At 37.2% G+C, this 57,671-nt stretch carries 51 protein-coding genes (1 of these 51 running past the window's edge); 39 read left to right on the top strand and 12 right to left on the bottom strand.

Annotated elements, in window-relative coordinates; translation table 11 throughout:
• The 10 genes from lipB to mutS form a co-directional block, all read right to left on the bottom strand.
• Positions 1-382: the 5' portion of a lipoyl(octanoyl) transferase LipB gene (lipB, locus tag DNJ75_RS04090; protein WP_117001912.1), read on the bottom strand. It extends 239 nt beyond the left edge of the window; the window shows 382 of its 621 coding nt (coding positions 1-382); its start codon is at positions 380-382; the stop codon falls past the left edge of the window.
• Between the two features lie 3 nt (positions 383-385).
• On the bottom strand, positions 386-739 hold the full coding sequence (locus DNJ75_RS04085; protein WP_117001911.1) for an HP0495 family protein: 354 nt from the start codon (positions 737-739) through the stop codon (positions 386-388).
• Between the two features lie 88 nt (positions 740-827).
• Entirely contained in the window at positions 828-1,424 is a 597-nt protein-coding gene (locus DNJ75_RS04080) for an XTP/dITP diphosphatase (protein ID WP_117001910.1), read from the bottom strand.
• Positions 1,425-1,514: 90 nt separating this feature from the next.
• The gene (locus DNJ75_RS04075; protein WP_117001909.1) at positions 1,515-4,628 is read right to left on the bottom strand and encodes an efflux RND transporter permease subunit; all 3,114 of its coding nucleotides are present in this window, start codon (positions 4,626-4,628) and stop codon (positions 1,515-1,517) included.
• Positions 4,629-4,639: 11 nt separating this feature from the next.
• A complete protein-coding gene (locus DNJ75_RS04070; RefSeq protein WP_117001908.1) occupies positions 4,640-5,845 on the bottom strand; it encodes an efflux RND transporter periplasmic adaptor subunit in 1,206 nt (401 codons plus the stop codon).
• A 3-nt stretch (positions 5,846-5,848) separates the two neighbouring features.
• Positions 5,849-6,190: a disulfide bond formation protein B gene (locus tag DNJ75_RS15715; protein ID WP_117001907.1), complete on the bottom strand. Its 342-nt coding sequence runs from the start codon at positions 6,188-6,190 to the stop codon at positions 5,849-5,851.
• On the bottom strand, positions 6,177-6,383 hold the full coding sequence (locus DNJ75_RS15710) for a disulfide bond formation protein B (RefSeq protein WP_117001906.1): 207 nt from the start codon (positions 6,381-6,383) through the stop codon (positions 6,177-6,179). Before DNJ75_RS15710 ends, DNJ75_RS15715 begins: the two co-directional genes overlap by 14 nt.
• A gap of 317 nt (positions 6,384-6,700) precedes the next feature.
• Positions 6,701-7,972, bottom strand: a complete 1,272-nt coding sequence (locus tag DNJ75_RS04055; protein ID WP_150468930.1) for an MFS transporter — start codon at positions 7,970-7,972, stop codon at positions 6,701-6,703.
• A gap of 215 nt (positions 7,973-8,187) precedes the next feature.
• Positions 8,188-9,771 carry an ATP-binding protein gene (locus DNJ75_RS04050; protein WP_117001904.1) on the bottom strand — a complete coding sequence of 528 codons (1,584 nt, stop codon included), beginning with the start codon at positions 9,769-9,771 and terminating at the stop codon, positions 8,188-8,190.
• Positions 9,772-9,930: 159 nt separating this feature from the next.
• Positions 9,931-12,552 carry a DNA mismatch repair protein MutS gene (gene mutS, locus DNJ75_RS04045; RefSeq protein WP_117001903.1) on the bottom strand — a complete coding sequence of 874 codons (2,622 nt, stop codon included), beginning with the start codon at positions 12,550-12,552 and terminating at the stop codon, positions 9,931-9,933.
• Between the two features lie 185 nt (positions 12,553-12,737).
• On the opposite strand from mutS, the gene waaC reads away from it, so the two are divergent.
• The 3 genes from waaC (at position 12,738) to metH (ending at position 18,610) form a co-directional block, all read left to right on the top strand.
• Positions 12,738-13,736 carry a lipopolysaccharide heptosyltransferase I gene (waaC, locus tag DNJ75_RS04040; protein ID WP_157968195.1) on the top strand — a complete coding sequence of 333 codons (999 nt, stop codon included), beginning with the start codon at positions 12,738-12,740 and terminating at the stop codon, positions 13,734-13,736.
• A 157-nt stretch (positions 13,737-13,893) separates the two neighbouring features.
• Positions 13,894-14,835 carry a lipase/acyltransferase domain-containing protein gene (locus DNJ75_RS04035; protein ID WP_117001901.1) on the top strand — a complete coding sequence of 314 codons (942 nt, stop codon included), beginning with the start codon at positions 13,894-13,896 and terminating at the stop codon, positions 14,833-14,835.
• A gap of 127 nt (positions 14,836-14,962) precedes the next feature.
• Positions 14,963-18,610, top strand: a complete 3,648-nt coding sequence (gene metH / locus DNJ75_RS04030; protein ID WP_117001900.1) for a methionine synthase — start codon at positions 14,963-14,965, stop codon at positions 18,608-18,610.
• Here metH and DNJ75_RS04025 read toward each other — a convergent pair.
• A complete protein-coding gene (locus DNJ75_RS04025; RefSeq protein ID WP_117001899.1) occupies positions 18,602-18,964 on the bottom strand; it encodes a DUF4870 family protein in 363 nt (120 codons plus the stop codon). The two genes, metH and DNJ75_RS04025, sit on opposite strands and share 9 nt — an antisense overlap.
• Positions 18,965-19,232: 268 nt before the next feature.
• Here DNJ75_RS04025 and DNJ75_RS04020 point away from each other — a divergent pair, with 268 nt between their 5' ends.
• The 5 genes from DNJ75_RS04020 (at position 19,233) to DNJ75_RS04000 (ending at position 24,602) form a co-directional block, all read left to right on the top strand.
• Positions 19,233-21,350 (top strand): helix-hairpin-helix domain-containing protein, encoded by a 2,118-nt coding sequence (locus DNJ75_RS04020; RefSeq protein WP_224742262.1) that lies wholly within the window; start codon positions 19,233-19,235, stop codon positions 21,348-21,350.
• A gap of 44 nt (positions 21,351-21,394) precedes the next feature.
• On the top strand, positions 21,395-22,609 hold the full coding sequence (locus DNJ75_RS04015) for a trans-sulfuration enzyme family protein (RefSeq protein WP_117001898.1): 1,215 nt from the start codon (positions 21,395-21,397) through the stop codon (positions 22,607-22,609).
• Positions 22,515-23,228, top strand: coding sequence for a BON domain-containing protein (locus DNJ75_RS04010; RefSeq protein ID WP_117001897.1), 714 nt, complete (start codon positions 22,515-22,517; stop codon positions 23,226-23,228). Before DNJ75_RS04015 ends, DNJ75_RS04010 begins: the two co-directional genes overlap by 95 nt.
• 5 nt (positions 23,229-23,233) lie before the next feature.
• The gene (locus DNJ75_RS04005) at positions 23,234-24,313 is read left to right on the top strand and encodes a bifunctional nicotinamide-nucleotide adenylyltransferase/Nudix hydroxylase (protein ID WP_224742263.1); all 1,080 of its coding nucleotides are present in this window, start codon (positions 23,234-23,236) and stop codon (positions 24,311-24,313) included.
• A gap of 106 nt (positions 24,314-24,419) precedes the next feature.
• Positions 24,420-24,602 (top strand): hypothetical protein, encoded by a 183-nt coding sequence (locus tag DNJ75_RS04000; protein WP_117001896.1) that lies wholly within the window; start codon positions 24,420-24,422, stop codon positions 24,600-24,602.
• Here DNJ75_RS04000 and DNJ75_RS03995 read toward each other — a convergent pair.
• Positions 24,597-24,806 (bottom strand): SPASM domain-containing protein, encoded by a 210-nt coding sequence (locus DNJ75_RS03995; protein ID WP_263479612.1) that lies wholly within the window; start codon positions 24,804-24,806, stop codon positions 24,597-24,599. The genes DNJ75_RS04000 and DNJ75_RS03995 overlap by 6 nt on opposite strands.
• A gap of 266 nt (positions 24,807-25,072) precedes the next feature.
• Here DNJ75_RS03995 and DNJ75_RS03990 point away from each other — a divergent pair, with 266 nt between their 5' ends.
• The 31 genes from DNJ75_RS03990 (at position 25,073) to DNJ75_RS03840 (ending at position 57,491) form a co-directional block, all read left to right on the top strand.
• On the top strand, positions 25,073-27,394 hold the full coding sequence (locus DNJ75_RS03990) for a 2OG-Fe(II) oxygenase (protein WP_157968194.1): 2,322 nt from the start codon (positions 25,073-25,075) through the stop codon (positions 27,392-27,394).
• The gene (locus DNJ75_RS03985) at positions 27,394-27,879 is read left to right on the top strand and encodes a hypothetical protein (protein ID WP_117001893.1); all 486 of its coding nucleotides are present in this window, start codon (positions 27,394-27,396) and stop codon (positions 27,877-27,879) included. Before DNJ75_RS03990 ends, DNJ75_RS03985 begins: the two co-directional genes overlap by 1 nt.
• Positions 27,879-28,175, top strand: coding sequence for a nucleotidyltransferase domain-containing protein (locus DNJ75_RS03980; protein ID WP_117001892.1), 297 nt, complete (start codon positions 27,879-27,881; stop codon positions 28,173-28,175). Before DNJ75_RS03985 ends, DNJ75_RS03980 begins: the two co-directional genes overlap by 1 nt.
• A 96-nt stretch (positions 28,176-28,271) precedes the next feature.
• A complete protein-coding gene (locus DNJ75_RS03975) occupies positions 28,272-28,550 on the top strand; it encodes a transcriptional regulator (protein WP_117001891.1) in 279 nt (92 codons plus the stop codon).
• Positions 28,543-29,820: a type II toxin-antitoxin system HipA family toxin gene (locus DNJ75_RS03970; RefSeq protein ID WP_117001890.1), complete on the top strand. Its 1,278-nt coding sequence runs from the start codon at positions 28,543-28,545 to the stop codon at positions 29,818-29,820. The genes DNJ75_RS03975 and DNJ75_RS03970 overlap by 8 nt, the downstream gene beginning before the upstream one ends.
• A 68-nt stretch (positions 29,821-29,888) precedes the next feature.
• Positions 29,889-31,442 (top strand): ATP-binding protein, encoded by a 1,554-nt coding sequence (locus DNJ75_RS03965; protein WP_117001889.1) that lies wholly within the window; start codon positions 29,889-29,891, stop codon positions 31,440-31,442.
• A gap of 39 nt (positions 31,443-31,481) precedes the next feature.
• The gene (locus DNJ75_RS03960) at positions 31,482-31,805 is read left to right on the top strand and encodes a nucleotidyltransferase domain-containing protein (protein ID WP_206609090.1); all 324 of its coding nucleotides are present in this window, start codon (positions 31,482-31,484) and stop codon (positions 31,803-31,805) included.
• A complete protein-coding gene (locus DNJ75_RS03955) occupies positions 31,802-32,296 on the top strand; it encodes a hypothetical protein (protein WP_117001888.1) in 495 nt (164 codons plus the stop codon). Before DNJ75_RS03960 ends, DNJ75_RS03955 begins: the two co-directional genes overlap by 4 nt.
• A 157-nt stretch (positions 32,297-32,453) precedes the next feature.
• Positions 32,454-34,253 (top strand): ABC transporter ATP-binding protein, encoded by a 1,800-nt coding sequence (locus tag DNJ75_RS03950; protein ID WP_117001887.1) that lies wholly within the window; start codon positions 32,454-32,456, stop codon positions 34,251-34,253.
• Positions 34,246-35,235 (top strand): NAD-dependent 4,6-dehydratase LegB, encoded by a 990-nt coding sequence (locus tag DNJ75_RS03945; RefSeq protein ID WP_117001886.1) that lies wholly within the window; start codon positions 34,246-34,248, stop codon positions 35,233-35,235. The genes DNJ75_RS03950 and DNJ75_RS03945 overlap by 8 nt, the downstream gene beginning before the upstream one ends.
• Positions 35,228-36,370, top strand: a complete 1,143-nt coding sequence (locus DNJ75_RS03940; protein ID WP_117001885.1) for a LegC family aminotransferase — start codon at positions 35,228-35,230, stop codon at positions 36,368-36,370. Before DNJ75_RS03945 ends, DNJ75_RS03940 begins: the two co-directional genes overlap by 8 nt.
• Positions 36,367-36,951: a NeuD/PglB/VioB family sugar acetyltransferase gene (locus DNJ75_RS03935; RefSeq protein ID WP_117001884.1), complete on the top strand. Its 585-nt coding sequence runs from the start codon at positions 36,367-36,369 to the stop codon at positions 36,949-36,951. The genes DNJ75_RS03940 and DNJ75_RS03935 overlap by 4 nt, the downstream gene beginning before the upstream one ends.
• Positions 36,952-36,954: 3 nt before the next feature.
• Entirely contained in the window at positions 36,955-37,953 is a 999-nt protein-coding gene (gene neuB / locus DNJ75_RS03930; RefSeq protein WP_117001883.1) for an N-acetylneuraminate synthase, read from the top strand.
• Entirely contained in the window at positions 37,950-39,110 is a 1,161-nt protein-coding gene (gene neuC / locus DNJ75_RS03925) for a UDP-N-acetylglucosamine 2-epimerase (protein ID WP_117001882.1), read from the top strand. The genes neuB and neuC overlap by 4 nt, the downstream gene beginning before the upstream one ends.
• Positions 39,103-40,146, top strand: coding sequence for a nucleotidyltransferase family protein (locus DNJ75_RS03920; protein ID WP_117001881.1), 1,044 nt, complete (start codon positions 39,103-39,105; stop codon positions 40,144-40,146). Before neuC ends, DNJ75_RS03920 begins: the two co-directional genes overlap by 8 nt.
• Positions 40,143-41,063 (top strand): Gfo/Idh/MocA family protein, encoded by a 921-nt coding sequence (locus DNJ75_RS03915; protein ID WP_117001880.1) that lies wholly within the window; start codon positions 40,143-40,145, stop codon positions 41,061-41,063. The genes DNJ75_RS03920 and DNJ75_RS03915 overlap by 4 nt, the downstream gene beginning before the upstream one ends.
• Entirely contained in the window at positions 41,063-41,782 is a 720-nt protein-coding gene (locus DNJ75_RS03910; protein WP_224742264.1) for an acylneuraminate cytidylyltransferase family protein, read from the top strand. Before DNJ75_RS03915 ends, DNJ75_RS03910 begins: the two co-directional genes overlap by 1 nt.
• A gap of 14 nt (positions 41,783-41,796) precedes the next feature.
• On the top strand, positions 41,797-42,870 hold the full coding sequence (locus DNJ75_RS03905; RefSeq protein WP_117001879.1) for an acyltransferase family protein: 1,074 nt from the start codon (positions 41,797-41,799) through the stop codon (positions 42,868-42,870).
• A gap of 22 nt (positions 42,871-42,892) precedes the next feature.
• The gene (locus DNJ75_RS03900) at positions 42,893-43,663 is read left to right on the top strand and encodes an oxidoreductase (RefSeq protein ID WP_117001878.1); all 771 of its coding nucleotides are present in this window, start codon (positions 42,893-42,895) and stop codon (positions 43,661-43,663) included.
• Positions 43,660-45,018 carry an oligosaccharide repeat unit polymerase gene (locus DNJ75_RS03895; RefSeq protein ID WP_117001877.1) on the top strand — a complete coding sequence of 453 codons (1,359 nt, stop codon included), beginning with the start codon at positions 43,660-43,662 and terminating at the stop codon, positions 45,016-45,018. Before DNJ75_RS03900 ends, DNJ75_RS03895 begins: the two co-directional genes overlap by 4 nt.
• Complete coding sequence (locus tag DNJ75_RS03890; RefSeq protein WP_117001876.1) at positions 44,996-46,144, top strand: hypothetical protein; 1,149 nt, start codon at positions 44,996-44,998, stop codon at positions 46,142-46,144. The genes DNJ75_RS03895 and DNJ75_RS03890 overlap by 23 nt, the downstream gene beginning before the upstream one ends.
• A gap of 60 nt (positions 46,145-46,204) precedes the next feature.
• A complete protein-coding gene (locus DNJ75_RS03885) occupies positions 46,205-47,335 on the top strand; it encodes an N-acetyl sugar amidotransferase (RefSeq protein WP_117001875.1) in 1,131 nt (376 codons plus the stop codon).
• The gene (gene hisH, locus DNJ75_RS03880) at positions 47,332-47,943 is read left to right on the top strand and encodes an imidazole glycerol phosphate synthase subunit HisH (protein ID WP_117001874.1); all 612 of its coding nucleotides are present in this window, start codon (positions 47,332-47,334) and stop codon (positions 47,941-47,943) included. The genes DNJ75_RS03885 and hisH overlap by 4 nt, the downstream gene beginning before the upstream one ends.
• Positions 47,944-47,945: 2 nt before the next feature.
• Positions 47,946-48,716 (top strand): AglZ/HisF2 family acetamidino modification protein, encoded by a 771-nt coding sequence (locus DNJ75_RS03875; protein WP_117001873.1) that lies wholly within the window; start codon positions 47,946-47,948, stop codon positions 48,714-48,716.
• Positions 48,717-48,754: 38 nt separating this feature from the next.
• Complete coding sequence (locus DNJ75_RS03870) at positions 48,755-49,783, top strand: polysaccharide biosynthesis protein (protein WP_117001872.1); 1,029 nt, start codon at positions 48,755-48,757, stop codon at positions 49,781-49,783.
• Positions 49,780-50,907 carry a polysaccharide biosynthesis C-terminal domain-containing protein gene (locus DNJ75_RS03865; RefSeq protein WP_117001871.1) on the top strand — a complete coding sequence of 376 codons (1,128 nt, stop codon included), beginning with the start codon at positions 49,780-49,782 and terminating at the stop codon, positions 50,905-50,907. Before DNJ75_RS03870 ends, DNJ75_RS03865 begins: the two co-directional genes overlap by 4 nt.
• A gap of 1 nt (position 50,908) precedes the next feature.
• On the top strand, positions 50,909-52,036 hold the full coding sequence (gene wecB, locus DNJ75_RS03860) for a non-hydrolyzing UDP-N-acetylglucosamine 2-epimerase (protein ID WP_117001870.1): 1,128 nt from the start codon (positions 50,909-50,911) through the stop codon (positions 52,034-52,036).
• Complete coding sequence (locus tag DNJ75_RS03855) at positions 52,024-53,238, top strand: glycosyltransferase family 4 protein (RefSeq protein ID WP_206609089.1); 1,215 nt, start codon at positions 52,024-52,026, stop codon at positions 53,236-53,238. Before wecB ends, DNJ75_RS03855 begins: the two co-directional genes overlap by 13 nt.
• A gap of 355 nt (positions 53,239-53,593) precedes the next feature.
• Positions 53,594-55,147 carry an ATP-binding protein gene (locus tag DNJ75_RS03850; RefSeq protein ID WP_117001868.1) on the top strand — a complete coding sequence of 518 codons (1,554 nt, stop codon included), beginning with the start codon at positions 53,594-53,596 and terminating at the stop codon, positions 55,145-55,147.
• A 233-nt stretch (positions 55,148-55,380) separates the two neighbouring features.
• Positions 55,381-56,550 (top strand): sugar transferase, encoded by a 1,170-nt coding sequence (locus DNJ75_RS03845; RefSeq protein ID WP_157968193.1) that lies wholly within the window; start codon positions 55,381-55,383, stop codon positions 56,548-56,550.
• A 101-nt stretch (positions 56,551-56,651) separates the two neighbouring features.
• The gene (locus DNJ75_RS03840; RefSeq protein WP_117001866.1) at positions 56,652-57,491 is read left to right on the top strand and encodes a GumC domain-containing protein; all 840 of its coding nucleotides are present in this window, start codon (positions 56,652-56,654) and stop codon (positions 57,489-57,491) included.
• Positions 57,492-57,671 lie beyond the last annotated feature (180 nt).

Here is a 57,671-nt window from a genome sequence, read left to right as displayed (position 1 = left end):
CATAAATACCTGGTGCATTCTCAATCGTATGACTGCCGATGCCATAGGTTTTTAGTAAGTGCATGCATGATTTCTCAATCGTGCAAACAAAGTTTTTAACACCTAAATTAAGGCGTTTAAGATCAAACAAAAAGTAAATAACCGCTTGCCCTGGTCCGTGATAGGTGACTTGACCGCCGCGATCAGTTTGGATAACAGGGATGTTTCTAGGATTAATAATGTGCTCAGGCTTGCCGTGACGACCTTGGGTAAAAACAGCCGTGTGTTCAACAAGCCAGATTTGGTCTTGAGTATCTTCGGTACGTGATTGTGTAAACTCAATCATTGACTGATAAACTGACTCGTAGTCCTGTAATCCAAGATTTTTAATGAGGATTGACATCTGTTAAAGCACCATGTGAATCTCGGGATGCCCACTTAATGCTTGATAAATATTATCAAGCTGCTCTTTGCTCGTTGCTTCAAAGATTGCGGTAATAGAGATGTATTTACCGGTTTTGCTTTCACGTGTGGTGAATTCAATTTTCTCAGGATTTTCGATGTATTTCTCTAAGGTATTAAGGACAAACTCAGCAACTTCTTTTTGTGGATTGGCCATGATTTTTATTGGAAATCGGCAGGGAAACTCAAATAAGGTTTCAGTCTGCTTTGTCTCACTACCTTCAGCTTTAGTTGTCTCTGCAGGAAGTGCTTGTTCTTTTTTATTTTCTGGTGTTTCTTTTTTGCCGTTGTTGCTCATCTTAAATATAACCTATAGTTAGCAAACAATATTGCGCTTCAGTGTAATGTAAAGTATCAAGAAAATCATCTTGAAGTATCATTTTTTTCTACAAAAGGCGGTGGAGTTTCTCTTTGAGTTTTGCCAATGCGCGAGCGCGATGACTCACACTATTTTTAACCTCATTAGATACTTCAGCCATCGTTTGCTGATATTCAGGCAGTAAAAAAACTGGGTTGTAACCAAAGCCATTATTACCGCGACGCGCATGTGTGATACTGCCGTCAACATGTCCTTCAGCAATCACAGGCATGGGGTCATGCTCATGCATTACCAAAGCTAAGACACATTGAAAGTGGGCTTGACGTTTATCATCGGTGATATCTTGCATATCAGAAAGCAGCTTATCGATATTAGCTTCATCATTCCCATGCCCGCCTGAGAAGCGTGCTGAGTAAATCCCAGGCGCTCCCTTTAAGGCATCAACGCATAAGCCAGAGTCATCGGCAAGCGCTGGAAGACCTGTAAATTGCGCACAGTGTCGTGCTTTTAAAATGGCGTTTTCAACAAAGCTTAAGCCGGTTTCATCAGCATCGGTGACATTAAACTCTGTTTGTGGAATGACTTTAAAGCCCAAGGGCGATAATATCTCGCTGACTTCTTTGATTTTCCCTTTATTACTTGATGCAAAGACAATTTCTTTCATGTGTTTAGTAAGTCCTGTGTTTTTTTAGTTTGCAAGCTTGATAATTCATATACCATTTTCTTAAGGCGATAACCGCCCAAATCCCTTCAATTATTCTAAATGATGATTTTTGTTAATTTGTGCGATGATCTTATCTTCTTCTTTCCAGCGTTCAATCAATGCGCGACGATCTTTGGCAAGATACGTGTAAACAACAGGGACAACAAAAAGGGTGAAAAGCGTACCAATCGTCATACCAGATGCAATAACAATACCGATAGATTGGCGACTAACAGCTCCAGCTCCTGTAGCGAGCACCAATGGTATAACACCAACAACCATTGCAGCCGTTGTCATAAGAATGGGGCGCAGGCGAAGGGCAGCTGATTTTAAAATTGCCTCAACTTTATCATAGCCTTCTTCTTGCAGTTTATTGGCAAACTCCACCAACAAAATACCGTGCTTACTAATCAGACCAATCAAGGTAATCAAACCAACTTGCGTGTAGATATTGATTGAGGCATAACCTAAGTTAAATAGTTGCCCTAGATACAGTGGAATTAACGCGCCACAAATAGACATTGGCACACTGATTAAGATAATCAGTGGGTCTCTGAAGCTTTCAAACTGAGCTGCAAGCATCAAAAAGATCACAATCAGGGCGAATAAGAAAGCAACTGCCATTTGGCTGCTGTTTTCCAAGAATTGACGCGCAGAACCTGCGTAGTCATGCGTATAACCTTGTGGCAGTTCTGTTTTAGCAAGACTCTGCATATATTCAATCGCCTGACCTTGACTAATGCCTGGTGTGGTTACTGCATTAATGGTTGCTGAGTTTAGTTGTTGGAAACGATTTAAACTCAGTGGCACACTTTGCGTTTTAAATGTGACAATAGCTGAAAGTGGCACGAGCTTGCCACTGGCTGTGGTAATGCGGATTTGTCCAAGCTGTTCTTTGGTCAACTTCAAATCATCCGCAAGCTCAGGAATAACCTGATAGCTGTAACCAAGCATACTAAAGTAGTTAACGTAACCTCCTGAGTAAGCATAACCAAGTGCTTGAGCAATTTGCTGCATGCTGATCCCCAAGGAAGCTGCTTTTTCACGATCAATTTGTACAATCATTTGAGGATTATCAAATTGTAGATCACTTTGAGCAAAGACAAACAACCCGCTTGACATCATTTTGTTGATGACATCATTAGCAATGCCATAAATACTTGGATAGCTATTAACGGATTGGATGACAAACTGCATCGGTGGACCAAATGAAATACCTGGTAACGACGGCATCTCAAAGGTATAAATTTGAGAGCCTGCAACGTTATTGACAAGGTTTTGCAATACCGGTTTGATTTCCATTTGTGTTTCTTTGCGCTCACTCCATGGTTTTAATACCACGCCGCCAAAGCTGTTATTACTTTGTGGATAGCCATTGACAACGAAGGTTGACTCAACACCTGGTAAGCTTTGCATGTCTTTATAAAGCGCTGGCGCGAAGGTATTTAAATAGTGAATGTTAGCTGGAGACGGGGCTGTTCCTTGGATACCAATAAAGGCCTGATCTTCCGTTGGTGCAAGCTCTGATTTTGTACCCATAAATAATGAGTAGCAGCTGATTAAGACGACTGCACCAAATAAAATCACGACGATGCGCACGCTCATCACAAGACGTAGGGCACGCTCATAAGCATTTTTAAGTTTCTCAAATAGCTTATCAATAAACTTAACTGTTTTTGCCTCAGTAATTGATTTAGAAAGGACTTTTGAACAGAGCATTGGTGAGAATGTATAGGCAACAATGCCAGAAATGACAACAGCACCCGCTAATGAGTAAGCGAATTCAGTAAATAATATCCCTGTTAAGCCACCCATCATCCCAATCGGTAAGTAAACGGCAACAAGGGTTAATGTCATTAAGATCACAGGGTTGGCAATTTCTCTGGCACCTTGAATAGCTGCTTCAAAAGGTGTTGCCCCTTCTTCGATGTGTCGGTAAATGTTCTCAAGCACAACAATCGCATCATCGACCACGAGCCCAATAGCAAGTACCATCGATAACAGCGTTAATAAGTTGATTGAGAAGCCCATAAGAAACATTAATAAGAATGAACCAATCATCGATAATGGAATAGCAACCACTGGGATAATAACGGATCTAAAAGAACCAATAAATAAGAATAAAACAACGGTTACAATAATCACCGCTTCAATCAGTGTTTTTACTACGTCTTCAATAGATGCTTTAATATAAGTGGTATTGTTGTAGACAATATTCATGTTCAAACCAGTGGGTAGACTGGCTTTTATACTTGGCAAGTCTTTCATGATATTATCAACAACGGTGAGGACGTTAGCATCAGATGCGGCAACCACACCTGCAAAAACGCCATATTTGCCATTGAAGCTTACATTGGCAGTATAGGTTTGAGCACCCAATTCAACCGTCGCAACATCACCTAATCGAACGAGATTGCCATTTTCATTTTTAACAACTAATTGTTTATACGTTTGTGCATTATCAAGGTTGGTGGTTGGGTTTAAGGTGACGTTAAAGTAAGGACCTTTGATTTGTCCACCGGCAGCAATCAAACTATTTGCTTGTAATGCATTGGCAATATCGTCGGGGGTGACATTAAAGCGTGCCATCTTATCATAGTTTAACCAAACACGCATGGCATAATCTTTTTGCCCCCAAATGATCACATTGGAAATGCCGCCCAAAGACTGTAGCTTAGGGGTTAGCTGATTTTTGATATAAGCTGTAATCTCCTGTTCATTTAAGGCGTCACTGGTAAAGCCTAAAATGAGTGATGGGAATGAGTTACCTGATTGCATATCAATTGCGGGTGATTGCGCGCCACTTGGCATGACGTTTTGTACGGCATTGACTTTTTGTACCACTTGACTAAGTACATTATTAGGATCAGCACCTAGTTTAACGTTAATCGTTAATGTACTTAAACCCAATACGCTTTGCGAGGTCATGTAATCAATACCATCAGCTGCACCAACGGATTGCTCTAGTGGTGTTGTGATAAATCCTTGAATAATCTCAGGGTTAGCTCCAGGATAAGCGGTTGTTACAATAATTGTCGCATTGTTCATATATGGGTACTGGCGTACCTGCAAGGTAAATGCCGTCCCTATTCCAGCAACGAGTATCAGTAAGCTGATCACCGTTGATAGCACAGGCCGTTTTATAAAGATATCAATAAAATGCATATGCCGTTTTCCTATGGGTTGTTTTTGAAGTCAACGTCATTATTGATAACAACACTAACACCGTTTTGCAGTTTGTTTTGACCAGAGGTCGCCACCATGTCACCAGCTTTAATGCCTTCAACGATGACTTTATTATCATTAGTCATAGTCGTTTTCACTGGAACCTGCTTAGCTGTGTATTGCTGTTTACCTGTCGATACGAGCTGAACCTGTCCATCTTTCATAGCGCTGTATTCAGACATCACAGGTTGACCATCTTTTGAGTCAGGTTCAAGTACATAAACTGTTTCACCATATAGGGTATAGCTTACGGCATTTCGCGGGATAATGATGGTGTTTGGAATCGGAGGAAGAATTAAACTGACATCAAGGAACATACCAGGGTAGATCAAATGTTGTTGATCCTTGTTATCAAAGGTTGCTTGAATGTTAAGTGCTCTGTTATCACTGGTGATTTGTGAGTTAATGGCAGTGATTTTTGCCTTGAAAGTAACACCTGGATAGGAGTCAGAAGTAAACTCAATGTCACCGCCAACTTTAACATTGCTAAAGTTATTTTGTGGAATACTAAAATCTATGTAAATCGGTGATATTTCAGTTAGCGTTGCTGCACTGTTGCCAGCACTAAAGTATTGACCTAAGCTAATTTGACGCAAACCAATCTTACCATCAAATGGTGCTTTTACCGTGCGATAGTTGATATCAGCTTGAATCGATTCAACATTAGCAAGGTTGGCTTCATATTTTGCGTGTGACTCATCCGCTGTTTGTTGTGAAACCGCTTGGCTTTTCATTAAGTCAAGATCACGCTGATAAGTGATTTTGGCTAATGCTAGATCAGCTTGTGCTTGCTTTAGCTGTGCTTGTAACTGTTGCGTATCAAGTGTGAATAACACATCACCTTTTTTAACCATTTGTCCAGCCTCAAAAGAGATGGTTGATACCAAGCCTGAAGCTTGAGCGGTAACATTGACATTTTGGATGGCGACAGCTTCACCAATGGTTTTAACACTTGGGTACCACGTTTCAGATTTAGCATCAGTAGCAGTGACTTCAGGTGCTTGCATTTTCCAAGTTGCCATGGCTGAAGCCTTTTTACCGTTGACAAAACTGGCAAAGCCAAAGATGCCGCCAAAGATAACGACAAGAATGGCAATGACGATGATAAAAGCTTTAATAAGCTTTTTCTTAGGTGCTTTTAGGGAGAGTTCAGCCATGATTTATCCTTCTGTTTTCATATTTTTTGTTTTATTTATTAAATTGCGATGGTTATAAAATAGAAACTGCCAAAAATGTAGCGTACTAAGTACGATAAAGATAATAAAACTATAACTTGCCATGCTTAAGCCAAACAGTTGCCAGTCAACTTGTGAGCAGTCAGGTCCACTTGTGAAAAGTGACTTTAAGAAGTCCAAAAAAGGTAGATTTTGAAATAAACTATCGACACCTGCTTCACAGCTGCCGATATATTCACTTGGGTTTATCTGCATCCAAACTTGCTTTAAGGCAACTAAGGCGCCAAGTAATGCAATTACACCAAGGATAAAACTATAAATACGCACCCCCCTTTATTTTAGGCTTATGAATAAGGGCGATAAGTGCAATAATGCTAATAAATAGAATAGCAAATTGTTGTAGTAAGCACATAGGACAAGGCTTTAAACCCGTTAGCTCAAAATAGATAATGCCAGCAATCACCAAAAGACCGATGATAAATGTTTTTAAATAGATTTGCGGGCTTCTAAATCCGTGCATATTGATTTCCTTTAATCTCAAATTGCTTTATGCGTTTAATCATTATAGAGCAAAAAGCACTGAAGTCATTATTTAGCATAGTAGATGCTAGCTGAAAGTAGTGATGAATAGTCGTAAAAATACTAAAATTACACGATTTTGACAAAGTATTTATGTAATCAGTATCTTGTTGTATCGTTGGCACATGGCAAATTTTGTTGATCATTAATCGTTATACTGTCTTGTAAAACCCAAAATTAGAACAGGCGTTCATTTTAACGAGGGTTTGCAGTAAATCCAACAGGGTTTGTACTTTTTTATATCGAATTACGTTAATGTTACGAAACGTGTGCAAGTGATGTTGATTTTGAGATGGATTTCATTTTGAAAGAGAGTGCCAAACAAATACAGAATAAGACGATAATCAGTATAAATATGCGTTGATAGATTTCAGCCGGATAGATATGTGTGCTTTGCATTTGATTGCTAATGACTAGATGAATCAAAATGCCGACAAGTTGAATGCATATTGCGCCTAATAAAACTGAGAACATATTAGTAATACCAAGTGCTATGCCTGAGTATTGGCGTGGTACCAAAAGGGCAGAACGATTATAAGAAGGAATGATTCCAGCATTACAAATCCCATAACAAAAATAAATTATCTGTAATTCAAGTAGCGATAATCTCGGCACATAAATAATCACAATCATTAAGATAAGACAAAGCAAAGCGGATAAACGCATCAATTGCAGTGCGTTGCAAATACTGTTTAAAAAACCAAACAAAGGGCAACCAAACACCATGCCAATAAAAATAAGACTGGTGGTAAAGGCGGCATCTGTGTGTGTTAACCCTCTGAAGCTCGCAGTAAATGACGCACCCCACATCTCGGCAAAAACGGTTGTTGGTCCATATAAGCAACCAATAAACAGGCAGTTTAGCCATAGTGCTTTATTCTTTATCACTTCTTTAATGCCGTGGGATATTTTGCTGCTATTGTTAATCGCTGCAAACGGTTGCTTCGTTGCATTGTGTTTGCTCATCCACAGCATAAGAAGACCAATGATGAAAAATAATATCGCAAAACTAAGCATCGCGACCTCAACACCAACATGATGCACATAAATACTCATTGGCGCTTCACCAACAGCAGCGCCAAGCATGCCCATGGCTTGGGTGATGCCAGTGAGCATGGCAAAGATGCTCGGTGTGAAGAAGTTAATCGCTAAACGCAGTGTGCCGACAAACGCAAATGCACCACAAAAAACCATGAGCATACGTGCAATAATGGCAAGTGTTAAGCTATTGGCAAGAGCAAAAATAATACAAGCAACACCAGTGATAAAAGCAGCTAGCATCATCACTTTTTTAGGCCCAAATTTATCGGTAATCATACCAACAGGAATTTGCATAAGAATGTATGGATAGTAGAAAAAGGCAGATAAAGCACCAAGTCCCGCGGCAGTGACTGAGAACTTGTCAGAAAGCTCAGGCAACATGACACTAGGGGAGACGCGCAGAAAGTACTCACAAAAGAAGAAAAATGCACCCAAAAACCAGATGAATAAACTTAAATGTACTTTATTGGTTGTTATTGTCGCTTTCAAAGTTCATCAGGGTTTTTAATAAACGAAAAAGCATTATGACTTTGAGTTAAAGCGATTGCAATGCGCAAATGCTAAATAATTTTGCACAAAATGTAACGAATTTAAACCAGTTGTTTATCTACGGTTTTAAGCGCTGATTTAAGATCAAATAGTGTAGTGCGATTCGCCTTGGTATATAGCCATCACAAAGCAATTTACAGCATCTCTGTACAGAACTAATTCTCATCATTTAAAAACGGTTCAACCACAAAGCCATTGACTGCGCGAGTATTTTGATCAAAGGAAATGCCGACTTGATAAATTGGCAAACCTAGATGCAAAAATTTATGGGCGTAGTTTTTGTCAATAATTTGTTGTAATGCGTCTTTAGAGAGATCTTTATCATTCGCGACTTTAAGCTCAAGAATAATGACCTTGTAATCAGGGATCACAATCGATATATCAATGCGCCCAATTGCGGTGGAGTCTTCAGCTACCACATCATAACCAAGTGCGGTTAGATAACTATAGATCACTGTGCAATAAAAACCTTCATAATCTTGAATGGGGTTATTGCGATACCATTCATTAGGGATAGAGGCGTACAGGGCGACCACACAATCATAAAACATTTGCCAATCATCAGACAGTAAACTGTCACTTAGGCGGCTAGTGTTAACCGCATTGGCGTGCGAGTTTGTGCCAATGAGCGAGACACAATTATTGAAAGCGGCTTTGACCTCGAGATTAGGGTACTTCAGGCGATAACCGATTTGCATGCCAATGTTTATTTTTTCTTTGATGGTCAAGTATCCTGCTTGAAATAGCAATGCTTCAAGTGGGATATTTTTTACATCAATGCTGTCAATAAAGCGCGCTTGTACTTGATAGTTTTCAAAGTCAGGGACGCGATAGCGATGCTTTTGCAGCAGTTGGATTAAAAATGAGGGAGTCCCCGTTTGAAACCAATAATCGCGGTACTCATATTGATTACGGATAAAGAGTAAGATGTCATAAGGATTATAAACCTTTTGCTGCGCATGACCGCCAAAGTTATAGCCGTTATACCATTTTTTAAGCTTGTCTTTGTCAACATCGATTAAATAGTCTTGAAATGCAGATTCAAGCTCACTTTGCGTATAACCACAGATATCTGCATAAGGTTGCATTAAACTAATATCTTCAAGATTATTAAGACCTGAGAATAAACTGACTTTAGAGAATCGGGTTACTCCTGTGAGCAAAACAAACTTTAAGTGCGCATCATTATCCTTAATAACACTATAAACCCCCTTTAATATTTCACGATTACGTATTGCTGCGTGCTCATCGGTGATGACATCTAAAATTGGTTTGTCGTATTCATCGACAAGTAAGACAACAGGTTGATTGTATTTTTCATGTAATGCTCTAATGAGATAATGCAGTTGAGCACCATAATCTCGTTTGGGAAGTGAGAGATCATGTGCCTTTGCATGTTCCTCTAAAGTGAATTCAATAATATCTAATGTTGTTTTTTCACTATTATAAGCGCTTGATCCACCAAAGCTTAGATGAATAACAGGATAAGTGACATCCCAATCCCAATTAGTCTCTGCAAAGGTGTCTTTAAATAGCGCTCTATTACCTAGAAAAAGCTGTTTTAACGTATCAAGGGTTAAGCTTTTGCCAAAGCGTCTAGGACGTGATAAAAAGAAGTACCGCCCTGAGTTAATCATCTGTAATAAATGTCGAGTTTTATCAACATAGATGGCATTTCTTGCTCTAATTTGAGTAAGAGTAGAATCACCGATGGGGAGATTTTTTTGTACTTCATTCATGGTTTTAGCGCTAATCACTTTTCAATTGTTTTAAAGTTTAGCAAAGTATGATTGTAAAGTCGAAGGGAGAGAGAGGACATATGGCTTTGACTAATGCTCAGAGTGCGGGTTAGCACTTATCGCTGAATATATAGTCTTAGCCGATAAAATATAACGAATTTAAATCAGTTGTTTTTCTGTTGCTTCAAGTGTTGATTTTAGGTCAAATAGTGTCATCATTGCTTCAATTGGGGTGAGTTTGTTAGGATCGAGTGCTTTAAGCTTTTCAATCACCAATTCATAATCATGCGCTATGCTATTATCATGTTTGTCATCATGGTCATGGTGAGCTGTGAAACTAAAGTCCAAACTTTGCTGAATAGGCGCGTAAGGATCGTTATCGCGCATCTCTAGGCGTGATAGAATCTTTTTGGCATTCTTTAACACATCATGGGGCACGCCTGCGAGCTTTGCTACTTGAATACCATAGCTTTTAAGTGCGGCGCCTGGTTTGGCTTGATGCAAAAAAATAATGTTATCTTTATATTCTGTTGCCTCAAAGTGGATATTCTCTAAAGTAGGGTATTGTGCAGCCAAGTGAGTCAATTCAAAATAATGTGTGGCAAAAAGTGTATAAGCTTCGATTTTTAACAGCTTTTCAGCACATGCCATTGCCAGTGCTAAGCCATCAAACGTACTGGTGCCGCGTCCAATCTCGTCCATTAGCACAAGGCTCTTATCCGTTGCATGACGCAAGATATGTGCACACTCGGTCATCTCCACCATAAAAGTTGAACGCCCAGAGCTAATATCATCGGATGCGCCAATGCGTGTGTAAATCGCATCAATATCACCAATTAATGCACTTTGCGCGGGAATAAAAGACCCTAAATGGGTAAGAAACACAATATGCGCGATCTGACGCATATAGGTGGATTTCCCGCCCATATTGGGTCCGGTAATGATTTGTAAGTGCTTTTGCTGATCTAAGCGATTACTATTAGCAATAAAGGGCGATTTAGATAAAGCTTCAATCACTAAGTGACGTCCGTCTTTGATATCCAAAACCTTATCTTTTGATAATTGCGGACGATTTAATTTTAAGGTGATCGCACGCTCTGCTAAATTGCTTAAGACATCAATCTCAGCAATTGCTTTTGCCGTTTGTTGCAGATCTTGGTACACCACAAGAATCTCTTCTAAAATATCCTGATATAGGCTTTTCTCATAGGCGAGTGCTTTTTCCGCACTGCTTAGAATCTTATCTTCAAAGGATTTAAGCTCAGGTGTGATGTAACGCTCAGCATTTTTGAGTGTTTGTCGGCGCGTGTAATCAACTGGCAGCTCTACTTTATGCGCTTTCGATATTTCAATATAGTAACCATGCACTTTATTAAAGCTAACCTTTAATGTGTTTATTCCTGTGCGTTCACGCTGTTGTTGCTCAAGTTGAATTAAATAGTCACCCGCATGCTGACTGATGTTTCGCAATTCATCAAGATGTGCATCAAAACCTTCCTTTATTACACCGCCATCGCGAATGGTGATCGGTGGTTCATCAACTAAAGATGCATTTAAAAGTGCGAGAATTTGCGGTAATAATGTTAAATGCTTAGCATGTGCTATAAGCAATGGATCATGTTGGTTGTTTTCAATTGTTGCTTTGAGATCAGGCAAAATACTTAGGGTATGTCTCAGCGCAATTAGATCTTTGGGCTTGGCACTATTTAAAGCAATACGTGAGGCAATGCGCTCGATATCTTGCGTTTGCTTAAGCAACTCCTGAATGCCATCAATGGCTGATTGCTGAATGAGATCTTGTATTGCATCTTGACGGCTATTCAAAATATGATGATCTTTTGTTGGCGATTTAAACCATTGCTTTAATAGGCGATTGCCAAGTGCTGTTTGACACTTATTGATAATCGCAAAAAGTGTGTGATTGCCTTTGCCAGAGAGGCTTGTTTCAAGCTCAAGATTACGTCGACTTGAGGCGTCAATATTTAATAAGTTCTCATTAGATTCAATGGTGATATTATGTAGATGTTTCGGTGTTGCTTTTTGCGTATTCTCCAGATAATTGAGTAAAGCACCAGCGGCTGATACGGCTAAAGGCTTTTTATTGAGCTCATCAGTTAGGGCATTTTGACCAAAATACTGTTGAATTAATTTTTTGGCACCCATTAATTGAAATTCCCACTCGGGACGCTTTTGGATAGAGATTTGTTCATTTCTCAGATTAGGCTGAATTTCATCGGAACTTGATTCACAAGTCAGTAACTCTTTGGCTTTTAAGCGATGCACCTGATCGTGAAGTGTATTATCCTCACGTTTGATTTCAAGCACTTTTAGCTCACCTTGGGTAAACTCCAAATAGGCAATGCCTATACGTGTTTTATTCTCAAAAACTGCCATTAGAATATTGCTATCGTGACTATCGGTAAAGCTTTCTTCAGCGACAGTTGCCGGAGTAATAACACGTACAACCTCGCGTGCTACGGGACCTTTGTTTGTAACATCTCCCACTTGCTCACAAATAGCTACACTTAAACCTTGTTTGACCAAGCGTGATAGATAATTCTCAGCAGCGTGATAAGGTACACCTGCCATAGCAATGGGTTCACCATTTGATTTGCCGCGTGTTGTAAGGCTGATATCCAGAAGTTTAGCGGCTTTGTGCGCATCATCATAAAATAACTCATAAAAATCGCCCATGCGATAAAACAAAAGTGTCTCAGGGTATTGAGATTTGATCGTTAAATATTGCTGCATCATCGGTGTGTGCGTGCTTTCAGTCGACATGGCGTAGTTATCTAAAAATATCAATGCTGAGTATTGTACATGATAGAGTGACGACTTTTAATGGCTATTTTAACAAAACGTTTTAACTTGTGCCCATAGCATTGTCGTTTAAAAATCATTAGAATGTGGGCGTCAATAATAAAACAGATGATGATTTATAAAAGTTAATGAAAAGATGTTTAATTGTGAAAACATCATCTCTAGGTGATGTGCTGCATACGCTACCAGCGTTAACAGAAGCTAAAAAGCAAATGCCTGAGATTGAGTTTGACTGGGTGGTTGAAAAGGCTTTTGCCGAGATCCCTAAGTGGCATCAAGCCGTTAATGAAGTGCTTGAAGTGGAAGTGCGTAAATGGCGTAAGAATATATTTAAGCATTTTACTGAAATTCGTGCGTTTAAAAAGAAACTTAAGTCAAAGCGTTATGATTATATTATCGATGCGCAAGGACTGTTGAAAAGTGCGTGGATTACCAAGGGTGCCAAAGGTGTCAAATATGGCTTAGATAAACTCTCAGCACGAGAACCTGCCGCAAGCTTTTTTTATCAGCATAAAATTGCTGTAGCCAAAGGGAGCCACGCGATTTTGCGAGTTAAAGCACTGTTTGCCAAAGTTTTCAACTATACGGTTTCAAGTGAAGTTGACTATGGTATTTCTTATCAATGGCATAAGCAAAGCACGCACAAACAAGTGGTTTTTTTACATGCCACAACGTGGGCAAGTAAGCATTGGTCACTAGTACACTGGCAGCAACTAGCGAGGTTATTGGTCGATGATGGTATTAAAGTTCTTTTACCATGGGGTAATGATGATGAAAAGCGTCAAGCGCATGAGATAGCACAGAATCATCAAAATGCCGTTGTTATGGATAAAATGAGCTTGACGCAATTAGCTGAGCTTTTTAGTAAAAGTGATGCTATTGTCTCTGTTGACACCGGATTATCGCATTTGGCAGCGGCTTGTAATGCGCCTGTGATTGGCATGTATGGCTCGACATCCGCCAAGCTAACAGGTGCTATTGGTAAACAAGTGACACATGTGTCATCGAAGTTAACCTGCTCGCCTTGTTTAAAGAAAGTTTGCCCGATTACCAAAGATGTTTTCGCGCCATGCGAGGTGGCAATCTCTGCTGAGTCAATTTACGAGCGTTTAAATGTATGGTTGAAGTCAGACTCGTTGGCATAGTTTACTTACTGACGTTATATACCCATAGATAATGCCTACTCATTTGCCTGTTTTATTTGTGTTTTTATTTACGCGTATTAGACTTTGATCATGTGGTTTATCGGCGGTATGTGTATCCGTTAGCATAAGAACAATAAACAGGTAGTCATCATAAATTATGGATAAAATTATATTAGGTGTGCATGGGCTGTTAAATAAAAATGCCAAAGAAATCATCCAAACATGGTGGAAGTCTGCTATTGAGGAAGGGCTTGAAAAAACCTGTGGTTATGATGAAGGTATAAATTTTCAAATGGTCTATTGGGCTGATCTTTTGCATAAATATCCACTGCATAATGATGAAGCATATTATTTTGATGAGTTATACGATGATGAGCCTTACTATTATTTGGAAAAAGAAAATTTCCCACGTTATGCGGACTCATTGATCAAAAGAATGGGTTTGCTTGGGCAAAATGCAGTACGCAAATGCGTTAACCTAATTCAGCAATATGACCCAGTATCTTTTTGGGCAGCCAATAAACTCTTTCGTGATATGGCGTATTACTATAATGACGAGGTTGAGATTTATGATCGTAAAGGGCAAAAAAGGCCATTACGTAAAATTTTGATGCGTGAGCTGATCGATGCGCTAAGCGTGCATGCTAAAGAGGGTAAGGAAATTATTGTTATCGGGCATTCGATGGGATCGATTATTTGCTATGATGTGCTTCGTAATATCCGTTCATTCTTGCCGGATATTAACATTAAATGCTTTATTACTATGGGATCGCCCTTAACTTACGCCATTACTTACAAACATCCTTTTTTAGAGCTTACAGATGGGCATTTTAGGAATAAGCCACGCACGCCAAGTGCGGTGCAATCTTGGTATAACTTCTCTGATCCACGTGATGTCGCATGTTATCGGCTGAAACTGGGACCACTTTATGGTCCCAATCATCAAGGTGTGCAAGTAGTTGATCAACTAGTGTTTAGTGATTATGGGATTTTTAATAAAAAGCTTGGTAAATACCATCATAATCCGCATAAATCCTACGGCTATTTACGCTGCCCTGAATTCTCAGAGCTTATTTATAAATGTCTAGATAAAAGTTAGCTGCTATGCCCGAAGTGGGTAATCAGGAAATGATTTATAAAAAATCAGGGCAAAATAGCCTACTCATCCCCAAACAATCGTGTTACTTTTATTGATTACCTATTACTTAAACAAAGAACCTCTATTTATGTCTATTTACGAGCAGTTACAATCGTTATTGAAAATGCGTATTTTACTTCTTGATGGTGCGATGGGCACGATGATTCAAGCGTATGATTTAACTGAAATGGACTATAGAGGGCGAATGTTTAAGGAGGTGACATCAGAGCAAAAGGGCAATAATGACTTATTGAACTTAACGCAACCTGAGATTATTCAAACGATTCATGAAAAGTACTTGGCAGCGGGTGCTGATATTATTGAAACCAATACCTTTAATAGTACGTCTATTTCTATGGCGGATTACGCGCTTGAAGATCATGTCTATGAGATTGCCAAAGCCGGCGCCAAAATCGCTAAAAGGGCGACACAAAAATACACGACAACAGATAAGCCGCGCTTTGTTGCCGGCGTGTTGGGTCCCACAAATCGTACCTTATCCATTTCACCAGATGTCAGTGATCCAGGCTTTAGAAACATCACTTTTATGCAATTGGTGAGCGCCTATCAAGAGAACTTGCGTGGCGTGATCGATGGGGGCTCTGATATTATCTTGGTTGAGACAATTTTTGATACCCTAAATGCCAAAGCGGCGATTTATGCGATTGAAGATTATTTTGAAAAGCATAATATATCGATGCCTGTGATGTTGTCAGGAACGATTACCGATCAAAGTGGGCGCACCTTATCAGGGCAAACGGTAGATGCTTTTTACTATAGTTTAAAGCATGCCAAAGCCTTATCGATTGGGCTTAATTGTGCTTTGGGTGCTGATGATTTATATCCGCATATTGAGGCTCTGGCAAAGACTGCCGAGGGGTTTGTTAGCATGCATCCAAATGCGGGACTTCCTAATGCTTTTGGTGGTTATGATGAAACCCCTGAGATTATGGCAGATAAACTTAAACCATTTGTTGAGCACCATCTGGTTAATATTCTGGGTGGGTGCTGTGGCACGACACCTGAGCATATTGAAGCGATGGCAAAGCTGATTGAAAATGTAGCGCCAAGAGTGATTAAACAAAAAGCTAAAACACTCTGTTTATCAGGTTTAGAAAGTTTAGTGGTGACACCTGAGAGTAACTTTATCAATATTGGTGAGCGCACTAATGTCTCAGGCTCATTAAAGTTTGCCAAACTCATTCGTGATCAGGACTTTGAAGCAGCCCTTCATGTTGCACAAGAGCAAGTTGAAAATGGCGCGCAAATCGTTGATGTCAATATGGATGATGGCATGCTAGATGCACGAGCTTGTATGGAGCGTTTTTTAAAGCTTATCGCCACTGAACCTGATATCTCCAAAGTACCGATGATGATTGACTCCTCAAAATGGGAGGTGATTGAAACGGGTTTGCAACAGATTCAAGGCAAGGGTGTCATTAACTCGATTAGTCTTAAAGAAGGAGAAGACGAATTTATCAAGCATGCTAAGCTTGCGCTTCGTTACGGGGCTGCGATTGTTGTAATGGCATTTGATGAACAAGGACAAGCGGATACTTTGCAAAAGCGGGTTGATATTTGTCAACGAGCATATGATCTTTTGGTCGAGAAGATTGGATTTCCGCCCGAGGATATTATTTTTGATCCGAATATCTTTGCTGTTGCTACAGGTATTGAGGCGCATCATAGTTATGGTATTGATTTTATTGAAGCAACAAGAGAGATCAAAAAGCGCTGCCCACATGCGCGCATCTCAGGGGGCGTTAGCAATGTCTCATTTTCTTTTCGTGGTAATAACTTGGTGCGTGAGGCTATTCACTCGATCTTTTTATATCATGCGATTAAAGCAGGTATGGATATGGGAATTGTTAATGCCGGGCAAATCACGATTTATGAAGATATTGATCCCAAACTTAAACAGCTCATTGAAGAGGTGATTTTAAATACACGTAAAGCGGCAGCTGATGAGCTTGTCGAATATGCGCAAACCTTGTCGGGCACAAAAACGGATAAAAAAGAAGATCTTTCTTGGCGCAAACAGCCGGTGACTGAGCGTTTAAGCTATGCCTTAGTGAAGGGTATTAATCAATATATTATCGAAGATACTGAAGCAGCAAGAATGGAACTTGGTAATCCTCTAAGTGTGATTGAAGGTCCTTTGATGCAGGGGATGGATACTGTTGGTGATTTGTTTGGCTCGGGTAAGATGTTTCTGCCACAAGTGGTCAAATCAGCACGCGTCATGAAGCAGGCAGTTGCTTATCTTGAGCCATTTTTGCAAGAGGAGAAATCCCAAGCACAAAAAGCTAAAGGCAAAATCGTGCTTGCGACAGTCAAAGGCGATGTCCATGATATCGGTAAGAATATTGTGGGAGTGGTGCTGCAATGTAATAACTATGAAGTCATTGACTTGGGTGTGATGACGCCCTATCAGAAAATCATTGAAACTGCCAAAAAAGAAAATGCCGATATGATTGGTTTAAGCGGGCTTATTACGCCGTCACTGGATGAGATGATTACCGTTGCCAGTGAGATGAAAGCACAAAATGTCCATTTGCCCCTTTTGATTGGTGGTGCGACCACGTCAAAGATTCATACTGCGATGAAGATATTACCAAAACATGACTTGCCAACGGTGCATGTGTTAGATGCATCGCGCGCGGTGTCAACGATGGCAAATCTTTTAGGCGATAATAAAGAGAGTTACTATCAGAAGATCAAGACTGAATATGAGCATCTGGTTGCGCATTACCAAAAGAGCAAACAAGCGCGTGAGATTTATGCCTATGAAAAATGCAATAATCAAAACTTGAAATTGGTGTTTGATCAACAGACGATCCAAAAGCCTAAGCAGTTAGGGCGATTTGTATTAACGGATTACCCGTTGCAAAAGCTTGTTGAGCGGATTGACTGGAGTCCATTTTTCCATGCGTGGGAATTAAAGGGGAGTTATCCTAAAATTTTACATGATCCGCACAAAGGGCAAGAAGCGCAGAAGCTTTTTAGTGATGCTAAAGAGATGTTAAAGCAGATTATTGATGAGAAATGGCTTAAAGCTAATGCCGTATATGGCTTGTATCATGCCAATAGTGTTGGTAATGATGTTGAAGTGTATGATATAAACGGCTCAACCTTAGCAAGATTTCAGACATTGCGTCAACAAACGGGTAATCCAAATAAGGCGTTTGTTGCACTAAGCGACTATATCGCGCCAAAAGCTCTTAATATCGATGACTATATTGGTGCGTTTGCTGTTACCACAGGGATTGAAACCTCTGATCAGCTTAAAACATTTGAGAAAAATCATGACCAGTATAATGCGATTATGTTTAAAGTATTAGCCGATCGTTTGGCTGAGAGCTTTGCTGAGCATTTACATGAGCGCATTCGCAAAGAGTTTTGGGGGTATGCTACAGATGAGTGCTTTGATAATGAGGCATTGATCAAAGGTAAATATCGTGGCATTCGTCCAGCATTTGGCTATCCGGCTTGTCCAGATCACACTGAAAAAGAAACTCTATTTAAGTTATTAAACGCGCCTGAAATGGGGATGCATTTGACTGAGTCGATGGCAGTAACACCTGCGGCAAGTGTTAGTGGGCTTTATTTTGCGCATCCTGAGAGTAAGTATTTTGGTGTAGGTAAAATTGCTGAAGATCAACTTCAAGATTATGCCAAGCGTAAAGGCATGAGTATATCAGAAGCTGAGAAATGGCTGCGTCCTAATTTATTTTGAGATGCCAAGATTAAACTCGCCTAATCCCCAAAAACCATCTTTACCGGTGACAGCTTTGTCACTATCTAATGCCATAAAGCCTTTGATGGTGCGAACAACGAGCCAAATCACCCACCAGATATACAAAAGATAACCGATGATAATAAAAGCTAAAATAATCGATAAGATCAGATAAATAAGACCATACCAAAAGGTTTTTATCTGAAAATCAAAATGCGTCTTAAGGGCGGGTGTCACATCATGTTCATTTCTTTTGACATACGCCATGATTAACCCGATTAGCGCGGTAATACCGGTAAATAGACCGACGATATAGAGGATGTAGATAATTTTGGCATAGGTTTCGTTTTTCATAGATGTCTTTGTTTCCTTTAATGTATGTAATCAATAAGAATTAAGTTGAGTTTTAATTATTCCCCTTATTCGCGCAGCGTGAGCTGCACGATCTTTCCCGCAGGGGGAGAGGTGAGAAATAGCGTAACTTATTTCTTCATCATTACTAATATTGTTGATGACAGCTTGCCTTAAGCTTGCTAAATCTGCAAGCGTGTCAGTGTGGGGTGGCTATAATTAATGATGGACATCGGCAATGAAATCGCTGAAGATAGCAAGCATAATTAGCATGCCTAAATGTTTCATGAATTTACAGCAACTTGCGACACAAAGTGGATTGTCGATTAAAGCCACTGAGAATATTGTTTCACTGTTAAGCGAAGGGGCAACCATTCCCTTTATAGCGCGTTATCGCAAAGAGATGACAGGTGGGGCGAGTGATACAGAGCTTAGAAATTTTTATGAGTATTATCAGTATTTACAGAAATTTGACACGCGCAAAGAAGAAATTATTCATACCTTAACCGAGCGTGGTGTTTATGACGAGTCATTAAAAAAAGCGCTTAATGAAGCCAATACATTAAATGATTTAGAAGATATCTATCAGCCCTTTAAGCAAAAACGTAATACGCGAGCGCAAGTAGCGATTGAGAAAGGACTGCAACCGTTAGCAGATATTCTACTTAAAGCCTATGATAGTGAGGCTGCATTTTATGATCGCGCTAAGTCATTTGTCAGAAATGGTATAAAAACCGTTGATGAAGCAGTACAAGGTGCGATGGATATTGTTGCTGAAATTTATGCTGATAATGCCAAAGAGCGCGCCTATGTGCGCGATCAGGTATCGCGTTTTGGTAGCTTACAGGTTAAAGCGACCAAAACATGCAATGCCCAAGGTAACTTTGCGCAGTTTGATCAATATCAATCCAATGTTAATAAAATACCTGGGCATCGCTTGTTAGCGATCTTTCGTGGCGTGGCTGAGAAAGAACTAAGCATTAAGATTGAAATAGATCATGAGCGCTATAAAGAAACGATTACACGTTTTAAGCTGCCAAGACATGCTGCGGGCGTGTCAGCATTGTTGATAGATGCTTATTATGATGGCTACAAGCGATTGTTATATCCATCAATTGAGCGCGAGGTAATTAATACTTTAAAAGAGAAAGCAGAAATCTCAGCAATACATGTTTTTGCTGATAACTTAAGCCATTTACTGATGGTACCACCAGTGAAAGCGCATGCTGTGCTAGGTGTTGATCCTGGTTTTAAAACGGGTGCTAAGTTAGCCGTTATTGATGAAAAAGGTATGTACTTGGCAGAAGCCGTTATATATCCAGCGCCGCCGCATAACAAAACAATAGAAGCTAAAAAGATCGTCAATGATTTAGTTAAAAAATACCAAATTGATACTGTGGCGATTGGCAATGGTACGGCATCGCGTGAGTTACAAGATTTCTTTGCTGATTATAATAAACAAGCAGAGCATCAACTTCGCTATACTGTTGTTTCTGAAGCAGGCGCTTCGGTGTATTCAGCTTCTGAAGTGGCGGAAGAGGAGTATCCACAGTTAGATGTTACGGTAAGAGGGGCTATTTCGATCGCGCAACGCTTACAAAATCCGATGGCAGCATTGGTGAAAATTGATCCTAAAGCCCTAGGTGTCGGTCAATATCAGCATGATGTCGATCAAAAGAAATTGGTACAAAAATTAAGTGATGTTACCGAAGCGGTTGTCAATAATGTCGGTGTTAATTTAAATACCGCCTCAGCGCAGCTATTGGCATATGTTTCGGGCTTAAGTCCACGTTTAGCAAAAGAAGTCGTAGCATATCGCAATAAAGTGGGTGGCTTTAAAAATATAGCGGAGCTTAAGAAAGTCAAGGGCTTGGGCGATAAAGCCTTTGAGCAGTGCTCAGGCTTTATGCGTATTCCTGAGGCACATGATCTTTTAGATAATACCGGTGTGCATCCTGAACATTATGCGATTGCTAGAGGGTTATTAACAAAATCAAATGACGAACTAAAGCAGATCGATATTGTAAGTTTTGCCAAAATGTATAAGATTGGCGAGCCAACCTTAAGAGATATTATTAAAGAACTGCAAAAGCCTGGGTTTGATCCACGTGATGAATTGCCTGAAGTAAGCTTTAGTGCTGAAGCCTTGGATATAGATTCGCTTAAAGTCGGCATGATGGTCTCAGGTGTTGTGCGCAATATCACAGACTTTGGGGTTTTTGTCGATATAGGCTTAAAAAATGATGGTATGATTCATATTTCTAAATTAAGTACTAAGCGCGTCAGTCATCCCAACGAGGTGGTGAGTTTGAATGAGCAATTGCCACAGATTAAAGTCATTAGTATTGACCTTGAACGCCAGCGAGTTGGGTTGAGTCTTGTCGGCTAATATAAAAAATATAAAGAATATAAAGAATAAATGATTTAGAAATTATGAGTAACAGTAGAATAACGCGCTTATTGCACCTTGAGAATGATGACGCATATCACGCGATGAGCATGCCTATTTATCAAGTAAGTACCTTTGATCAACACAATAGTAATGCATTTGAATATTCACGGGTGCAAAATCCAACACGTCGCTATCTAGAAGCGCAACTGGCTATTTTGGATGAAGCGCATGCTGCATTTGCGGTTAGCAGTGGTTTGTCAGCACTTAATATTGTCTTAAGTATGCTAAAAGCAGGTGATGAGCTTATTGTTGGTTGTGATTTTTACGCAGGGTTATCGTTTATCTTGGAAGAGATGTGTCAGGATCGTGGTATTGTGATTAGGCAGATTGACTTACAAGAGCCTCATAATTTAACACAAGCAATAAGTGCAAAAACCAAGATGGTGTTATGCGAGACGGTGTCTAATCCGTTACAGAAAATAGCGCCTATTGCTGATTTAGCTAAGATCACGCAAGCGTGCAATATTTGCTTAGTGGTTGACAATTCATTGATGTCATCATACGGTTTTATGCCGCTTAAGTTTGGTGCGGATATTGCTTTGCAATCATCTACTAAGTATCTCGTAGGGCACGCTGATGTTACCTCAGGCGTGATTGCGACTAATACACGGTTTAAAGAAAAGATTGCAAAGATTATTCGCCAAACAGGTTATGCATTAGATCCATTTCAAGCATGGCTATTATCAAGAAGCTTAAAAACAGTGCATTTGCGCATGGCTGAAGTAACTAAAAATGCAGCAGCTGTTTATGCGTTATTAAAAGCAAGTAAATGCTTTAAAAGTATTTATTATGTTGGTGATTTAACTCAAAAGCATGCGCATTGGCTTAGCGAAAACTGTGAGTCTTTAGGTGGGCTTTTAGCGGTTGAGTGTTTTAATCAAGCGCAGTTTGAGCAGTTTTATCAGAAATTAAAATCCTATTTCCCAAAAACGGTGAGTTTTGGTGCGGTACACTCCTCTTTGAGTCATCCAGCAAGCATGTCACATAAAGATGTTCAAAAACTGCAACAAATTCAATTACAAGTTTCACCATGGTTGTTAAGATTATCCATCGGTTGTGAGGTGTTAGCGGATACACTCACGATATTTCAGGAGTTTATCGATGAATATAATCAAACACCAAAAGCAGCAAAAGCAGAAAAAACAGAAAATACAGAAGAAAAGCAAGGTTGCAAGAAAAGCATCAACCAATATTAAAGTCATATCATCACTTATTTTAGGCATTAGTCTAGCTGGTTTGTTAAGTGCTTGTGCGCCAGTTGTGATCGCCGGCGCTGGAGCTGCTGTTGTTGGCAGCAATGTTGCCGGCAGTAGTGTCGATGGTAAAACCAATGCCTCGGATAAATCAATTCAATTTAAAGCGATTTCATTATTAAATGATTATCCCGCACTGAAAGGCAACTCCAATGTTGAGCCAGTAGTCTTTAACCATATTATGCTGCTATTGGGGCAAGTCCCAAGTGAGATGCTTAAAACGGAGCTTGCTAATCGCATGGCTAAAATCCCTGGTGTTAAGGTGGTCTATAATCAGCTAACTATCGGTGATCCAGTCGATATCGGGGATTATTTGTCGGATAGTTGGATTACCTCTAAAGTCATTTCATCGATGGTTTCAAGTGGCGTCAATAGCCTGAAGTTTAAAGTGGTCACTGAGAAAGGTGTGGTATATCTTATGGGTGTAGTCACCCAAAGCGAGGGTAATCAAGCATCGAGTATTGCCGCAAATGTTTCTGGAGTTAAGAAAGTCATTGAAGTGTATGATTATGTGTCGTATCCAGTTGAAGCACCAAAAGTAGAACAGCAAAGAATAGAGTGAAAATAATGGTTAGCCTCAAGCAGGAAGAGTTAAAAAGAATGAAGTATGATTATGCTGTGTTTATCGGGCGATTTCAGCCGTTTCATGTTGGACACCTGCACAATATACGTTACGGATTGTTGCATGCAGAAAAAGTTATTATTTTAATTGGTTCAGCTTTTAGGGCGCCAAGTATAAAAAACCCTTTCTCTTATGAAGATAGACGCGCAATGATTTTATCTGATTTAAAAGCTTCGGATATTGATCTGGAGCGTATTATTATCGAACCGGTTAGTGATTGGTTTTATAACGAAGCAGGTTGGCGCAATGAAGCGCAAGAGCGAGTTGAGAAGTACGCAGATAAAGACAGTCATATCGCGATTATAGGGCATCAAAAAGACGCTAGTAGTTATTATTTGAAATGCTTTCCAGCATGGCAGCATATTGATGTCACTAATTTTGATGACTTTAATGCAACAGATTTTCGTGTGAAGTTCTTTAAAGATCATGTGCTGGATTCAGATTATCTTATTGACAATGAGGATGACAAAGGCAGTTTAAAAACCTTGCAAAGTTATATGCAAACAGCCAGTTATCAAGCATTGTGTGATGAGTTTGATTATATTGAGAATTACAAAGCATCTTGGCAAGATGCGCCATTTAAGCCTGTTTTTGTCACTACTGATGCAATGGTGCTGTGCAACAAGCATTTATTGCTTATTCAAAGAAAGCAGGCACCGGGCAAAAATCTATGGGCATTGCCTGGTGGTTTTCTAGATCAAGATGAGCGTATTATTGATGGTATTTTGCGTGAACTAGAGGAGGAAACAACGCTGTCTATCTTATCAGAGGAAATACCTCAAACACTGATAGCGCAAGAGGTTTTTGATCATCCGGATCGCTCATTACGCGGGCGTGTTATCACGCATTTAGGGTTGATTACTCTGCCACAAAAAGAGCTGCCGCAGGTTACTGCTCAGGATGATGCCAAGGCAGTAAAGTGGGTTAAGTTGGATGATGTGCTTGAGAAAATGTCCGATTGCCTTATGGATGATCACTATCAGATTATTAAGTTTATGACGTCTAAATATAAGCTAATCACCTAATTTTTGTGCGAAATTGTTGTTTTTTAGGTCAGTTATTTTATTTTTTGGAATCTCTTACTAGACTTGAAACTGACTAAGATGTGTTTGAACCTAAAGGAGATTAGTTATGAAAAAGTTACTATCAATTATCGTTATTGGAATGTTTTTAAGTGGTAATATGGCGATTGCAGCTGGTACAGATTTTCCAGCTAACTCAGTCATGGGCAATAAAATGATGAATAAAGACTTCAAGTCACCATCTGTTCAGCGCCAGAATGCGACCGTGTATTTTCAAGAGACTGATCTATAAACTGTGTAATGCACTAGATGTTTCTCCTCGCAGACGCTTGGGTGTGTAATGACATAGCGGTTCTTCAGCTAAATAATCACCCCTCATAAAATGCGCCCGAGCTCTGCAGCCTCCGCAGATTTTAATGTACTCACAATTACCACATTTCCCTTTGTACTTTTTAAAGTCGCGTAAATTCTTGAAGATCTCAGAATTCTGCCAAATATCTTGTAGCCCCAGTAAACAAAGCGCGGCATAAATGGCGGCTGTGTATCCTGCAGAACCTAATCCTAAAATAATAAGTTTATGATGATTTTGTGCCTCTATTTCACTTCATGAAATCAAATAATCAAACGACAACATGGTAAACAGAAAGCGCGCTGGAAGCTATTGCCGATTTGAAATTAGTTGATGTTGGGAAGGTGATGGTATTTATATCGAGGCTGTATTAGAATGCTTTGCGAGTGGCAAAAATCAATAGGATGACAAAGATGAACGAGATTCAAGCCGCCTTGGAGGCGTTAGAGCCAAAAGGTAATTTTTATGCGCAAAGGACAATCAGTGGCAGTTATTTGCAGGTTAATGTCAATAAAATAGGGCGTTTAGTATATCCACTGACAGCAGAGATAATTCAATCCCTTATTGCATTGGCAGAACCTGCCAAATATGGGTTAAAAGAGCAAACAATTCTCGATGAATCTGTTCGTAAAGTATGGGAAATCAAACCAACAAAATTTAAAATTCTCAAAATGGGATGGCGTAAAGGGTTTGAACCATTGCTTGATCGGATAAAACGTGATTTGGGGCTGCCGGATGAAACAGGTTTAAGTGTTGATTTGCATAATATGTTGGTGTATGAGCCAGGATGCTTCTTTAAACCACATCAAGATAGTGAAAAAGTTGATAATATGGTGGCAACAATGGTTGTTGTGTTGCCAACAAAACATAGCGGTGGTGAGCTCGTTGTCGAGCATAATGGGCGCAGCTACACTTTTGACTCAGCCAAAGAAAGTAAGCTTGTTCAAGCCTTTTCTTTTTATGCAGATTGCCGCCATGAAGTAAAGTCATTAAAAAGCGGATATCGAGTTGTATTAACATTCAATCTGATTCTAGAAAATTATAAAGGTCAAATGAATAGTTTAACTGAGCGTGACTTTGATAAGCGTATCGATCAAGCGATTGCACATTATTTCTCAACAAGGGATTGGCTGCCAAGCTGGCGGAGAAATGAAGACAAACCATTAAAGTTTGTTTATTTACTAGATCATGAATATACCGAAAGTGGATTGAGCTGGCAGCATTTGAAAAACACCGATCGGATGCGCGTAGAAGCTTTATTAAAAGCCTCTGATAAGCATCAGTTGGATGCTTATTTAACCTTGGTCGACTCGCATGAGACGTGGGATTGCTATGATGATAATGACGATTTTTATAGTAGCAAGTATTATGATGATGAGGAAGAAGATGAAGAATCTGAAGAGGCAAATTATATTTTAAACGATATTATTGATAGTGAGACGACGATTGAATACTGGCTCGATCGACAAGGGAATCACCGGAACTTTAACACATGCTATGTTGAGGATTGCTATGTTCATGCCACAGTGAGTGGTGAGGATTTCACGCCATATGATAGTGAGTACGAAGGTTTTATGGGGAATTATGGCAATACCATGGATCGTTGGTACAAGCGTGCAGCTATTGTAATGTGGCAAAAAAAGGATGCTGCTGCTATTTTATTTGGAATTGACCCCTTGAGTTATATCAATGCACTGTATCAGCCAATGCGTGATGGAATTGCTATAGATAAGCTTGAAATTGATTTACATGCCCAGATTGATGCGCTTGAAAGTGTGTGGAGTGCTTATATCAAAAAAGTTGAAACGCCTGAGCAATATGGTGAAATGTTTCAATTTGTCAGCTATATAGCGGATAAAACCCGAGCAAAAAAAATTCTGGAGAACTTTGATATCAAGCTTATTGCCGTAGATTATACAAAGGATTGGCATGATTTATCAGGTAAATATAGTGCAGAGTGGTTAATTGAGGTGTTTTCAAGGCTCATTGAAAAAGAGCGCTTATGGGATGGTTTTAATGACTTTCCAAAATTAATAAAAGCTTTTCACCAGATCTCTATTGATAAAGAGGTATTGCGCTTTTTATTTAGTATGCAATTACAGCGAAAGGTCGAGCGCTTGCAGATTCAACTTGAAAGAAAACGAGAGCGTATTGATGCTAAGTCAATCAAATTAAGACATGACTTAGTGTCAGAGCTTGTAAATGTTGCATTGAATCTAGAAGATCGTGTGCTGCATGATAAAGTGATTGATGTGATATTAAGTAGAAAGCTTTATTTAGATTCCTTACTACTTGTTGATGTTATTGAGAGATATTTCCCACTTTCTAAAGAAATGCGTGTGCAATATGATATTGATCGCATTATTAGTTTTGTGCGGTTGGCGCTTGAGGAAGAGAAAAACTTAGGTGTTAGAGATGAAAACGATTGGTATATCACTTTTGAAAAGTCATGTGAATGTGAGTTATGTGATGAACTGGGTGGATTTTTGCATGATAAGAATGCACAGTCAAAAACCTGGCCGATTGGGGAATCAAAAAGGCAACATGTATCCAGTATGGTTTATGACTTAGCTGTTCCGGTAAAGATTGAAACTTTAAGGCAAGGTAGTCCACATAAACTTGTCTTGACCAAAGATGATGAACTTTATGCAATATCACTTAAGCGACACCAAAAAATCAGTGGTGCTTTAGCACAATTATGTTTAGATTTTAATATTAAGGAAGGCGCTGTTTAATGATTGCAGAGAGATTGCAAATTTTTGCTAAAAGAATGGATAAATTAAATAAACACATCAAGGCGCTCGATGAATACAAAGCATTGATTGACCAAATGTTAAAACGCCAAAATATTTATAACCCACAAATATTTGAGAATCTTGCAGTGCAGGATAAGGCGGTATTGGATGCTTATTTGAAGCGATTTAGCTCAGTTCAGGATTTTTTAGGCGCTAAAATCTGGTCAATGATGTTTGGGTTTGTCGGGATTCCTGCTAAAGCAATGACTGAAGTGTTATATCATGCAGTAAAAGAAGGCATTTTGGATTCTCTTGAGAACTGGATAGAAATTCGTGAGATTAGGAATGAATTAGCGCACGATTATCCTGATGAGCTAGAAGACGCCTTGCGTGATTTACAGTTTTGTGTTGATCGTTATGATGCGCTGAAGGCATATTATGATAATACATTGGCTTTTTGTGCGAAACACAAGGTGCTTAAATAATGAGATTATCTGAACGAATGAAAAGCGTTTTAAAAAAGGCCGTTTCTCAAAGCTTTGGCGAAGTGCCTGTGTATTTGTTTGGTAGCCGTGCTAATCATAGCTTAAGCGGTGGTGATATTGATTTAGCCATTGATGTTGAAATGGATAAAGAGCAATTTTGGCAGTGTAAAGTGAAATTTAAAACAGCACTTCTGCAAATGAGCTTTGATCAAACTGAAGTGGATGTGGTGCCCTATCACTCAAAAGATAAGCTTTTATCTGATGAGATTTATCGCACAGCAGTGAGATTGTTTTGATTTTCTCTCTTTAGAATGCATAAATCAGATAAAATATTATCTATTTTAAGGGTTTTAATCTAAAATTAGACATTATTGTGCCCAATTAGATTTGTTATGCTTCATTTTATTACTACTTCAGATGTTCAAAAAAAACTGGCAGATTACCTTAAAAATAAGCGTAAGTCGCTAAAATATTCGCGCAATAAACTCGAAGAGCGTAGTACTGTGCCAGCAGCGACAATTAAGCACTTCGAGACGACAGGCAGAATTTCGTTACGCCAGTTTTTATTAATCTGGCAGACTATTGATGATTTAAGCAAAATTGATGCGCTCACAAGACAGGATAAAGAGCCTAACTATAAAACGATTGAGGATGTGTTAAAAGATGCGTGAGTTTATAGCAAAGAAAACACTGGAAGTATTTAGGTCAATAACATTAAGCCAAAAAATTAAAGTTGGGCAATTGGCGCAAAACCAGTCAGGGATTTACTTTCAATATGATCAGACATACTTAGCAAAACACGCCAACCTGTCTCCATTTGCACTGAAGTTTAGTTCGGATTTGCAAAAAGCGCCTTTAACACCGCATCATGGACTACATGGCGTGTTTGCAGATGCATTGCCTGATGGTTGGGGGATGTTGCTGATGGATCGTGTTTTTCGTCAACAAAATATCTTGCCTCATCAATTGACTCCTTTGGATCGTTTAGCATTTGTCGGTGACGGTGCGATTGGTGCATTCTTGTTTGTGCCTGGCTCGGAATATCAACTAGAGGCAAAGAAAGGTAGGATTAATATTCATGAGTTAGGGCATCAGGCACAAAAGCTATTTGAAGGCAGTTTAGATGAAGTTTTGCCTGAGCTTGTCAATGTCGGTAGTTCAGGCGGTGCAAGACCCAAGGCGCAGATCTATATTTCGGAAGATTTAAGTTTGGTAAGTACAAAAGCCTCCCCGGGTTTAGAGCCGTATATCATTAAATTTACCTCTCAATCATTACCGTTAAGGCACGAAGAAGGGTTGTGTGAAGCAGCGTACTTGAAGATGGCAAAAAATGCTGGGTTGAATGTACCGGACTTTCAGGTGCTGCGAGTGACTGGTTTAATGCAAGAGCAAGCATGGATTGCACTTAAGCGATTTGATATTGCTGATCAAAAGAGGCTTCATGTTCATAGTTTGTGCGGATTGATTGATGCAGATTTCAGAGTGCCATCTGTTGACTATGAAGATCTTATTAAACTGACTCAAACGCTTTGTAACTCACCGCAGGCAGCTCAACTACAGTTTAAACGTGCTATGTTTAATCTATTTGCGCTGAATCAGGATGATCATAGCAAAAACTGGGCATTTATACTCAATGCACATAACGAATGGTCGCCTAGCCCGTTTTATGACGTGACCTTTAGTCCAAATCCTTATAATGAGCATATGATGGCGTTTCAAGGCCATGGTCGAAAGCCACCTTTGAAAACTATACAATCACTTGCGCAGGTAGCGAATTATGCCTCTTGGCAAAATGCCCAAAAAGATATTCAATCAGTTGTTGATGCGCTTTCATATTGGCAAGACTGTGCGTATGGTTTGGGTGTAAACAAACAAATGGTACAAATGATCCAGAAGAAGTTAAATGACGTTTATGCACAGAATCGTCAGTTGCTAGAGTAAACTTGATTGTGAATTGTGAATTAAAAATTTAGCATTGAAAATTAAAAATTATACAAGTTGAGGCAAATATGAAAAGACTTCCTATTGGTATCTCAAGTTTTGAGAAAATTATTACTGAAAACTATGTTTATATCGATAAAACCAAACATATTGATACGCTAGTGAACAAAGGCGCGGGGCGTTACTTTCTATCGCGTCCCAGACGCTTTGGTAAGTCATTATTAATTGATACGATTAAGCAAGCTTTTCAAGGCAGCAGAGAATTGTTTAATGGATTGCATCTTGAGAAAAATTGGAATTGGGAAGTCACTTATCCAGTATTGCATTTTAGTTTTGGAGAGGGAAATATATCAAACCCTCAACTTTTGGATGAGAAGATTAGTGCATTTCTCGATACGTATTATGAGCGTTATAATGTTGAACAATCTTATAGTGAAATCAGTAGCAAATTTTCTTATCTCATTAATACACTTGGCAATAAGTATCAGCAAGTGGTTGTTCTAATCGATGAATATGATAAACCGATCTTAGACAATATTGATAACAGTGATCTTGCTATAGCGATGCGCCAGCGTTTAAAAAATTTTTATAGTGTGATTAAAGCGCAAGATGAATATATTAAGCTTGTAATGCTAACTGGGGTATCTAAATTCAGTAAAGTTAGCTTATTTAGTGATTTAAATAATTTAGACGATATAACCTTAGATGCTAAATATGCTGATATTTGTGGTTATAATCAAGTCGAATTGGTGGAGGCTTTTAACGAGTATTTGCAGCAAGGTAAAGTTGATTATCACTTATTAAAACGTTGGTATAATGGTTATAATTTTGCAGGAAGTGAAAAGCAAAAAGTCTATAATCCCTTTGATATCTTATTATTTATAAGTAAAGATTTTCATTATCGTAATTATTGGTTTGAAACAGCAACACCAACATTTCTAGTGAAAATGGTGCAAAAGAATCGCTATTTTATTCCTGATTTTGAAAGTGTTGTGGTCAACGAGCATTTGTTGAGAACCTTTGATGTTGATAATATGCCGATTGAAACACTTTTATTTCAGACAGGATATTTAACGATTAAAGAAATGTTTCTCCGTGGGCATGTCATTGCTTATCGGTTAGGGTATCCAAATTATGAGGTCAAATATAGCCTTAATAACAGCCTAGCAACAATAGCAACAAATGACAGTAAGAAAAATCAAGTGATAGATCATATGATTGGCGCTTTTGAAAAAAATGATTTCGAGCGCTTAGGTGAAATTATATGTAGTCACTTTGCAAGCATTCCCCATGATTGGTATCGCAATAATGATATTGAGAGGTACGAGGGATTTTATGCCAGTATTGTTTATAGCTTTTTGGCTGCACTCGGCTATGATTTAATTGCTGAAGATGTAACAAGTCATGGGAGAATTGATTTAACACTTGTGATGTCAGATAAGGTGATGATTATGGAGTTTAAACTACAGAAATATGGTGATGCCAAAAAGGCTGTTGCACAGATCAAATCACGTCAATATGCACAAAAGTATGAGTCTTATAATAAACCAATTTATTTAATTGGGATGAGTTTTGATGACAAACAGCGCAATATGGCAGATTTGGCAGTGGAAAGGTTTTAAATTAATGATGAATTATGAATTAACCCCGGAGGGTGGGTGTTGAAAATTAAAAATGAGGAGGTCGATGTGAGGCTGACAGAGTATGAGATTAAGGCAATCAAAAGCTCATTTTTAGATGTTTTTGGTGTCGGTAGTATTTATCTTTTTGGTAGTAGGGTTGAAGATAGTAAAAAAGGCGGTGACATTGATTTATATATTGTGCCTAATGACGCGCTATCGCGAGATCAGTTGCTTGCGAAGAAAATAGACTTTTTAGTTAGCGTGAAAAACTTGATAGGTGAGCAAAAAATAGATGTTATCATGGCCACGAATGAAAATAGACTGATTGAGCAAGAAGCCCTAAATAAAGGTATTAAGCTATGAATGGTGATAGTGTGTTGAATACATTTCAAGAAAAAATATATGAATGCAATAAGCACATTGAAAAGATTGAAACTGCTAAAAGATACATCGCTGACTATATGCCGCTTAGTGTTGAGGCTTATCAATCATTAGATGACGTTATTTTGAGTTTTATTGATGGGTTAATCTATCGTTTCTTAAAGCTTCAGGATACGATGGGAGGCAAAATTTTTCCCGCTATTTTGTTATTAGCAGGGGAAGATGTAAAGAGAAAAACTTTTATAGATATTCTAAACCGTCTTGAAGAGCTTGAGGTGCTTGATAAAAATCAATGGCTTAATCTAAGAGAAGCCAGAAATGAAATAGAACATGAATATTCATTTAATATTGCTGAAGTTGTCGATAGCATTAATCTTATTTATCACAAAAGTGATGAGCTTGCAGAAATTTATGAAAGCGTGTGCGCGTTTTGCAGGGTGAGGTTTGATGTTGAATTAAAAATTAAAAATTAAAAATTGAGAATTATTGGAATATCTTATAAGATTAGCGACGGTTTTCAAGTAAAGAACTTATTAGTTTCAAAATAAAAATTGGACATGAGATAAAGTGGATAGAAAAATTTCGGTTATTGATTGTTTTATGCACACTTCTAGTGATGATATGTGTTAGATGAAAAAGTTTAAATATTATTTTTTTGGCATCATGGATGCAAAAGACAAAAAAGCCTTCTGGCGATATGTTATGGTGCTCTTTTTAGGTAGTGTTTTTGCTGTTTTAGGAATTGGCGCTGTAATACCTTTTATCAATGTATTGATTCAACCTGAGAAAGTGATGTCTTATCAAATTTTTGATGGATGGGGTTATAACCATATAATCATTATCTTAACAGTAGTTTTGATTATTGCATTTGCCGTTAAAAACTTAGTAGCATTATGGTTGCTTAATTATCAATCTAAATTCTTATTTGGTTTGATGGCAAAGATACAAGGTAAACTTTTTACTGGTTATATGGCATTGCCCTATGAATATCATTTGAATCGCAGTACGCCTGATTTGATTAAAAATGTTAATAATGAAACGACAATGTTGTCTAATTATGTTGTGGCACCCTTTGGCTCGTTTTTGACTGAACTTTTATCCTCAATATTCGTGCTTGTTGTTTTATTTTGGATTAATCCAGTTTTTACCATATTGGTTGCAATATTTTTAGTTTTAGGTGTAACACTCTTTATGCGGCTTATTAAAGTTAAAATAGAGCACTACTCAAATGTGCGCTCTGAAGCGTGGTCTTCAATGACGGAGAATGTTTTAGCTGGACTTTCGGGTATCAAAGAATCAAAGTTATACCATTGTGAGAAAACGTTTTTAGATGCGTTTAAAAAAGATGCTGTTCAACTTAAGTCATCCAGTGCCTTTCAGCTAACATTTCAACAAGCGCCAAGAATGCTGATTGAGTTTATTGGTTTAACAGTGGTGATGTGTGTGTTGTGTGGCTTCGTTTTGGTTGGCAACACGCCACAGAGTATGTTTGTGCTTTTGGGAGTTTTTGGTGTTGCCGCTGCACAACTTCTACCAAGTTTAAACCGGTTAACTCAAGCGATGGTTCAAATAAAATATGGGATGCCAGCGTTAGAAGGGATATATAATGAGTTGCACCAAGTTAAGTCTAATGATTTGTTGTTACTCGAGCAGAAAAAAAAGGTAAATACTTTTAATTTTATTGATTATCTTAAACTCAAGGATCTATATTATAGCTATGCAGATGGCACGCAAGCGATTAAAGGTGTTTCTTTAAATATTCCTAAAAATAAAAAAATTGCTTTTGTCGGTGAATCAGGTGCTGGTAAAACGACTTTAGTTGATTTGGTTATGGGGTTATATGAGCCATTGCAAGGCCATATTGAGCTCGATGATGTAGTGATTAAAAATGCTGATCAAAAGCTAGCATTTCAGAAGCTGTTTGCTTATATCCCGCAATCTATTGTCTTGTATGATAAAACAATTAGAGAAAATATCGCCTTTGGTGTTGATGTTGATAAGATTGATAACCAGCGTATTCAGGCGTGTTTGCAAGCTGCACAGTTAAAGGAATTTGTTAATCAATTAGATCAAAAAGAATATACATTTATTGGTGAGTCTGGTGTGCGTTTGTCCGGTGGACAAAGGCAGCGTATTGGAATTGCGCGTGCACTTTATCAAGAACCTCAGATTTTAGTGATGGATGAAGCAACGTCAGCACTTGATAATAACACCGAAAGAGAAGTAACTGACGTGTTGTCAAAACTAACAAATCTCACTATCATAACGATCGCACATCGTTTGAGTACGATTCAAGATTATGATGTTATATTTGTGATGCAGAATGGCAGGGTAATTTCTTCTGGTAGATATGATGAGTTATTGGGAAGTTGTTGTGTGTTTGCAAAAATTGCAAGAGTAACGGAAAATAAAGTGAGTGATTATGTTTAAAGAAAAGGTTGTTTTGGTAACGGGGGCTGATGGTTTTATCGGTTCTCATTTGGTGGAGATGCTTGTGAAACAAGGTGCGCGTGTAAAAGCTCTTAGTCAGTATAATTCATTTAATTATTGGGGGTGGTTAGAGGATATTGATTGCCTTAATAATATTGAAGTGCTTAATGGTGATATTCGCGACCCTCACTACTGTAAAGAGATAACTAAAGATGTAGATGTGATTTTTCATTTAGCGGCACTTATTGCTATTCCTTACTCGTATGTGGCGCCAACGAGCTATGTTGATACTAATATCACTGGAACCTTAAATATTTGTCAAGCAGCTAAAGAAAATGGTTGTAAACGCATTATTCACACCTCAACAAGTGAAGTCTATGGTACGGCAAATTACGTGCCAATTGATGAAAAACACCCACTGCAGCCACAAAGTCCATATAGTGCAAGCAAAATTGCAGCAGATGCAATGGCAATGAGCTTTTACAATGCCTTTGGATTGCCTGTAACGATTGTGAGACCTTTTAATACGTATGGTCCGAGACAGTCAGCGCGAGCAGTTATTCCAACAATTATTACGCAGATTGCAAATGGGATTAAGGAAATAAAGCTTGGGGATGTATCACCAACACGTGATTTTAACTATGTAGAAGATACGTGTAGAGGGTTTATCGCTTTGGCAGAATGTGATAGAGCAATTGGTAAGACGGTAAACGTTGGCTCGAATTATGAAATTTCTATTTTAGATACGCTGAATTTAATTAAAGAAATTATGCAAAGCGATGTTCGATTTTTAGTAGATGAAGCACGCATTCGTCCAGATAAAAGTGAAGTTTTTAGACTGTGGTGTGACAATACCTTAATTCATGAGTTAACAGGATTTAAGCCTCAATATGATATTAAGGAAGGCTTGAAAAAGACATGTCAGTGGTTTGCTCAAAGTGAAAATTTAGCAAAATATAAGGCGCATATTTATAATGTATAACGCATTTATTGAGTTTGTTAAAAGTTTATATCCAAATCAGGGGTTCATTCCATTGCATGAGCCTCGTTTTATCGGTAACGAAAAGAATTACCTTAATGACTGTATTGATTCAACATTCGTGTCTTCGGTAGGTAAATATGTTGATCAATTTGAAGATGCCTTGGCGGATAAGCTTGGTGCTGATTATGCTGTTGCTACTGTGAACGGCACGGCTGCATTACATATGTGTCTGTTGCTTGTTGGGGTTGAACAAAATGATGAAGTGATAACACAGCCCCTTACCTTTATTGCAACATGTAATGCAATTGCCTATTGCAGTGCTCATCCTGTATTTGTTGATGTTGATCTGGATACCATGGGGATGTCTCCGGAATCTTTGAGAAAATTTCTTGAGTGTAATGCAAAATTAGATAAGGGTGTTTGCTATAACAAAACAACGGGTAGAAGAATTACAGCGTGTATCCCGATGCATACCTTTGGTCATCCTTGCCGCATAGATGAGATTAGAGCGATATGCGATAAATATGGTATCAAAGTCATTGAAGATGCAGCGGAATCATTAGGCTCAACTTACAAAGGAAAGCACCTAGGTAATTTTGGACATATTGCCGCCATGAGTTTTAATGGCAATAAAATAGTGACCTCAGGTGGTGGCGGTGCAATTATTACTAATGATGAAAGATTAGCTAGAAAAGCCAAGCATTTAACGACAACAGCGAAACTTAAGCATCCTTGGAAGTTCGAGCATGATTGTATTGGTTATAACTATCGCATGCCAAATCTAAATGCTGCTTTACTGTGTGCTCAGCTTGAAAATTTGGATATGTTTTTATCAAGTAAGCGCCAAGTAGCAGAAAGCTATCAATCATTTTTTAAAGATTGTCAGTGGGCTCGCTTTATACCTGAATTAGAAGATGCAAGATCTAACTATTGGTTAAATGCTATTTTGTTGAGTAACCCTAATGAGCGTGATTCTTTCTTAAAAATGACGAATGATGCAGGTGTTATGACGCGACCTGTTTGGAAGTTAATGAATGATTTGCCAATGTTTAATCATGCGCTTGGTGCGGAAATTCCAAATGCATTAAAGCTTGAAAAATCAATTGTAAATATTCCAAGTAGTGTTCGGTTATGAAGGAAAAGATTTTGCTAATTGGTGGCGGTGGGCATTGTCGCTCATGCATTGATGTTATCGAACAATCTAATCAATTTGAAATTGTGGGAATTGTTGACTCATTTATATCAGTGGGTGCTAAAATATGTGGTTACTCGGTATTGGGATCTGATGAAGACTTATCAAAACTGCATGCTTTTGCAAAATATGCTCTTATAACTGTTGGTCAGCTAAAAGATAATGAAATCAGAAGAGGCTTGCACTCTACTTTAAGAGCGCTAAATTATATTTTGCCAACTATTGTTTCACCTTTTGCGTATGTTGCACGAGATGTAGAGATTGGAAGTGGAACGATTGTAATGCATCATGCCATAATTAATACAAATGCAAAGGTTGGAGAGAACTGTATTGTTAACACTAAATCTTTAATTGAGCATGACGCAGTCATATTGGATCATTGTCATATTTCCACGGGAGCGATTGTCAATGGTCATGCAAAAGTTAATAGTGATTCTTTCGTTGGCAGTAATGCTGTTGTTGTGCATAATGCTTCCGTTCCAGAAAAAACATTTATAAAAGCAAACCATCTATTTAAAGGATAAGTTGTGAGTAAAGTATTTATTATTGCAGAAGCTGGAGTTAATCATAATGGTTCAATAGATTTAGCTAAGAAGCTTATTGATGTTGCTAGTGATGCAGGTGCTGATGCCGTTAAATTTCAAACATTTAAAGCGGAAAAGCTTGTTTCAAAACAGGCACAAAAAGCGGACTACCAAAAACAAACAACGGAAGCACAAGAGTCTCAATATGATATGATCAAGAAGCTGGAGCTTGATGAAAATACTCATTTAGAGTTGATGAATTATTGCAAAGAAAAAAGCATTATGTTTTTATCGACCCCCTTTGATCATGAAAGTATTCGTTTGTTAGCGGATATGGGACTAGAGATTTTTAAAATTCCTAGTGGCGAAATTACTAATTTACCTTATCTTAGAGCAATAGGTGGATTGAATAAAAAGGTAGTGCTTTCAACGGGAATGGCAGATATTGGAGAGATAGAAGATGCTTTGGGTATCCTTGATAGTGCGGGAACAAGTAAAGAAAATATCACAGTGCTTCATGCTAACACAGAGTACCCAACACCAATGTGTGATGTTAACTTAAAGGCGATGCAAACAATAGCGCAAACGTTTAAAGTAAAAGTAGGGTACTCAGACCATACCTTGGGTATTGAAGTTCCAATTGCAGCTGTTGCAATGGGTGCTTCTGTGATTGAAAAACACTTTACCTTAGATAAGACGATGTCAGGACCTGATCATAAAGCTTCTTTAGAACCTAAAGAATTAAAGGCAATGATTGGTGCGATTCGTAATATAGAAAAAGCTTTGGGTGATGGCATTAAAAAACCAAGCCCTAGTGAGGCACCTAATATAGTCATTGCAAGGAAGTCAGTTATCGCAATTAAATCAATTGCGAAGGGTGAGCTTTTTACAGAAAAAAATATTGGCATTAAAAGACCAGGTAATGGTATTAGTCCTATGCGCTGGGATGAAGTTGTTGGAACTTATGCGCAAAAAAACTATCAGGAAGATGAGCTGATATGAAAAAAGTTTGCGTAGTAACAGGTGCAAGAGCAGAGTATGGGTTGTTTTATCCTATATTGAAAAAAATTCAAGCATCACGTAAATTGCAGCTGCAACTTGTAGTGACGACGATGCACTTATCTTCAGAGTACGGTGATACTGTTGAAAATATTAGGGCAGATGGGTTTGAAGTAGATGCCGTTGTAGAGAATTTGTTAGCGGCAAACTCCAATACTGCTATTTGTAAATCAACAGGTCTTGCTTTAATGATGTTGGCAGATGTATATCAAAGACTTCAACCTGATGTTGTGCTGCTATTAGGGGATCGTTTTGAAACACATGCAGCAGCAACTTGTGCGCTTTTAATGAATATTCCAATTGGGCATATTCATGGCGGGGAAATATCAGAAGGTGCAATTGATGAGCAAATTAGACACAGTATTACTAAGATGGCTCATGTGCATTTTACTTCGACAAATACGTATCGCAACCGAGTAATTCAAATGGGTGAGAACCCAAATATGGTGTTTGTATCAGGAGCGCCTGGGATTGATAATATTTTGAATATGAACTTACTTACGAAATCCCAACTTGAGTCTGAGTTAAATTGGCAATTTGGTAAAAAAAATATTCTATTTACTTATCATCCTGAGACGATTGGGGTATTAGATAGTAAGCAGGTGATAGATTCAATATTAAGCCAAATTAAAAAATCACCTGAAGATTGTCATGTGTTGTTTACCTATGCGAATGCTGATGAAGGTGGGGTTATCATTAATAAAGCATTAGAAGGTTTTGTTAAAACTGATCAAAAAAGATTTAAAGTAGTTAAAAATTTGGGACAGTTGAGATATTTATCTGCAATGAACTGTGTTGATGTTTTAGTTGGGAATACCTCAAGTGGTATTATCGAGGCGGCAAGTTTTCATAAACCCGTTGTGAATATTGGTGATCGGCAAAAGGGCAGGCTGGATAGTGGTAATGTGGTGCATTGTGGTTTTCATAAAGTCACTGAGGCTATTAAAGAGGCGTTGACGCCTGAGTTTATTGCTCACTGCCAAAAAGCTAAAAACATTTATGGAAATGGGAATGCTGCTGAAATAATAGTTGAAGCCTTAGCGTTATGCAGTTTGTCAGTCGTTAAAAAATTTTGTGACGTAGGGGTAGGCAATGCTTAATATTGAAAATGTGTTAATATCCCCAAAAATACTAATTGTAGATGCAATGAAAGCTCTAGATAAAGGTGCTAGCCAAATTTTATTAGTAGTTGATAGCGAGCAAAAACTCTTGGGAACTATTACCGATGGTGATATCAGGCGGGCTATATTGTCTGGAGTTAGCTTAAATGATCCCGTTCAAGGGATAATGAATAAGCATCCTCTGTATTTTATACAAGGGGAAAAATTTGATTTAAAGCAGGCGAAAGAAAAACATATCACCAAGGTTCCAATTATAGATCAGCAGAATGTTGTTGTAGATTTGTTTGATGTATATGAGGATAGAGAGACTGAGAAAGAGAATATTGTGGTGTTGATGGCTGGGGGATTAGGAACACGCCTTCGCCCTTTAACAGATAAAAAACCAAAGCCATTATTGGATGTAGGTCAAAAACCAATCTTGGAAACTATTATTGAAAACTTTGCCAAACATGGATTTAGAAAATTTTATTTATCAGTTAACTATAAAGCAGATATGATAAAAGAACACTTTAAAGATGGAAGTCATTTGGGTGTTCAAATTGAGTATTTGCAAGAAACTCATCGTTTAGGTACTGCGGGTGCCTTAAGTTTATTAGACAAAGAGAAAGTGAATAGCCCTTTTTTTGTGATGAATGGCGATTTGTTGACAAACGTTGATTTTCAAAAGATGTTAGATTTTCATTTAGAGCAAAAATCTCTGGCAACAGTTGGTGTGCGAGAATATGATTTTCAAGTGCCATATGGGGTTATAAAGACAAAAAATGGTTATGTCTCCTCAATTGTTGAAAAACCGGTACATAATTTTTTTGTCAGTGCAGGTATGTATTTATTAGAACCAGAATTATTAAACCATGTTCCTGTTGGGGAGTTTTATGACATGCCAACACTTTTATCCGAAATAATTGAACAATCAAAACCTGTCAGCTCTTTCCCAATACATGAGTATTGGCTGGATATAGGTAGAATGGATGAGTATCATAAAGCTAATAGCGAGTATAAGGATGTTTTTATATGAAAGTGCTCATCATTGGCTATGGTTCGATCGGTAAAAGACATTTTGAAATACTATCTGGTTTGGAAGAGGTTAATCAGATTGATCTTGTAACTAAGCAGTCGATATCACATGTGATAAAGTATAATGAGCTATCTGAAATACCTAGTGAGATACTCTTAGAATATGGTTACTTTGTAATAGCATCAAGAACTTGTGATCATTATGAGCACTTAGAGTACTTATGCAAACATGTGGATAGTAAAAAAATTCTGGTAGAGAAGCCATTATATGATAGATCTTATTCATCTATTGCTGTAAGAAGTAACACGGTGTGTGTGGCATATAACTTACGCTTCCACCCCGTGTTGTTAAAACTAAGAGAGCTTTTATGTGTACATAAACCTTTATTTGTAAATGTCGTATGTGGTCAATATCTGCCAGACTGGAGACCCGAAACAGATTATCGGGTCTCATATAGCGCTAAATCCCATCAAGGTGGTGGTGTTTTAAGGGATTTAAGTCATGAGTTGGACTATTGTACTTGGCTTTTTGGAACATTCGACAAAGTTAGTTCAGTGAGTAAAAAATTATCGTCTTTAGATATTAGCTCAGATGATGTTTTTTCATGTTTGGGTGTTACAAAGAGCAATATTGTGATGAGCATTTCTTTAGATTACTTGAGTCGTCAGCCGGTCAGACAATTAATTGTTCAGTGTGATGATGCGACAATATTTGTTAATTTACTTGATAGTAAAATTCAATTGATTGGTCACAATAGAAATGAGTCATTTAACTATGATGTCAAAAGGAATGATACCTATTTAGCGATGCATAAGTATTTTATTGGGAACAATCCTAAGAGGCTGTGTTCATATAGTAACGGCCTTGAAATTGTTAAATTTATTGATCATAACTTAATGTGTGGGGTACCTCTTTAGTGGAAGTAAAGAAAAATATTTTATGCACTATTTGTGCAAGAGGTGGCTCTAAAGGAGTGAAAAATAAAAATATACGCCTACTTGCAGGTAAGCCTCTTATCGCTCATACAATTGACCAAGCTTTGGCAACGAAAATGTTTGACCATATTGTGGTGAGTACTGATTCAGATGAAATTTCCAAAATTGCAATTGAATATGGGGCAGAAGTATTCTTTAAAAGGTCAGCAGATCTATCATCTGATACATCGGGTAAGCTAGAGGTAATCAAAGATGCTTTTGTGCGTTCAGAAGCATATTACAAAAAAAACTTTGATGTATTAATTGATTTGGATGCAACATCACCCTTAAGAGATGTGGAGGATATTGTTAATGCTTATGATCTTTTGCAAAAAGGGGAGTATAGTAATGTGATTACAGCAATGCCAAGCCGAAGAAGTCCTTACTTTAATTTAGTAGAAATAGATCAAAATGGTCGAGTGAGCTTATCTAAGTCTTTGAAAAAATCAGTGGTTAGAAGGCAGGATGCGCCAAAAACTTATGATATGAATGCCTCAATTTATATTTGGAAGCGCGATGCAATATTAAATAAAAAATCCCTTTTTCTTGAGAAAACAGGGTTATATGTTATGCCTGAGGAAAGATCAATAGACATTGATTCACCTTTGGATTTTGAGTATGTTTCTTTTCTTATGACTAGAAATCTTGATCACAAAGTTTAAGGGTTCTATTAACTATGAAATTAAATGATACACAGTCATATTATCTCGACTTTTTACGCTTGATTTCCGCTCAATTTGTTGTCATTGGACATGGGCTTGTAATGTTTGGAATTGTTCCAATAGGTTCGCATAACTACATTCAACAAACACCGGTTGTTATATTTTTCATACTCTCAGGCTTTTTAATAGCATATGCGCTTTTTAATAAAGAGGAGTCATATAACTTTAAAGTTTTTTTTATTGAACGATTTTCAAGAATATACTCAGGGTTAATTCCATGTCTCATTTTTATACTGTTAATTGATCTTTTGCGAATACATGTATTACATTTGGAGTACCCGTACGCAAATTATTTTGATGTTAAAAGCTTTCTTGCGAATTTATTTATGCTTGAAAACTATCCAAAAACCCATTTTCAGGCTTTTGGTTCAGGGAGACCTCTATGGAGCTTAGCAATTGAGTGGTGGATGTATATGTTTTTTGGCATGCTTTACCTCAGTTATTATAAAAATAAGATAAGTTGGAAAGGGGCGTGCCTGTTAATGTTTTTTGCAATAGTACCCTTTTATAATTTATATAGCAGTTATTCTAACTCAGGCAAAGACTCTTTTACGATTATTTGGTTTGCGGGATGGATAATTGCATTTTTCTATTCGTACTTATTAAAAACCGAAAGAATATCTATTCTAGCAAGTTCGATCTTTTTAGTTTTATTTTTAATCGCTGCAATTAGACGATACTCAATGGTTCCATATGTATATGATACGACATTTGTTTTGTTGGTTTCTTTTGCATTTATGTTTTCACTTTTGTTTTTAAGTAATTATCAAATAAACAAGCCACTTCTTGGGAGTAAGAAAGTAATATTTTGTGCAGGTTACTCATACACCCTCTACTTAATACATTATACTATTTTAGATTTAATATCAGTGCTATTTAAGCTTGGGAGTATTGAAATGCGATGGCTTGTTTTCATTGGCGCGTTTTTAGTTAGTAACTTACTGTCTGCATTTATTGCTTATCATACCGAAATGAAGTATAAAAATCTCGGCAGATGGATAAAAAGAAAACTGGGTGTTATTGCATGAATTATAAAAATGGGAGTTGCTGATGTTAGATGGTAAAGTAGTTGTCGTAACAGGGGGGGCTGGTTTAATTGGTAAAGCTTTTATAAGATCAATAGTAGAGAACAAAGGTATTGCAGTTATTGCAGATAGTAATATTGTGCATGCAATGAATGTTTCTAAAGAACTATCGTTGGACTTGCATAGTGATAGAGTTTTACCTATGCAAATAGATATTACTAACAAAAACTCAATTTCTAGTGTGATTGAGAAATTGCATGATGATTATGGTAAGATTGATGCTTTAGTCAATAATGCATATCCCAGAAATAAGAATTATGGAAAGCATTTTTTTGATGTGACGTACGATGATTTTGCTGAAAATACGAGCATGAATTTAGGCGGTTACTTTTTAACGTCACAGCAGTTTGCTCAATATTTTAAAAACCAAGGTTGGGGCAACATTATAAATATTGCATCCATTTATGGTGTGGTAGCGCCAAAATTTGAAATTTATGGTGGAACTAATATGACAACTCCTGTAGAGTACGCAGCAATAAAATCTGGAGTAATTCATTTGACTAGATATATGGCGGCGTATTTCAAAGGATTAAATATTCGAGTAAACGCAATTAGTCCAGGAGGAATTCTAGATAATCAACCTGAAAGCTTTTTGCAAAAATATAAAGAAAATTGTTTAAACAAGGGTATGCTTGATCCAAAAGATTTATGTGGAGCGCTTGTTTATTTGCTAAGTGATTTGAGTAAACATGTGAATGGGCAAAATATTATTGTGGATGATGGCTTTTCACAATGAATTTAGATTATAACAAGTCATTAATCAGAAACTTTAAAGGAATCTACTATCTTGGATATTTGGGTTTCTTATTGATCGTGGTTGCCTCCTTATCATTTACTACAAGAGTCGTATGGGGGCAGATATTTGCTGTAAATATTCTAATTTTATTGCTTTATGTACGTAATAGACCTGCATTCATTTTTCATCCTAATAACATGGTGTTTTGCTATCACGTCTTGTATGTTGTAATCCCAAGCTCGATATATTTTGTTTATAAATACTTTGATATTTCATATGCGCTTCCATGGCTACCCCCTGATTGGTTAAGCTTCGCACCATTGATTTATATTGAAATTTTATTTGTATATATAATTTTATATGGCTCCTTTTCATGTTTTACTAGAAATATCAAATATAATCTAGTCCCAGAATATAAAGTATCAACTTTTGTTACAGGTGCTACTTCTACAGTTTTGGTGGTGTTGCTGATTTTCTTTATTACTTTTTCTGGTGGGTGGTTGATGTGGGTTGAAAACTATCAAAAAGCCTACATAAGCAATAGAGAGGGGCTTGGTGTAATTAATTTTTTTATAACTTATTTATCTCCACTAGTGGCTTTTTTGCTAGGTTTGCAATGCAAGAAAGTTAGAAATACAATAGTGTATTTTGTTTTATGTATTTTGTTTCTATTGTTTCTATCATACTTTCAAGGGTTGAAGAGTAAATTTATTGTTTTATTCGTAATCTTTATATCCCCTTGGATTTACAGAAGTAAATTAACGTATAAAAAACTTCTGTTAATTGGAGTCTTTTTTTTAATTTTTCTTGGCTTTGCTAATTATTTAAGGTCAGATGGGTTTTATAATTCTAGCAAATCATCGATTGAATATCTTATGACATATTTCAATGTTTTCTACCTTCAGGACAAGGTGTTACATTTTTATCAGGAAGGATTTATGCAGACTATATACTTTCCTTTGGTAAAGTATATGCAGTTTATGTTTGGGGCTGATTCTCATTCTAATTTTGACTTATCAGTTATGTTGACCAAAGTTTTTTATCCTGAACAGTGGTATATTGAAAAAGGCACACAGCAATGGCCATTAATTACAGACTTATATTTTAATTGGTATGGTATGTGGCTGGGCTGGCTTCCCTTAGTGTTGTATGCAGCGATTATTTCTAAATTATACAAATGTTTTTGCGAGGCTAATTTGTTGCTTTGGCCAGTATACTTGCTTGAATTCTTTAGGATTTTTACAACTTTACGCTCAACGCTTATTCCTTGGGATATATTTGTAATGCTTTTTTTCTATTTACTAATTTATTTTATAATTGGGAAAGCTGTATATGTTAAAAAACAAAATAATTGAATCTTACTATAATGAAATCTCCTGTGATAAAGACGCTGCTGAATATTTGAATCTAGATAAAAAAAGGTACCCTGAGAGATTTCTATTTAAAATCGGTAAGATTGTTAACCTCTCCAAGCTCAAATATAAACTCTTTTTTTTATGCTGCATTCTGTATGAAAAAATTTGGTGGTTGTTGTATGTGTATATCATTGGCAGATTCGTTATGAGTAGTTTTATAAGGTCTCGTAGTAATGGTGTTTTAGAAAATGCAAGAGTGGGTTTTACCGAGTCAGAGAAGACATCTTATGATTTTAGTTTAACTGGGATAACATCCATTACTGAGGTGCCGCTGACATATAAAGGCTTATCTGAGTTTTGCTCCTTCAAAGACAAGAGTAGAGCCTTATTACTTGCTTTAAGAGTAGTTTATCAAGTTCAAGTATCTAGAAAGAAGAAATCAAAACTAGTATTTTCAAGCTTTAAGCTTCATCTAAATGATGTTTACAGAGTCTCTATGTATACAGTGCTGCTTGAAAAGCTAAAGAGTCATAGCATGAGTATTTTACTCAATAGTCATTATGAAAGATGGACATATCTAGCTTCACAGATTGCCGGAGAAAAATTAACATTAGTACAGCATGGCAGGTTAAAGGAAGGAATCGCTTTTGACTATAAACTTGGAATTGTAAATCAGCTTTACTGTTATAATAGCAAGTCATATGAGGCATACTTAAGTTACTACTCAAAAATTCAAAATCATCAATATATTAAACCACAGCTTAAGCTTGAGCATATTGGTGATAGGAGCAAGAAAATTATTTTTATGGCATCCTCGGTTGTTGCTGTAAATAAGGAGTTAGCTTTTATTAAGGAGCTGCTTGCAGAATCTAGATCGCTAGACATAGTAGTGTATGTTAAGCTGCATCCACTTTATGATTATGCGCATCAGTACGAAGAGCTTGCAAGCGATGTTGTATTTATTGATAAAAAAATTTACCCCTATGCTGACTATATGATTACGTATAGCTCATCTTTGGGAGATGAATATTTAGCTTTGGGGCAAAAAGTCCTTTTCTTAGAAGAGCATAAGGATATTGAGCAAGGAGTCAAGCTAGTATTAGAATCTCTCATTGAGGATAAATAAGCTTTCTGTTAGAATGCGAGCGGTTTGTTTTTAGCATACAATTAGTAGTTAAGGAATTAAATGAGTTACCAAATATGTACAAATTGCGTAATGGACACAACTGATAGTAAAATTACCTTTGATGAAAACGGGGTTTGTGATCATTGTAATACCTTTAAAAAAAGGACTTTACCTATTTGGCATCCAGATGAAGCGAGTATTGCCGAGATGCAGCAAGTTGCAGAAAAAATTAAACAGCACGGCAAAGGGAAAGATTTTGACTGTATTATTGGTATGAGTGGTGGCGTAGACAGTTCGTATCTAGTTTATTTGGCAAAAGAGAAGCTAGGATTGCGTCCATTAGTTTTTCATGTGGATGCGGGTTGGAATTCTCAGCAAGCGGTTAATAATATCGAAAGAATTGTTGATAAATTAGGACTTGATTTATATACCGAAGTGATTGATTGGGAGGAGATGAAAGATTTGCAACTGGCATTTTTTAAATCAGGAGTGTCTCATGTTGATACACCGCAAGACCATGCTTTTTTTGCAACGATGTATAAGTTTTGTTCCAAGTATAAGATTAAGTATATGTTAACAGGTGCTAACTATTCTACAGAGTGTATTGTTAACCCTTTTGAATGGATGTATTATCAATCAGACTCAACTCAGCTAAAAGATATTCATAAAAAATTCGGATCAAAACCGCTTAAGACTTTTCCTTTAACCAATATTCTTTGGCATAAAGTTTATCTGAAGTATATAAAGGGTATTCAAGTGGTGAAACCACTTAATTACTTCCCCTATGTCAAGGAAGAAGCAACACAATTTTTAGAAAAAGAGTTTGGATATCAGCGTTATGCACAAAAGCATTTTGAGTCGCGATTTACTAAATTCTACGAGGGGTATTGGTTGCCAGAGAAATTTGGATTTGATACAAGAAGAGTCCAGTACTCAAGTTTGATTCTAACAGGACAAATGAGGCGTGATGAAGCGTTGGAAAAACTTAAGAAACTAGCGTATGATCCTGAAACCATTGAGCATGACTTTGAGTATATAGCCACTAAGTTGGGCATTGCTCCTGAAGAGCTCAGAAAATATATGAATGAGCCAAATAAAACATTTAAAGATTATAAAAACCAGTATTGGATTTATGAGCTGGGTTCGTGGGCAATGCAAAAATTAAAAATGAAGGCAGAGTATAGAAGATGATAGGAGTGGTTGATTATGGCGTTGGCAATGTTAAAGCCTTTGTCAATATATATAAACGTTTGAATATAAAATGCCAGATTGTCAATTGTGAAAAAGAACTTCATAGTGTAGAGAAGCTTATTTTGCCCGGAGTGGGATCTTTTGATTATGCAATGTCTAAATTAAATAGTTCAGGCCTGAAAGAGTCGATTATAGAGCTTGTTATGAATGACAAAGTACCAATTCTTGGTGTGTGCGTGGGGATGCAGATGCTTTTAAACAGTAGTGAGGAAGGCGAGCTTGAGGGTCTTGGTTGGATTAGTGGTGTTGTGAAAAAATTTATAGTAAATGATTTACATAAGTTACCTTTACCACACATGGGATGGAATGTTGTATCTAAGATGAGTAACCATCAGATACTTTCAAATTTGGAAACTCAAGCGAGGTTTTATTTTTTGCATTCTTACTATGCGGATTGTGATGATCAGCAAAATGTTTTAGCAATGGCAAACTATCAGGATGATTATGCTTGTATTGTGAATAAAGAAAATATCTATGGTATGCAGTGTCATCCTGAAAAAAGTCATCATAATGGTGTGCAGTTTTTAAAAAACTTTGGGGAATTATAAAAGTGCTATTTCCAAGAATTATCCCTTGCCTACTTGTACATAATAATGGACTTGTTAAAACAGTAAAGTTTAAATCAGGAAAGTATGTTGGTGATCCGATTAATGCAGTGAAAATTTTTAATGAAAAAGAAGCTGATGAACTGATGGTGTTAGATATCGATGCAACAGTTAAAGGCAAGGAACCAAACTATGGCATGATTGAAAATTTAGCTGCAGAGTGCCGGATGCCGTTATGTTATGGTGGTGGAATTGTTAATGCTGAGCAAGCAGCTAGAATCTTTTCCCTAGGTGTTGAGAAAATTGCCATGAGCTCTGCCATAATAACAAACCCTAATTTGGTTGATGATATATCCAATAAAGTCGGTGCACAAAGTGTTGTTGCAGTGTTAGATGTCAAAAAGAATCTTTTTGGTAAATATTCCATATATACTCATAATGGAACCAAAAAGATTGATATAGATTTATTTGATATGCTGGAAAGGCTAGAATCTTCAGGGGTAGGCGAAATTGTTATTAACTCAATTGACCATGATGGCGTAATGAAAGGTTATGATTTTGCTTTAGCAAAAAAAATAAAAGCTAGTATTAAAGTGCCACTCACCATACTGGGAGGGGCTGGAACTCTAGAGGATATAAAGCAGTTAGTTGATGAAAATGGCATTATTGGCGCTTGTGCTGGTAGTTTATTTGTTTTTAAAGGGAAGTATAAAGCTGTCCTAATCAATTACCCAAATGCTCTAGAAAAAGCAAAAGTGCTTAACATTTTTGCCTGATATTATGATTGATATAAGTTTATAAGGTATTAGTTAAAATGTTTAAGAATAAAGTATTATTAATAACAGGCGGCACGGGCTCCTTTGGCAATGCTGTCTTAAGAAGATTTTTAGAAACTGATATTGCTGAGATTCGTATCTTTTCGCGCGATGAAAAAAAGCAAGATGATATGCGTAAAGCATATAATTCGTCAAAGTTAAAATTCTACTTGGGTGATGTCAGAGATGTTAACTCGATTCGTGATGCGATGCGTGGAGTGGATTATGTATTTCATGCTGCAGCATTAAAGCAGGTGCCTTCATGTGAGTTTTATCCGATTCAGGCAGTGCAGACAAATGTTTTGGGCACTGAAAATGTATTAAACGTTGCTATCGAGAATAAAGTTAAAAAAGTAATTGTGCTTAGTACGGATAAAGCGGTTTATCCAATTAATGCGATGGGTATGTCCAAAGCATTAATGGAGAAAGTTGCGGTTGCTAAATCGCGAAATCTTGATGAAAATGTCACAACGATTTGCTGTACGCGTTATGGTAATGTGATGGCGTCTCGTGGTTCTGTTATTCCGTTATTTATTGATCAAATACGCAATAATAAACCAATTTCAATTACAGACCCGCAAATGACGCGTTTTATGATGAGTCTTGATCAAGCTGTAGAGTTGGTTTTATTTGCATTTGATAATGGTCACAATGGTGATATTTTTGTGCAGAAAGCGCCTGCGGCAACCATAGATTTATTAGCAAAAACGCTAAGGAAATTACTTCAAGCGCCAGATCATCAGATCAAGATAATAGGTACGCGCCATGGTGAGAAGCTCTATGAGACATTGCTAACTCGTGAAGAAATGGTAAAAGCGATTGATCTGGATGGATATTATCGTATTCCTGCAGACGGACGTGATTTGAACTATAGTGAGTATTTTGACGAGGGTGAAACCGTTGTCACTCAATCAGACGAATATCACTCTCATAATACACAGAGATTAACAGAAGCTGAGCTGCATAACTTATTGCTAGGCTTACGAGAGATTAAAGACGATCTTGTTGAATTTGGTGCTCTAAAATGAGGAAAACAATTTTAGTAACAGGAGCCAATGGCTTTATTGCCAAAAATTTAGTAACTCAACTCAGGCACTGTGCTGCGTTCGATTACAATATTGTAGAGTCTAATAGACAAACTTCAGATGAAGTGTTAGAGCAACTAGTTGAAAGCGCTGATATCATCATGCATTTAGCCGGTGAAAATCGCCCAAAAAGTGATGAAGGCTTCATTGAGGGCAATTTATCTTACACGCAAAAAATATGTGATTATGCAAAGAAGCATCGACTTGCAATCATATATGCGTCATCGACTCAGGCGGAGCTTGACAATAGCTATGGTCAATCAAAGTTAGCAGCAGAAAATACTTTGAGAAGTTACAGTAATTCAAACAATACGAATGTCTCCATCGTAAGGTTACCAAATGTGTTTGGCAAGTGGTGTAGACCAAACTATAATTCCTTTATTGCAACAATGTGTCATAACTTGTGGCGAGATATCCCTGTCAAGATTGATAACACTTCTAAGATGCTAACGCTAGTGTATATAGATGATGTTGTCCGCACACTAATAGAGCAAATCAATGAAATTCTTGATGGTAAGGTAAAAGAAAATGTAAATTATTTTGATGTTGTTCCTCAATATCACAGGTCGTTAGGCTCGATTTATGAAGCGTTGCAAGCAATCAAAAATGGCCAAAAGACTTTGCAAATTACAGAAAGAGCTGAAGGATTTGAAAGAGCGCTAGCAGCAACTTTTATGAGCTATTGCCCTAAGGACAAAATAAAGTATGCACTTGCTGAGTATAGTGATGATAGAGGTACTTTCTATGAAGTATTTAAATTAGCAAAGTATGGGCAAGTATCTATTTCAACAACTAAACCCGGTGTTACAAGAGGTAATCACTTTCATCATTCAAAGCAAGAGAAATTTCTAGTAGTAAAAGGTCAGTGTGAGTTTAAGTTTAGATCATTGAATACAGGTGAGCTTATTAGCTTTAGTACATCAGATAGAACAAAGGAAGTGGTGGAAGTTCCTTTAGGCTATACACATAACTTTACTAATATAGGCCCAGATGAGCTTGTTGTATTAATATGGTGTAATGAAGCGTTTGACCGCAATCATCCAGATACATATGCTTTAGAGGTGTAAAGTGCAAAAATTAAAATTAATGACAATTGTAGGAACTAGGCCCGAGATTATTCGGTTATCAGAAGTCATCAAAGAGGCGGATCGCTGTTTTGAACAAACTTTAGTGCATACCGGACAAAATTATGATTATGAACTTAACCAAATATTTTTTGATGACTTGGGATTGCGTGCGCCAGATGTTTATCTTAATGCAGTTGGCAAGTCTTTAGGAGAAACAGTTGGCAATATTATTGCATGTTCTTATACCGCCATGCAAAAATACCAACCAGAGGCATTATTGCTATTGGGGGACACAAATAGTTGTCTTGCAGCATATTCCGCAAAGCGCTTAAAAATTCCTATTTTTCATATGGAAGCAGGCAATAGATGCTTTGATCAAAATGTGCCAGAAGAGATTAATCGCAGAATTGTTGATTGTATTAGTGATGTTAACTTAGCTTATACTGAGCATAGTCGCCGTTATTTGTTAAGTGAGGGAGCTAAAAAAGAATATACATTTGTCACTGGCTCCCCTATGACAGAAGTTTTAAAAGCAAATATTCATAAAATAGAACAAAGTGTAATTCTTGATGAACTCAACTTGAAAAAAAGGAAATATATAGTTGTATCTGCTCATAGAGAGGAGAATATTGATTCAGAGAAAAATTTTACTTTATTAATGGAGGCGCTTAACGAACTTGCTAGCGCGTATGACTTACCAGTGATTTACTCTCTTCATCCAAGAAGCAAAGCTTTTTTAGAGAAGCGCAAGGTAGCATTGCATCCTAACTTAAAACTGATGAAGCCTTTTGGTTTTAGTGATTATAATGCATTGCAAAAAAATGCTTATTTAGTTGTTTCTGATAGCGGGACATTGAGTGAAGAGTCAGCAATGTTGTCTTTCCCTGGCATTTTAATTCGTACGAGTACTGAGAGACCTGAAGCGGTTGATAAAGGTACAGTAGTCGTCGCAGGAATTGATAAGCAATCAATTTTACAGGCTGCAGAAGTATTAAGGCAAACATTTGATTATGATCATGATCGCTATGAGCTGCCCCATGACTATAAAGACGACAATGTATCACAAAAAATAACTCGTATTATCCAAGGTTACACTCCTATTATTAATCAGTTTGTATGGCGAAAATGAAGATACTAATTATCACCGATGACTATTTACCGAAGAGTAAAAAAGTCTCAGCTAAGATGCTACATGAGTTAGCGTGTGAATTTTATAAGTTGGGACATCAGGTGTGTTGTGTTACGCCAAATAACTATAGTGATTCTGCGCATGAAGTGATTAATGAAATAGAAGTATTTCGCTTTAAAACGGGAGCGGTTAAAAATACAGGAAAATTGAAGCGTCTAATTAATGAGCTGCGATTCTCAAATAAAGTTTGGAAGCTTGTTAATAAGAATAATTTGAAGCCTGATGCCATCGTGTATTATTCACCCTCCATTTTCTTTGGTAAAGCAGTGATAAAGCTTAAAAAGCACTTTTCCATTCCAAGCTATTTGGTGTTAAGGGACTTTTTTCCACAGTGGACCATAGATCACGGCATAATTAAGCAACAATCTCTTATAGCGAAATTTTTGCGATATTATGAAAGTGTTAACTATCAAGCCGCTAGTCATATTGGCGTGATGTCACCGGCAAATTTAAGTTGGTTTAACAGTTACACTGATAAACGTTATATAGAGAATTGCAGTGTGTTATATAACTGGGTTGATACAGACTCTTTAGATAGTATTGCACCGAATGTTGAGTTTAGACAAAAATATGCTCTTGAGGATAAAGTGATCTTTATTTACGGTGGTAATATTGGCTTTGCGCAAAATATGCAAAATGTGGTTAATTTAGCTTACCAAATGCGATCATACAGTCAGGCACAATTTGTTTTGATTGGACAAGGTGATGAATATCAACTGGTTGCAAATGCAATTAAAAAGTTTGAGTTAAACAATATATTATTGCTTCCAGGCGTTTCTCAGAAAGAGTACTTTTCAATCCAAAAAATTGCTGATGTGGGTTTGTTCTCTTTGCATAAAGATCATAAAGCTCATAATTTTCCTGGTAAAATATTGGGATACGTTAGCCAACCTCTACCGGTTCTGGGGTCAGTAAATTCAGGAAATGATTTGATGGAGCTCATTAACAAAAGAAATGCTGGTCTTGTTTCTCTTACAGGTGATGATAGTGTGTTATACGCTAATGCTATTAAACTATTGGATAAGCGATGTCGTCAAGAATATGCCATGAACGCAAAAAGGCTAGCAAAATCAGTTTTCTCGGTTGAGTCTGCCGCAGAGAAAATTCTAGATGTTTTTGTTGGAAAGAGATCTGAAAATTAACGACGTGCTTGCAGCTGTTACTGAACTTGGATTATTATTTCTACGATCATCTTTAGGCTTTTTAATAGATTATAGTAGTTAGCAATCGAATATTAACTTCTGTTTTATTATGATAACCAAAGTTATCGCAACCTAGGTTATTATAATTGTGAAGCTTTATAATCGACAAGATGGGCTAGCTAGTCCTTTTGGCAAAAGCAGATAAGTTAAACACAATAAGGAAGAATTAAATCGAGGCAAATTGATATTAAAGTTACACAAGCTGGTGACCTATTATGATGGATATGATGTTGAATATAAACTATTATCACTTGGCGATATTAATGAACTGCTTAAGTAGGGAAAAGGTAAGAATATGAAAAAACTCCCGATTGGTATCTCAAGTTTTGAGAAAATTATTACTGAAAACTATGTTTATATCGATAAAACCAAACATGTTGATACGCTGGTGAACAAAGGCGCGGGGCGCTATTTTCTATCTCGTCCTAGGCGCTTTGGTAAGTCATTATTAATTGATACGATTAAGCAAGCTTTTCAAGGCAATAGAGAATTATTTAAAGGATTGCATCTTGAGAAAAACTGGGATTGGGAAGTCACTTATCCAGTATTACATTTTAGTTTTGGTGAGGGAAATATATCAAACCCTCAGTTATTGGATGAAAAGATTAGTAAGTTTTTAGATACGTATTATGAGCGTTATCAGATTAAAAAATTGTATAGTGAAGTTAGTAGCAAATTTTCTTATCTCATTAATACACTTGGCACTAGGTATCAGCAGGTGGTTATTCTAATCGATGAATATGATAAACCGATTTTAGACAATATTGATAATAATGATCTTGCTATAGCAATGCGTCAACGTTTAAAAAATTTTTATAGTGTGATTAAAGCGCAAGATGAATATATTAAGTTTGTGATGCTAACCGGAGTCTCAAAGTTTAGTAAAGTGAGTTTGTTTAGTGATTTAAACAATTTAGACGATATAACTTTAGATGCTAAATATGCTGATATTTGTGGTTATAACCAAGCAGAATTAGTAGAAACTTTTAATGTTTATTTGCAGCAAGCTAAAGTTGATTATGACGTATTAAGACGTTGGTATAATGGTTATAATTTTGCAGGAAGTGAAAAACAAAAAGTCTATAACCCTTTTGATATCTTATTATTTATAAGTAAAGATTTTCATTATCGTAATTATTGGTTTGAAACAGCAACACCAACATTTTTAGTGAAACTGGTGCAAAAGAATCGCTATTTTATCCCAGATTTTGAAAGTGTTGTGGTCAACGAGCATCTGTTGAGAACCTTTGATGTCGATAATATGCCGATTGAAACACTTTTATTTCAGACAGGGTACTTAACGATTAAAGAAATGTTTCTCCGTGGACATGTCATTGCTTATCGGTTAGGGTATCCAAATTATGAGGTTAAATATAGTCTTAATAACAGCCTGGCGACAATAGCGACAAATGATAGTAAGAAAAATCAAGTAATAGATCATATGATTAGCGCTTTTGAAAAAAATGATTTCGAGCGCTTAGGTGAGATTATATGTAGTCACTTTGCAAGCATTCCAAATGATTGGTATCGTAATAATGATATTGAGAGGTACGAGGGATTTTATGCCAGCATTGTTTATAGCTTTTTAGCAGCACTTGGCTATGATTTAATTGCTGAAGATGTGACAAATCACGGGAGAATTGATTTAACACTTGTGATGCCAGATAAGGTAATGATTATGGAGTTTAAACTACAGAAATACGGTGATGCCAAAGAGGCTGTTGCCCAGATTAAATCACGCCAATATGCACAAAAGTATGAGTCTTATAATAAACCAATTTATTTAATTGGGATGAGTTTTGATGACAAGCAGCGCAATATGGCGGATTTGTGGGTTGAAAAAGTGTGAATGTTAAAGAAGGTTTGTGATTAAATGAAAGCAACAACTATTTTTGGTTTAACAGCTAGTTAGACAGTTGCTCAAGTATAAGGAGTATCAGTTAACTTTTTAAAAAGTAAAGTAATATAACTAAACCGTGGGCAAGGTCAGTGCTTTTAGTATATACTTCAGCGCCATAGGAATTTATTTAATCGATCTATATGAATAAATCATCGCTAATTGCTTTTATATTAGAAACTCTTATGTTTTTATTATTTATATGGGCTTATGAGTATATCTGGAGCTTAAGTCAGGAGAGTTTTGTATTTATGCTTGTGATTTTCTGCTTTAGTTGGTTATATCGCTATCAACGTTCTAGCATGCTGTTGGAGTACTACACGCATATTATTATTGTTACAATCTTTTTCTTTATTATTATTTCTTTGGTTACGGTGGTTTTACGTAAAGCATCACATGTTTTTTTAGTGGGCAGTTGTGCCATTGTTAGTTGGTTCTTGGTGGTTACACTTGCCCGCTTTGTTATTATAAGGGCATTTGGACATCCTTATCGTATTTTAGTGCATTCACACTTACTATCGAGGCTTGCATTAAGTCATAAGGTTAAATTAATCGCAAAAGATAAGGTTATTCCAAAAGACTTGAAGCGCATTGATGCAATTGTCGTAGATAGGCACTTTCATTATGAAAATGACTGGAATCAGCTTATATTCCATGCAAGTCAACATGATATTCCTGTGCTAACTTTAAGTGCCTATGAAGAACTAATTGAGCAGCGCCTGTCATTAACACAGTTGAATGAAAATTGGATGTACGCAGGATTTAATGTTCCACTATGGTATCGATTTTTTAAAAATGTATGTGAGTTTTTGTTAGCTTTATTATTGCTACCATTATTACTGATTGTTTTTGCTGTGGTTTCGTTGGTCATTATTGTCACCATGGGGCGTCCTGTATTTTATATACAGTCAAGAATGGGCTTTAATAATAAACCATTTAAAGTATATAAATTTAGATCGATGGTTAAAAATGCAGATGTAGATGGCGAAACAGTGGCTGGAGATATGCGTGTCACCAAGTTTGGGGCATTTATGCGTAAATTTAGAATCGATGAATTACCACAGTTTCTGAATATTCTTAAAGGTGATATGAGTTTAATTGGTCCACGCCCTGAATGGGTGGAAACCGCGCGACAATTTGAAAAGGATATCCCTTTATATCGACTTCGCCATATTGTTAAACCTGGTATCACAGGGTGGGCACAGGTAACGCAAGGGCATACGATTGGAGCAGATGGCAACTATGAGAAGCTGCAATATGATTTATATTATGTAAAACATTATTCACTCATTATGGACCTGAAAATTGTTATGAAAACGATTTATACAATTTTGACTGGCTTCGGTGCAAAATAATCAAAACCTTTCATTGCATAGTTGTCTTCAATTCATTATATTTTTGCCAGCGTTTTTAGAACTAGTTAGAAAAAAATAAAATAAGGAAAATAAGGAAACATATGTCACAACAGGATAATGATATTATTAGTATGAGTGATTTATTGGTGACACTAATTAAGCATATTAAGTTATGGCTTGTGATTGTGGTGTTAGGCGTCATTTTAAGCATTGTTTATGGTGTGAAGCATCAAGATAATTATGAGTTTAGTGCCAATCTTCTGGGCCCTAGTTATATTAGTGAAGGAACGGCTCATTGGGTTATGGATAAGAGCGAACTTTCTAATTTAATCGGGGTTTATTATAAGCAATATCAAGACGCTAATGCTAATGACTTTTTTATTAATAAAGTACAGTTTGATGCGGATAAATTGCAGCTAAACATTAAAGCGAAAAAAGATCAGAATGAGCAAGTGATTACATTATTAAATGAATTTATTGATTATGCTCAAACACAGGAACAATACAAAACGACCATTAGTAACTGGCAAGAAAATGTTGAGTTTGGTTTAAAACAATTGCAACAGCAAAATAAGGTTTATGCTGATACCGTTAAGCAGTTTCAGCATAATATTGAGACGTTAAGCCAGACAAAAGATTTGGCGACCGTAAATGGTCAGGCACTATTGAATAATCTATCAAATACCATTTTGTCTTATCAAAGCCAAATGTTTGGCAATGATATAAAAATACAACACTATAAGTCACAGCTACAAACACTTAATAAAAAGATTCTATTATTAGGTGGAGTTATTAAATCTTATAAGCCTATTGGTCTAACTTCACCAGTAATTGTGATATTGGGCATTATTTTGTCGCTGGTTTTAGCAACAATTATTGTGTTTATAATTGAGTTTATTAAAAATCTGCGTCAAGAAGTTAAACAAAAATTAGCAAAATAAGAAGTGTCAGACTCATTGAGCTGCAAAATGTAGCTATAACCACTGAAACAAAACACGGCTGTCCCATCTAAAAACCTTGAGTCAAAATAGTGCTTAAAGTCTGATTTCCCCAGGCTGCTTTCTTACGTAATCCTTTGATGCCAACGTTCTTAAATTTCCCCTTTGTATTATTTAGCATAT

The organism is Cysteiniphilum litorale (genome assembly GCF_003428165.1).
In the GTDB taxonomy this organism is placed as follows: Bacteria; Pseudomonadota; Gammaproteobacteria; order Francisellales; family Francisellaceae; genus Caedibacter; species Caedibacter litoralis.
This window is presented reverse-complemented; position numbering and strand designations above follow the sequence as displayed.

Excerpts from the sequence above, each read along its gene's own strand:
- DNJ75_RS03990 (WP_157968194.1), top strand. The coding sequence starts at position 25,073 with ATGAACGAGATTCAAGCCGCCTTGGAGGCGTTAGAGCCAAAAGGTAAT.
- DNJ75_RS03865 (WP_117001871.1), top strand. The coding sequence starts at position 49,780 with ATGAGGAAAACAATTTTAGTAACAGGAGCCAATGGCTTTATTGCCAAA.
- DNJ75_RS04070 (WP_117001908.1), bottom strand. The coding sequence starts at position 5,845 with ATGGCTGAACTCTCCCTAAAAGCACCTAAGAAAAAGCTTATTAAAGCT.
- DNJ75_RS03940 (WP_117001885.1), top strand. The coding sequence starts at position 35,228 with ATGTATAACGCATTTATTGAGTTTGTTAAAAGTTTATATCCAAATCAG.
- DNJ75_RS04000 (WP_117001896.1), top strand. The coding sequence starts at position 24,420 with ATGAAAAAGTTACTATCAATTATCGTTATTGGAATGTTTTTAAGTGGT.
- DNJ75_RS15710 (WP_117001906.1), bottom strand. The coding sequence starts at position 6,383 with ATGCACGGATTTAGAAGCCCGCAAATCTATTTAAAAACATTTATCATC.
- DNJ75_RS04020 (WP_224742262.1), top strand. The coding sequence starts at position 19,233 with ATGCCTAAATGTTTCATGAATTTACAGCAACTTGCGACACAAAGTGGA.
- DNJ75_RS04025 (WP_117001899.1), bottom strand. The coding sequence starts at position 18,964 with ATGAAAAACGAAACCTATGCCAAAATTATCTACATCCTCTATATCGTC.
- DNJ75_RS04075 (WP_117001909.1), bottom strand. The coding sequence starts at position 4,628 with ATGCATTTTATTGATATCTTTATAAAACGGCCTGTGCTATCAACGGTG.
- DNJ75_RS03975 (WP_117001891.1), top strand. The coding sequence starts at position 28,272 with ATGCTTCATTTTATTACTACTTCAGATGTTCAAAAAAAACTGGCAGAT.
- mutS (WP_117001903.1), bottom strand. The coding sequence starts at position 12,552 with ATGTCGACTGAAAGCACGCACACACCGATGATGCAGCAATATTTAACG.
- DNJ75_RS03870 (WP_117001872.1), top strand. The coding sequence starts at position 48,755 with ATGTTTAAGAATAAAGTATTATTAATAACAGGCGGCACGGGCTCCTTT.
- DNJ75_RS04080 (WP_117001910.1), bottom strand. The coding sequence starts at position 1,424 with ATGAAAGAAATTGTCTTTGCATCAAGTAATAAAGGGAAAATCAAAGAA.
- hisH (WP_117001874.1), top strand. The coding sequence starts at position 47,332 with ATGATAGGAGTGGTTGATTATGGCGTTGGCAATGTTAAAGCCTTTGTC.
- DNJ75_RS03895 (WP_117001877.1), top strand. The coding sequence starts at position 43,660 with ATGAATTTAGATTATAACAAGTCATTAATCAGAAACTTTAAAGGAATC.
- DNJ75_RS03950 (WP_117001887.1), top strand. The coding sequence starts at position 32,454 with ATGAAAAAGTTTAAATATTATTTTTTTGGCATCATGGATGCAAAAGAC.
- DNJ75_RS03890 (WP_117001876.1), top strand. The coding sequence starts at position 44,996 with ATGTTAAAAAACAAAATAATTGAATCTTACTATAATGAAATCTCCTGT.
- DNJ75_RS03970 (WP_117001890.1), top strand. The coding sequence starts at position 28,543 with ATGCGTGAGTTTATAGCAAAGAAAACACTGGAAGTATTTAGGTCAATA.
- DNJ75_RS03935 (WP_117001884.1), top strand. The coding sequence starts at position 36,367 with ATGAAGGAAAAGATTTTGCTAATTGGTGGCGGTGGGCATTGTCGCTCA.
- DNJ75_RS03840 (WP_117001866.1), top strand. The coding sequence starts at position 56,652 with ATGTCACAACAGGATAATGATATTATTAGTATGAGTGATTTATTGGTG.
- DNJ75_RS03900 (WP_117001878.1), top strand. The coding sequence starts at position 42,893 with ATGTTAGATGGTAAAGTAGTTGTCGTAACAGGGGGGGCTGGTTTAATT.
- metH (WP_117001900.1), top strand. The coding sequence starts at position 14,963 with ATGTCTATTTACGAGCAGTTACAATCGTTATTGAAAATGCGTATTTTA.
- DNJ75_RS03985 (WP_117001893.1), top strand. The coding sequence starts at position 27,394 with ATGATTGCAGAGAGATTGCAAATTTTTGCTAAAAGAATGGATAAATTA.
- DNJ75_RS04015 (WP_117001898.1), top strand. The coding sequence starts at position 21,395 with ATGAGTAACAGTAGAATAACGCGCTTATTGCACCTTGAGAATGATGAC.
- DNJ75_RS03855 (WP_206609089.1), top strand. The coding sequence starts at position 52,024 with ATGGCGAAAATGAAGATACTAATTATCACCGATGACTATTTACCGAAG.
- DNJ75_RS03845 (WP_157968193.1), top strand. The coding sequence starts at position 55,381 with ATGTTTTTATTATTTATATGGGCTTATGAGTATATCTGGAGCTTAAGT.
- DNJ75_RS04010 (WP_117001897.1), top strand. The coding sequence starts at position 22,515 with ATGAATATAATCAAACACCAAAAGCAGCAAAAGCAGAAAAAACAGAAA.
- DNJ75_RS04035 (WP_117001901.1), top strand. The coding sequence starts at position 13,894 with ATGGATAAAATTATATTAGGTGTGCATGGGCTGTTAAATAAAAATGCC.
- DNJ75_RS03920 (WP_117001881.1), top strand. The coding sequence starts at position 39,103 with ATGCTTAATATTGAAAATGTGTTAATATCCCCAAAAATACTAATTGTA.
- DNJ75_RS03965 (WP_117001889.1), top strand. The coding sequence starts at position 29,889 with ATGAAAAGACTTCCTATTGGTATCTCAAGTTTTGAGAAAATTATTACT.
- DNJ75_RS03955 (WP_117001888.1), top strand. The coding sequence starts at position 31,802 with ATGAATGGTGATAGTGTGTTGAATACATTTCAAGAAAAAATATATGAA.
- DNJ75_RS04085 (WP_117001911.1), bottom strand. The coding sequence starts at position 739 with ATGAGCAACAACGGCAAAAAAGAAACACCAGAAAATAAAAAAGAACAA.
- DNJ75_RS03915 (WP_117001880.1), top strand. The coding sequence starts at position 40,143 with ATGAAAGTGCTCATCATTGGCTATGGTTCGATCGGTAAAAGACATTTT.
- DNJ75_RS03945 (WP_117001886.1), top strand. The coding sequence starts at position 34,246 with ATGTTTAAAGAAAAGGTTGTTTTGGTAACGGGGGCTGATGGTTTTATC.
- neuC (WP_117001882.1), top strand. The coding sequence starts at position 37,950 with ATGAAAAAAGTTTGCGTAGTAACAGGTGCAAGAGCAGAGTATGGGTTG.
- DNJ75_RS03885 (WP_117001875.1), top strand. The coding sequence starts at position 46,205 with ATGAGTTACCAAATATGTACAAATTGCGTAATGGACACAACTGATAGT.
- DNJ75_RS04005 (WP_224742263.1), top strand. The coding sequence starts at position 23,234 with ATGGTTAGCCTCAAGCAGGAAGAGTTAAAAAGAATGAAGTATGATTAT.
- DNJ75_RS04050 (WP_117001904.1), bottom strand. The coding sequence starts at position 9,771 with ATGAATGAAGTACAAAAAAATCTCCCCATCGGTGATTCTACTCTTACT.
- DNJ75_RS03905 (WP_117001879.1), top strand. The coding sequence starts at position 41,797 with ATGAAATTAAATGATACACAGTCATATTATCTCGACTTTTTACGCTTG.
- DNJ75_RS03850 (WP_117001868.1), top strand. The coding sequence starts at position 53,594 with ATGAAAAAACTCCCGATTGGTATCTCAAGTTTTGAGAAAATTATTACT.
- DNJ75_RS03980 (WP_117001892.1), top strand. The coding sequence starts at position 27,879 with ATGAGATTATCTGAACGAATGAAAAGCGTTTTAAAAAAGGCCGTTTCT.